The following is a 57,671-nucleotide window of genomic DNA, read 5'->3' as shown; positions in this document are numbered from 1 at the left end:
TTAATAGATCTGCACGGTTTGGTGTCAGTGATAATTCGATGGTGTCTTGATCTAGACCTAAATAAGGTCTTGGGTCAACCCCAAGTGGTACGTCTTGTTCAAAGTAATAAATCCCATCTTTAAACTTTTCACTGACGTATTTGTCTTCAATCCCTAGTTCTCTTAATGAACAGATCATCCCGTTGGATTCAACGCCTCTGATTTTAGAATGCTTGATCACAAAATCCCCTGGTAAAACTGCCCCTGGTCTTGCAACAACGACGTATTGACCTGCTGCGACGTTTTTAGCCCCACAGACGATTTGATCAACCTCACCATCACCAAAATCAACGGTTGTCACGTGAAGATGATCGCTATTTTCATGATCGACACACGTCAGGACCTTACCTGTAACAATGCCTTTAGCACTCACCCACGTTTGGTAAGACTCTACTTCAGTGATGTACTGATTGGTTAATTCATATAAGTTTTCAGGTACTGGATTAATGAAGTTTTTTAACAAATTTGTGGCTATTTTCATTTTTCCAAGCCTCCTTTAAATTGATTTAAGAAACGAACGTCGTTGGTGTAGAATTGTCTAATGTCATCAACGGCGTATTTTAAAATTGCCAAGCGTTCAATCCCAATGCCAAAGGCAAACCCTTGAACTTTTTGCGGGTCATATCCACCCATTTTAAGAACATTTGGATGAACCATACCAGCCCCTAAAACTTCAATGAAGCGACCATCTTCTGAGAAGACATCGACTTCAACTGAAGGTTCAGTAAATGGAAAATAAGACGGTCTCAAACGAATTGTACGTTCACTGCCAAAGAAATGTCTAATGACTGCTAAAAGCGTGCCTTTTAAATCCGCAAATGAAACTGACTCTCCAATCACTAAACCTTCAATTTGCATGAATTGATGGCTGTGTGTTTGGTCGTCATCGTCTCTTCTGTAGACCTTGCCTGGGCAAATGATTTTGATGTTTTTCCCCTCTGACTCAAGCATCGTTCTTGCTTGAACAGGTGAGGTGTGCGTTCTTAACAAACGGTTAACGTCAATGTAGAACGAGTCTTGCATCGCTCTAGCCGGATGGTCTTTTTCTAAGTTTAACATTTCAAAGTTATAGTGATCGGATTCCACTTCTGGTCCGTCTTTGATTTCATAACCTAACCCAATAAAGAATTGCTCAATGTCTTCTTGAACTTGGGTAAGTAAGTGTGTTGACCCAGTGACTAACTTTAAACCAGGCAGTGTCACATCGACTTGTTCTTTTTCAAGTTTTTCATTTAACGCTTTTTCTTCTAATACGCCTTTACGCTCATCAAAGATGAGTTCTAGTGCTTGTTTGGTTTCATTGATTAATTTTCCCACCATTGGTTTTTCGTCATTTGGTAAGTCTTTTAAATGAATCATCAAGCCTTGTAATTCGCTTTTTTTACCAAGCGCACTTGAACGAAGCAGTTGTAAGTCGTTTAAGTCTTGAATCTGATTGATTTGTTGTTCAATCTTTTGTTTGATTTCAACTAATTGTTCTTTCATTTTATCCTCCATTTTTCATAAAAAAAGTCCCTAGATTTAAAAATCTAAGGACGACTAATCGCGGTACCACCTTAGTTCTAAGTATGATTACTTAGCACTTGAATGCTTTAACGCAGCGTCTGCGGGTGTGATTAACACCTCTAAAAAGATGAATTCAATCCATTGAAGTCTCATACTCTCACCAACCGTATGTTCTCTTGGCACTTCAATTACATAGATTTACTACTTCTTTTATCTTTGATTTAATCTCTACTTCTGCTTGCTAAAATTGCTAATAATCTTAGGACTTGATAATAAATGTATACGATTGATACCATTAAACCAACCCCTACAGTCCATTCATAGCGCTTTGGCATGCCTTGATCAACTGCACGTTCAACGTGGTCAAATTGTAAAAGTAACATAAATGCCCCATACATAATTAAGACCAGTGATAAGAACAAGACTAAGCCACTGTTTGGGTTACCAAACAAAGTGTAGCTCATTTGTCCACCATCAAAGAATGAGACAATCCAAGTCAGTAAGAACGTTAATAAGATGCCCATACCTACCCCAATCACAAATCGTCTAAAACGATCAGTTACACGAATGATGCGTGAGGAATAGACAAACAACATCCCACCAAAAATACTCATCGTAATGATGACTGCAAGACCCACAATACCAGGGCCACCAAACGCATCACCAAATGCCGCACTATAGACGAGTGAAATGATGCCAAGTGAGAAGCCTTCTGAGATCGCGTAAACTGGTCCAAAAATATGAGCCACATTCGGTTTTAATGTTGAGACAAACACCCCAATAAGCCCTGTGATGATAGAAGCAACCAGTAAGCCCATGTATAACGATGGGTTTGATCCTGCAATCATTAAGGAACCAAAGGCAGAGCCAATCGCTAGAGCAAATAAAATTAATGTTTTTGCCATCACGCCGGTGTAGCTTGCGGCCTCACCTACATTGTCATAGACGCTTTGGCGTTCGATTTTTGAAAATACTGGATTATTATTTTTCATGTAAAATCACTCCTTACTAGAATATATTATAATCTTTTGTAATCTAAAGTGCAAACAATCCTTGTTCAATCACATCATTTTCCTCAATTAGGTCATCAAAAGACCCATAATCTTCCATCTTTTCAAAGACGGTTTTGTTGATTCTCGTGCGCTCTTTGACTTCTTTTTTCGAGGTAAATGGTTTTTCATTTCGTTTTTCAACGATGTCGTAAGCAACGTTCTCACCAAGGCCATCGACCGAGGTAAATGGCATTCTTAGGTTTCTGCCTTCAATCTTAAATTCGGTTGCCTCACTCAAGTTGATGTCAACTTTTAAGAACTTATGTCCACGTCTGGTCATTTCTAGTGAAATCAGTAACGTCGTTAAGATTGCTTCGTCTTTCACTGATAAATTAAACTGACCTTCTAAGTCTCTAATGCGATTTCTAATTGCATTTGATCCTGCGACCATCGTCTCATGTTCAAACTGAGTGGCACGTTTTGAGAAAAACGCACTATAGAATAACACTGGGTGATACACTTTAAACCAAGCAATACGCATGGCCATTAAAACATAAGCCGTCGCGTGCGCTTTTGGAAACATGTACTTGATTTGACTGCAGCTCCAAATATACCACTTAGGCACGTTATTACGATTCATTTCTGCTTCGTATTTCGCCCATTTTTCTTTATCTTTGGCTGGTTTACCTTTTCTAACGAACTCCATAATCTCAAACGATTTGAATGGGTCCATCCCAAACTGCATTAAGTTTACCATGATGTCATCACGACAGCCAATCACCTTATCGAATTCAATTTGGCCATACTCTTCTTTTTTGCCTAAGACCAAGTCTTGGGCATTTTTTAACCACACGTCAGTCCCGTGAGAAAGACCCGATATTTTAACTAATCCACCAAACGAACTTGGTTTAGTGTCTGATAACATTTGACGAACAAAGTTTGTCCCAAGCTCTGGAATCCCATAAGAGGCAACCTCACTGTTGATGTCTTCTTTTGAGACACCAATGACTTCGGTTGAACAAAACAGTTCGTAGACTTTTTTGTCATCCACTGGGATGTCTTGCGCACGTTTAAATGGAAATTCTTCTGGATATTTGTAGACATAGTCCATTAAGAACTTGATCATCGTTGGGTCATCGTGACCTAGGATGTCTAGTTTTAGTAAGTTATCTTCAAATGAGTGGTAGTCAAAGTGTGTGGTTTTCCACTCAGCGTTGACGTCATCGGCTGGAAACTGAATTGGTGTGACATCAAAGATTTCTTTTTCCTCAGGTACCACCACAATCCCACCCGGGTGTTGACCTGAGCTTCGTTTGACGCCTTCAATGTTTTTAGCCAAGCGTTCGACTTGAGCGTTTCTAACGTTTGCGATTTGTTTATCTTCTAGATAGCCTTTGACATAACCAAAGGCGTTTCGTTCGGCCACCGTTTGAATGGTCCCCGCACGAAAGGCGTGATCTGCGCCTAATAGTTCTTTAACGTAATTGTGTGCTTTTGCTTGGTATTCACCTGAGAAGTTAAGGTCAATGTCTGGCACTTTATCCCCATTAAAACCTAAGAAGGTTTCAAACGGGATGTCATGACCATCCTTTTGCATTTTAGCCCCACACTTCGGACACACACGGTCTTCTAAATCAAAGCCTGATTGGATTTGACTTAAATAGGGTTGAAATGCTTTTTCATCATCACTGATACCATATTGTTCTATTTCTTCTTTACTCATCTTAAAGACGCTAAAATCCCCATTTGGACAACGGTAATGTGGTTTTAGAGGATTAACTTCGGTAATCTCCATTAGAGTTGCTACTAAAGAAGAGCCCACCGAGCCTCTTGAACCAACTAAGTAGCCGTCATCAAGTGATTTTTTCGTCAGTAAGTATGAAATATAATAAATCGGTCCAAATTCATTTTCAATGATGTTTTTTAGTTCTCTAGTGATTCTAGCTGAAACGATTGGGTGTAGTGTTTTGCCGTATAGTTCATGGGCTTTACTATAGACCAATCGGTCAATTTCGGTTTTAATTGAGGTAACACCAAGCTTATCTCTAAACGCATCGTCTCTAAGTGAATAAAGTGATTTAGGGAAGGCTTGAATGAGATCAATCTTGTTATTTAATAGGTTCGTATTTTTAACCACGATTTCATGGGCGAGTTCACTGCCTAAGAATTCAAAGGCTTTAAGCATTTCATCGGTGGTTAAGAAATATTGAAGTGGGGCTTCGTCGTAGGAAGCCAAGTCGTGAATACCCCCACCAACGAGCTTAGTTCTAATGTAGATGTCACGGTAGATGGCATCCGATTCATTTAAGTAATGGACGTCACCTGTGGCAATAATAATTTTCTTTTGTCGTTTGGCTTCGTTAATGATCTTTTTAATTAAGCCTTGAATGATGCGATCTGCATCGACGCCTAAGTCTTGTCTTAAATGACGATACGCTTGAGGTGGTTGAACCTCGATGTAGTCATAATACGCAATCACCTCTGATAATTCCTCATCACTTCGGTTAAGTGCTGTTTCAAAGACTTCGCCTTTGTAACAACCACTACCGACTAAAATGCCTTCTCTAAAGGTATCAAGCACGCTCTTTAAAAGTCTTGGACCTTTAAAGAAATGTGTCGTTAGTGTGTCTGAGACCAGTTTAAATAGGTTTTTATAACCCACTTGGTTTTGAACCAACAAGTTGATGTGGTTTGGAAACCCGTGTTTCCAAGCTTCTTCTGTATTAATCACTTTATTGATATCCGAATGCAAGTAGATTTCTTTTTTAAAGAAGTCTTGAAGCATTTGAATGAACACATCTGCCGTTGCTTTCGCATCGGCAATGGCTCTGTGGTGTTGTTCTAATTTGACTTTAAAGAGTTTGGATACCGCTTTTAAGTTAAATCGTTTTAATTGGTCGCTGTAAAAATATCTAGCGACATTTAGTGTATCAATGACTGGAAATCTCTTTTCTTCTAAGCCTAATTTTTCCATATTGGCGTATAAATGGCCAATATCAAACGAGGCGTTATGTGCAACTAAAATCGCATCAGAGATAAATTCGATGAACTTAGGTAGTACCTCATTAATGGTTGGTGCGTCTTTCAAGTCATCATCGGTGATGCTTGTAAGTGAGGTGGTAAAATCCGATAATTTTTGTTCTGGGTTGATGAAATAGCTAAATGAATCAGTGATGGCTAAATTTTCAATTTTGACCGCAGAAATTTCAATGATTTTATCTCGTTGATTAGAAAGCCCTGTGGTTTCAATATCAAAGACCACATAGGTCGCGTTTTTTAGTAAGATGTCTTTGTCATCAAAGGCCATCTTAAATCCTTTTTCATCAATGAAATTGAGTTCCACCCCATAAATGGGTTTGATGTCTTTGCCTTTGGTGGCTTTGTAAATATCAGGGTAAGCATACAAACCGTCGTGATCGGTAAATGCGATGGCTTTATGTCCCCATTTAAGTGCTTGGTTGACGTAATCACTTGGTTCAGTCAGCCCGTCCATGTTCGACATCTTGGTATGTAAATGAAATTCAATGCGCTTTTCTTTTGCTGTATCTTTACGTTCTTTTTTTGATGTTTTTTCAATAAATGCAATCAAATTAGCAATGATGACCACGTCTTTGGCAAACGTGTCATAAGTCGCACGGCCATTACAATTGACGATATCGCCAATTTTATATTTTGAGGCTTCTTCAATGTCTTTTTCTTTATATAAAAACTGCTTAACAACAATCGCATCGTCCTCATCAGCAACCGTTAAGGTTAAGAGTGACGAGTTCTTAAGTGTACGAATTTCTTGTTTGATGATTTCACCTTCAATGGCGAAACTAGCATCCCCAACGGTGTTTTGATGCTTATCTAATTCGTAATTGTCTTTTGGTACTTGATTGATTGGTGAGACTTTGGTTGCTTTATACACCCGTTTGAAGTTCTTTAAATCTTGTTTTGGTTCTTCTTTATAACTTCTTTTTTGTGTGACCCTGGTTTCAATTTCTTTGATTGTATTGATTTCATCTGCTTCAATCAGTGTTTTTGTCTCAACCAATTCTTGTTTGACGACTAATTCAAAGGTCGCTTGTAGTCCGTATTTGTTAAAAAACTGATCAAAGGTCTTAATATGTCTATTTAAATGCGTCGAGCTTTGATCGATGTAGATTAAATACTTGTTTTCTTTAAACGTGACTTCGTAATTTTTAAATACTGAGATAGATCCTTTTTCTTCGACAATTTGATTAATCATCCACTGATAATAGAGCATCGCGTCTTTTTTCCAAGACTCTTTATCTTTAAACGAGATAAACCAATCCATATGCAAGACGTGGCTTGGGACTTTAAAGTAAAGCGATAACTGCTTTAAAAACAAGTCCAAACTATTTGGACTTGGTGCTTGATCAAATACGAGTTTAAAGGTCCATTTTTTGAGGTTTGGATTGACCTCAACCGTTGTAAGTGTTGCGGTATTTAACACGGCATCTTTAAAATTAGACTGTTTTATAAATAATTCAAACTTATCCACATGACCCCTCCTGATCGTATTATTTAGTCTTTTGATTCTTCTTTTTTAATCACTATTTTTGACATGTTTAGTAGCCCAGTGTAGGCTAGGCGCATATAAATATAAGGTAAGAATAACCCAATAAAGAATAACTCATCTACCCCATAAAGCTTTCCAATTAACAAAATCACCACGTAAGGACTTAAACTATAGACTGCCATCTTAAAGCGGTATGGGTATTTGAGTCGTTGTGGCATCATGCCATAAACAAACGCAATCAATAACGCTAGAATGATAAAAAGTGTGTAGTCTGCAAAAAAGCTTGAAATCACAAAAATCGTATTTCTTTGTGTTCTTGTGTTGTCAAATAACGTCACAATCGCTTGTTCAAACGTCTCTTTATCGGTTTCATTTGTTAGTGATAAGTCAATGTTTTCTAGGTTTAAATCTTGATAACTCAGTTCAATTAGCGTTTGGTTCATAAACGAAAATTGAACCCCGTTTTGAGCTAACACCAAATAGTATTCGCTGTCGTTTGACGCAGTAGTCGTAACGACAAACGGCCCAAGGTTAAACGGTGTAATCTCACACGCATTTGATAGAACGCCTGAGGTGATGTTACAGTCGATATTTTGTTTTTCTACTTGCGTACTTAATTGTGACAGCTCACTTGAACTTAACCCTGAATCAAATGAGAGTTCAATGGCCGTTGGTATCGTAAGCACCATAGTTAAAAGGAAAAGATAGCCTAATACGTATCTTTTCTTATCTTTTAAAAAGAATGCAATTTTACCTGGGGAAAACAAACTGATGTTTAATCGTTTAATCATATCAAAACCTCTTATCATTTATTATAACATATTTGTGTTGGTGTGTTAAAATACAATTGGTGATTTTATGAATCTGATGAATACTGAAAAACATTATAACACATTAAACAATTATTATCGAACCAAATATCAAAAAAAAGTCTTTAAAATCGCATTAAATGGCAACTTTACTTGCCCAAATATCGATGGTACCGTCGCCCGTGGCGGCTGTACGTTTTGTACGCCGCTTGGTAGTGGGGATTTTGCAGGTAATAAATATCAGCCACTAAAAGAACAATTTACAAACATCAAAGAAATGATGCACCTCAAATGGAAAGATGAGGCATTTTATGTCGTATACTTCCAAGCCAATACCAACACACACGGCCCAATCGAAAAGATAAAAGCACTCTTTGATGAGGCAATCACACTCGATCCAAACATCAAAATGATCTCGATAGCAACAAGACCAGATAGCCTAGGCAAAGACGTCCTAGACTACTTAGAAGAATTAAACCAAAAGATGCCAGTGCAAGTTGAGCTTGGGCTTCAAACGATACACCAAGAAACCTCAGATTTGATTAACAGGGCGCATGATCTTGCCTGTTTTGATGAGGCTGTTTTCGCCTTAAGAAACAGAGGCATTGAGGTCGTCGTTCACATCATTAATGGCCTACCTTATGAAACCAAAGAAATGATGCTTGACACCCTAAAACATCTAAACACGCTAGACATCCAAGGCATCAAGATTCACATGCTACATGTGATGGAAAAAACCAAAATGGGGTTTGATTATAAAAAGAACCCATTTCCGATTTTATCCTTAGAAGACTATGTCGATATCACGGTATTACAATTAAGACATCTAAGAAAAGACATCATCGTTCACCGTGTGACTGGTGATGCGCCTTTAAAACTCTTAATTGAACCCAAATGGACCATAAAGAAATTTGTGGTTCAAAACGAAATTGACAAACTCATGAGAAAAGAAAACTTCTTTCAAGGTGATCTTTATGAAGCATTATGAGATGCTATTTTTTGTTGATTATTATTTAAACACCCACGTCAAAAAAGATGACCATGTGCTTGATTTAACCTTAGGCAATGGTTATGATACACTAAAACTATCGACGCTTGCGTCTGTCGTCACGGCATTCGACATTCAAGAAAAAGCCATTTCAATCTCAAAAGAACGTTTGGATGAGCATAACATCAAAAATGTGAGACTCGTTTGTGACTCACATGAAAATTACCAAAACTATGTTAATCACGTCGATGGGGCCGTCTTTAATCTAGGCTACTTACCAAGTGGCGATAAAACCATCACAACCAAAGCGACGATAACCCTAGAAACAATCAAACGACTCTTAGAAGAACCTGATCTTCGTTTCATTCTAGTGACTTGTTACCAAGGGCATGAGGAAGGTAAGAAAGAATCTCTACTTCTGCTTTCTTATCTAAAAACCTTAGAAAAACCATTTCAAGTGAGTACCTACCAAATGCTCAATAAGACGGATGCGCCATTTGTGCTATTAATCGAAAAGTGAACCTCACTTTTCTTTTTTTATAAAAAATCATAAAACAATCTTTATTAATCCGTATTTTTATGCTAAACTATGCTTAGATAATGAATCAAAGGAGGTCACATATGTACGATTACAAAGTCGTTGCGATACGAATCAAAATGCTCAAAAATAAGGAAGAAAACGCAAAAGTGCTTGAAGAAGCCATCAATGAACAAGCCAGACTTGGCTACCGTTTAAATAAGATTACCACGGTAGATACATATCTATTTTATTTGACGTTTGAAAGAGAGTTATAAATTAACGCATTTTTTTACATTTCTCGTGTGAAAAATGCGTTTTTGTTTGATTCATCTATGCTTATTTCTGCCCTAATGCTATAATCTATTTTATTTTATAAATGTATTATATGAGGAGAACTGTTATGCAACAAATTTTAGAATTTTTAGATTACAAAATGAAAACCCCCATTGCTTATGAATCATTTTCTGAGAGTTGGTTTCATTACTTGTTTTTAGTATTGATGTTTCTGATGATGTTTTTGGGTGTCAAATACGCTAGGAAAACCACCACAAAAGAACTTAAGAAAACCTTACTGCTTTTAGGCTTATTCATGATAGTTTTTGAGATATACAAACAAGTTATTTTTACCTTTGAGGCAAACGACTATCAGTGGTATGCGTTTCCCTTCCAATTTTGTTCAACCCCAATGTATTTGTTTGTCCTTTATGGTATATCCAAAACGAACGACTTGAAGGGCACTTATTATCTTTTTTAGTCCACTTACGGCTTTTTTGCAGGCATCGCAGTCATGTTGTACCCATCGACTGTTTTTGTTGAAACCATTGGTATTAACATCCAAACCATGGTCCATCATGGATTTATGGCTATCGTTGGCGTGAGTTTATTGTTATCAAAGGTTCAATTTACCTTCAAAACCATGAAACAAGCCATGACGACCTTTGGTGTTTTAGTTCTTAGCGCCATTGTGTTAAACGGGCTATTTAATCTATTGATCAACGATGGTACATTCAATATGTTTTTTATCAACTCACGATTTGAAAATGGGTTACCAGTATTATCGTTAATTGAGCCTCACGTACCACATACCTTATTTGTCCTCATTTACTTCTTCGGATTTAGCTTAGTTGCTTATCTAATGCTCTTATTTGGTCAAGCGCTATCTAGACTCTTAAGTAAACATACAAAAATGAATAATCATTTAAAAAACGACTAAAAAATTAGTCGTTTTTATTCTCTTGTTGTAATAAAACTAACATCGTCTTTGATGTTTTTTAACGCTTCTGCAAAAAACTTGGGGTAAGCCTCAAAGGTATGATAGGTATTAATGGGTAGGAATACCATGTGTTCTTTTACGCCTTCAAAGCTATAAGAGTCACTTTGAATGGCACCTAGATTATCTTTCATTAAGTAATAAAAAGCAAGTTCATGAAATGGCTTATCACGAAACGTGAAAAAGTTTTGATGAACATATAATAGCCGATCGATTTCAAGTCTAAGTCCGGTTTCTTCAAACACTTCTCTTATGACGGCTTCTTCGGTGGTTTCGTTTTGTTTGACTGCACCACCGACCGCGTAATAATAACGATCCTGTTCGTTTTTTACCATGAGCACCTGTTGGTCTCTAATGATAATACCACACGCTCTTAGGCGAAATTGTTGCCCTTCATTTTCAAAAAATATGTCTTTATTCATGTGTTTCTAAAAACTGATGACTAATCAGTTTATCTTTCTCATAGTATAGGTTTAGTCTAAAAAATGGTCGTTTTTCTTCGATTGCCTTTAAGAAGATTGGATCGCCTTCCCATAAATTGAGCTCATAGACCTCTGATTGATTGACGTAATAAAAACTACCTTCAATGGTTTCTTTTAAGGTGCCTAGATACTCACTTGAGGTAAACAAGTGCATTTCTTCAGACTCAAACGTATCGGAATGAAAATAGACGATGCCGTGGTAATGATAACCAGTCAATTTAAATCCGGTTTCCTCATAAACTTCTCTTAATAGACATTCGGTAACTGACTCGCATGGCTCAACTTTTCCACCCACACCAATGTACTTACTGTGGTTGGGGTCATTTGTTTTTTTATCTCGTTTTAACATTAAGTACGAATCGTCCTTAATTAGATAACAAAGCGTTGTCTTTTTCATTCGTTTATAAAGATGACTTCTAAGTTAATCTGTGCGACTTGCTTGATGGTTTCATGAATCGAACAATAATCCGCGCCAAGTTTGGCCGCTTTTTTTAGTTTTTCATGGTCAGACCCGCCTTTAATCGTTAGTGTTAAATCGACCACTTCTAAGGTTTCAGGTATGGTGGTTCTCTTTTTACCATCAACCGTCACAATCGCTTCATCAAAAGATAGTCTCATCTTTTTTGACACACTTAAGAAAGTGGCGTAAAAACAAGACCCTAAGGCCCCAAAAAGCAGTTGATATGGTCTAAAGTCCCCTTGTTCCATACCGATTGATAGGCTCGCTTGGTTCGTTTCTAAGGTCCCTTTGAACTGGTCATTAAACGTCATTGATACAAAATAATCACTCATCGCTAATCCCTCTTTTCATTGATTCTATTTTATCACAGCTTTGTTTTTTAAATGAAAAGAAGTTAACCTTGCGGTCAACTTCTGTATGTGTTACTCGATGACGATGGTCTTTGCCCATTGGAAATAAAGTGATTTGTTCTTTTCCAAGTTTTTAGATAAACAACCAAAGTTCATGGTGTAGAAATGATCTTCGCCTTCAAATGTCAGTAACATATAACCAAAACTTTGGTCATTGACCACCGATTCATAATACGCGTAACGATACCCATCCTCACTTGTGTGAACCTCAGCTGTTTTTCCTGCTGATGCTAATACTTGTGTGGTGTACTGACTTAAGCTAGACACGCCAATATAAGAAAGTGATTCTTTACTTTCGCGATTTGACATAAAGATGTGGTCATTCGATTCCAAGTAAAAACCCACTTGCACCACTTCTTTTTCAATGAATCTATCAGTAAGTGTGATACTTACCCCATTTTTTTCAAACGTTTTCTTTTCTGTTTGACAACCAACCATCAAAGAAAGCAGTAAAAATATCGTTACCACTTGTATGGTCTTTTTCATTGGTCACTTTCCTTTTTACTTGCGTCTTTGGTTAGTTTAGCTGCACCAAACCCAGCCAGTAATGAAGCTAGATCAAGTCCTGTGGCTTCTTTAACCGATTCAAGTACTTGAGTCGATGAATTAATCACATCAGACATTAGTTTCGTGTTATTACCATCACCATACATAACGATCTTATCGACCTTCGTTAGTGGTTCAGCCGCTGCTTTAACGATGTTCGGAAGCACATTTGAGTTTAGAACTAATTCTAATACCGCAGCACTTTCCATTTTTTTCATGGCTTCGGCTTTCTTTAGAATCGCTTCGGCCTCAGCCAAACCAACCGCTTGAATACCGATGGCTTTTTGTTCTTGTTGGAAACGTTCAGCTTCGGCTTGTAGTTTTACCGCTTGAGCTCTACGTTCTTCTTCGGCTAGGGTTGCTTCTGCTTCTTTGGTTCTAACAAATAATTCAGCTTCAGCTTTTTGTTCTCTGGCGTAACGTTCGGCTTCTGCCGCTTTTTTAATGCGTGCTTCTAATGTTTTTTCTTCAACTTCAACTTCTTTGGTTCGAAGTTCAATTTCTTTTTCACGCTTCGCAATTTCAGCGTTTTGTTTGGAGATATTGATGGTTTTCGCTTCGTTGGCAAACTGAATTTCATATGAAGCGTCCGCAGTTGCTTTGGCAACGTCGGCCTTTTGTTTTAACTCAGCTTGTCTTAAGGCAAGTGAGTTATTTTGTTGTTCAATTTCTAACTCAGCTTTGATTCTTGCGTCGTTGGCTAACTCTTTGGCTTTTGAGGTTGCAATTTCAACTTCTTTTTCAGAGTTTGCTCTTGCGATGCTCGCGTCTTTACGAATTTGTGCGATGTTGTCAACCCCAAGGTCATCAATGACGCCATTTTTATCTGCGAAGTTTTGAATGGTGATGTTAACGATATCTAACCCCATTTTCTTCATATCGGCAAGCGCTGAGAGTTTCACTTGTTCAGCAAACTTATCACGGTTTTGAACCAACTCGCGTAGTTTCATTTGCCCAATGATTTCACGCATGTTACCTTCTAAGACTTCTTTTGCAATTTGTTTAACATCTTCTAAGGATCTTGTCAAAAAGATTTCGCCCGCAAGTCTAATCGATGCTTCATCGGATTGAATCTTGATGTTTGCCACCCCATCCACGAAGATGTTAATGAATTCATTGGTTGGTACCGCTGAACTCGTACGAATGTCGACTTGAATCAAATCAAGTGGTAACATATCGATTCGTTGAATAAATGGAATACGTATGGTTGCCTTACCTGTTACGATTCTTGAGCCTCTTGGTCCTGTAATAATCACGGCCTTATCCGGTCTTACTTTTACGTAGGATGCCGCAAATAAGATGATTAGTAGAACAGCTACTAAACCTAAAATAATCAATACATCGGTCATTGTTAAAATCCTCCTGTCTAAATTATATATTAATCATTATTTTTTATCAATCGTTTTTTTAACCATCTAGGACTTTTTAATCACTCTTTTTTATCTTTTTGTTGGTTAAGTGCAACGCTTAACGAGCGGTAAAAAAAATAGAACCTCATGGGCTCTACTTGTATTAAGCTATTGATTTTTGATTTACAATGCTAATTGAATCGTTAGCCCAAATGGATCGGTAACCTGATAAACAGAAGTTGATTGGTCGACGTTATAGCCTGAGGCAACCAACCGTTTGACCACATTACTTCTTGTTTCTTCGTCATTGAAGATTAGACGGTAACTCTTGATGCCTGATTGATTGTTTTGTCTATTTTTAATGTTTGTCCCAAGCCACGTATTTAAGCCAATGTGGTGGTGATACCCACCAAAACTTAAAAATAACGCTTGATTGCCGTAAGCTTGAATCAAATCAAGTCCAAGAAGTCCCACATAAAAAGCTTTCGCTTCTTCTAAATTAGACACATGCAAATGAATGTGACCTAAGACGGTTTCTTCTGGTAATTTCGTAAATGGTCGTGGGTTTAACTTCATGAGTTTTTCCACATCAACTTGTTCTGTCACCATTTCAATTTGACCGTTTTTTCTTGGCCATAACTGTGGTTCATTATCCGCATAGACCTCAATCCCATTACCTTCAATGTCGGTAAAATACACGGCATTAGATACCCCGTGATCTGATAAGCCCTCAATTAACTTTAAGTCATTAAGGTATAATAAGTAAGACGCAAAGTCTTTCATGGTTGGTAGTAAGATGGCTAAGTGGTATAACCCACTTTGTCTTTCGTAAGCTTTTATCGTGTTTTTATTATTATAGAGCTTAATGAGTGGTTTATTGGATACACCTAATAAAACCTCATCACTTGATTCTTCTAAGGTGGTTAGCCCTAAAACCGTTTCGTAATATTTTGTCATTTTTTCTAAATTCACAACCTCAAGTGTAATGACACCTAAGTGCGTGGTTGGTTTTTGATGAAATTGATTCATAAGATCCCCTACTTTCAATTTCATTTTAACAGTTGGATATCCTTGATTCAATCAAATTGCTTCGAATTTGAATTAATTAGTGTAGCACTCCCTTAGCGCAAGCGCGACTTCAACGATTAAATCATAAGGTATTGTGTTTTTCTTTAGAAACAATAAGTTGCCTTTATCGTTTTTATAAGGTGCGATTTTATCACTCAGTGGATGCTCTTGAGGTAATGGCGGGAAAATACTAATGTGTTTTTTAAATGCTGCGTAATAAAAAAATGGTTTTTCATCAAAGAGACTTGGTACCCCGTAGTGAAGGCGTTCTACCGCGTTAGGAAAGACTTGTTTTAGTCTTTCTCTTAGGTGGTTCATAATTACTTGATTTTCTTCATCTAGATTTTCAATATAAGCTAGAACTTCACCTGTTTGACTACTCATCACCTTTTTCCTTTTAGGCTTAGCTACATCAATAAGGCATGCTAGCTGTCTAGAAACCTCTAAAGTTAATGCCTTGTTCTCAATGTCTAGTATGTAGTGTTCTTTGGCACCAACGTAGGGGAACCCTACCTCATTTGGCTGAAAAAACGACTTAATTTCATCTAGTTTCTTCACATAGACGGTGTTATCACAAACCAAAAACATTGGTTTATCATCCACATAAACCATGTACTCACCAAACATATTTTTGTACCTAACGTTAGTATACCCACTGAGTTGCTCTACTACAAATTCGATATAATCTTTGTTCGTTGACAATCGAATCACCCCTTTACTCTTTTTCAACTTAAATCATGTTTAGATTACTTCGATTGATTCTTTAACTCTAAATTGATAATTGCCTCAATCGAATCAATCACTTTTAAGCCTTTGGTTTGTAGTCTCTTATCGTGATTACTCATCAGATAGCCATCAAAAGCTTCTAACATCTCTAGGTCATTTTCACTGTCACCAGCGGTAATGACACGATAATCTTCCTCGAGATAATCTAATAAAACTTTAATGGCAACGGCTTTATTCGTATCGCTTGAAATGATTTCTATGTAGTCTTGTGTTTCTCCACTGACCACGTAGGTTTTAAGCTTCTCTTTTGTGTAGTCATTAATTAACGCTCTTACCTCAAAACTACCTTCTTCTTTAAAGAGCGTATAGCTCATCTTGATGACTTGATCTAACTCACTAAGGACTGAACTATTCTTAAATTCATCAATAAAAAGGTGTGAATGACATCGTTTCTTTAATGGTTCTAACAACTGATCCACACCAATCACTAAATCCATTGCCATTGGATAAGAACGAATCACTTTTTCTTGATCTAAAACCAGTGCTCCGCTTGCTAGTATCAAGTAGTCATAATTTAATGAAAATCGGTTTGCTTCTTTCATAAAACTCTCATAACTTCTGCCTGTAGCAATCACAAGTAAATGACCTTGTGAACGAACGGAATTCATTAAATTCATATTTTCTTTTAACTCCAAAAAATTCCGATAATACGTCCCATCGTAATCAAACACAAACATCTTCTTCATATGACTCCCTCAATTGTTATCCCATTTCTAAATGACTTTTTATTTAGATTCCCATTACTCAATAATCAATCTATGTCGTTTAAAATAGAGACATCAAATCACTTATTTTGATTTCTATCATGACACTTTCTTACAACCTAACCGATTGATCATTAATCAATCTAATTCTTCTTTGGTTCGATTGGGCTCATATTTCTTTCCAACAATTTTGTTAGATAACCAGCGTATTGATTTAGTAAGCCAAAAAATGAAAATAAGCCACCAAGTTAGCAGGATAAAGATCGCCATAAAAAGTGTCTCAATTAGTTTATCTTTTTTCGATAACTCTATTTTCTTATTGTTATAGTCCATAAGGATTAATTCTCCAAGTATATGAAGTCCATCTTCTTTTTCAATTATGTTTGATTTGAACCAGTATCCACTAGAATGACCTGCTCTTTGAACACCAAATAAAATCTCATCATCACAAACAAAACGGATTCGATAATCCGTTTGAGGATCTTTATCTACTATTTTGCAATTTTCAATAAACTGTTTTCTTGAATCAGGATATGTATACATAAAATTCTTCATTTGCTAGAACCTCAGTCTTAAGTTTTATGTAACGCTTTAAGGCTTTTTTAGTGCAATCTAGATGCCATTTCTTTTAATAACCCATTGAAATCAAACGCCTTATACTCATGTCTAATGATTGAGTTCTCGACTTCATCAGGTGTGCACCCAGCCAGGTAATAACAATATTCATAATGATCATGAAAAAAATCTAACCCTATATTCTTATTACCAAAGCGCAAATTAATTTGTAAATCTAGCGTACCATTTTTAAGCTTATCGACAAACACTTCGATTAAGTCAAAATCGTGTCCTTGAAGTATTATTTCTAATTCGCCATTCACGTACATACTTAATAAATCTATTTGAGGACTTTCGTCTTTATTAACGGTCTTCAAATATTTCTTTGCTTTACTTTTACCTAAAAAAGTGTTTTTTGGTGCTTTTTTAACAAATAATCCCATAACTAGACCTTCTTTCTTGATGCAACTTGTTCTATTCTTCAAATCTCTTAACGAACGATGAAATGACATAAAAACCGCTGATACGACCGAACTGCTTGTGAATTGAACCTTTTGTGTATCACAGTAACATCAAAATCGACCGATATATATTTGCCTTTACAGGCTTGAAAACCATCAAAAAACCAAAGCAACCTAATTCAGTATCAATTAGTGATACTTCTCATGTTTTTCGTCAATTGATCGTTTATCATGTAAATCATTTCTAAACATATGTTCCTAAGCCCTACCTAATACACCATAACCAATTCACCTTTTGCTCATTGATGATTTTATTCCTTAACAAGATTTAGCAATTGGACATTTTTATAGATTACTTCTTTGCCTAATTGCTCAGAAACAATGAAGCCTTCTTTTTCAAGCAGCTTTAAGTACTTAGTTGCAGTTGCTCTAGATATATTCAAGTTTTCTCTAAAAAACTCATTTTTTGTATACATGTAAGAAAACAAATGCTCGACTATCTCATAACGATAAATATCTGGCAATCGTTTTTTCAGCATTTCATTTGTTAACTCTATCGATTGATTGATTCTTAATATGAGATTGATTGTATGTTTAGAAGTTTCAGAAATACCTTTTAAAATGTATACAACAAAATCTTTTATATTTAATATGTCATCATTGCATTTTTTCAAAAGATCGTAATATTGTGACTTGTTTTCAATAATGTACTTGCTTAAATAGAGTATCGGTTCAGACAACTTTTCTTTTAACACTAAATACAGTATATTTAATATTCTGCCTGTTCTACCATTTCCATCATAAAATGGATGAATACTCTCAAATTGGAAGTGGATTAAAGCCATTTGAATCAATGGGTCGTAATCATTATTTTGATTGATGAATAACTCAAGATTATGCATGAGTTCACGAATCTCTGTTTCATTTTGTGGCGGTGTGTGTACAACTTCATTGGTTTTATCGTTAATGATTACTGTTCCAGGAAGTTTTCTAATGCCACCTTTATTCGGCTCGATGACATTTTGAATGTCTACAAGTATATTTGTACTGATATATCCTTTTTGTCTCATGATCAATAATCCATGATCGATTGCATGCTTGTAATTTATGACTTCTTTAGGTTTTCCTCCAATAGGTGTCTTTGATACAATCTCTTTGAATATTTCATCATAGGTCGTAATGATATTTTCGATAGCTGATGAGTCTTTTGACTCACTAAGATTAATTAAACTCAAAACAATTCCAGAGTTTGGAAGTATTCTAAGTACACCTTTTAACTCGCCTATATGATGATTCGCAGTGTTGAGTTCTTTTAATATTTCTATTTCATTTAAATCTATATTAAAGGGCAGTTTATTCACATTATCACCTCGTGACTAATAATTTGTTTTTTTTATCCTCATCATCATATTATCACACAAAAATAGTCACGTCAAGTCTTCGAGGATAGTTTTCGACATTATTTAGTCACGTTATAACTATACGAGTTATTCGTTTTTAGATTTTTTTTACATTCTATAAACGATTGAACATCTAAAAAAAGGAGCATTTAATTACTATTTAGGGGGTTAGATGCTTCTTGTTCTATTGTACGAATGGCTTTGTTAATCCGTTTTTAATGTAAGCAATGTCACACTCTCTACGTGCGTTGATACGACTAGATTGCTTGCAAAATCAACCTTGTATGTATTGAAGAAACATCAAAATGAGCCAAAATATGTTTAACTTTATTAGGTTGAAACTTGATCATAATACCAAAGCAACATAAATTATATCGTATACTTGGTCAACACAACAAACATTTACTTATGTTATAAAATATAGTAGATATCAATCACTATTCAAATATTTTTTCTACTACTGAAATTGACTTGTTATAAAAATCAACTTTCCCTTTAATCCCGTAAGGAATAATGGTTCTTGGAAGTGCATGTCCAAAGTTTAAGTTATATACTATGGGTAAACCCATATCATTTGATATCTTCAATAATACTTCTTTATATTCGTGATAATAGACCTCATCGTATGGTTTACCAACTAATAAACACTTGGCACGACTTATGACACCTTCTTCGATTAAAAAGTATAGCATTCTATGAAACTTTTCTGGCGTTGGTTTTTCTTCACTTGTTTCAAGGAATATGATTTTGTCGGAAAAATAATCATTGTTAGGAATTAACCCATAACGATTATAAATATGCCTTTGATCTAGATACCTCTCACTTGTATACAAATCATAGATACTTTCTAGACAACCACCCCAAAAAACACCATCAATGACACCCGATCCATTTAAAAACTCATGCCCTTTGTCTTCATCTATTTCGTTAAGTGGCACAAACATTTGATCAACATCATAGTTTGATCTATTCAAGTACCATTTCGGACTAGATTCTATTTCAAATGATTCATCGTTTATAAACAGTCTCTCGTAGCTTTTTCGTGTATATGGAATCATTTCCTTTTGTAGTTCACAAAGATCTGATAAAAAATTTAACCCGTAATAAGTAACTAATCCCAATTTATTTAGCATTAAATGATTATTGGTTGAATCTGAAAACCCCACAAAAACTTTCGGATTTGAATGTACTGTTTTTTTAAACTCCTCATTCATGAGATATGGTATCGTTTTATAAGTATCATCACCACCTATTGCACAAATAATACCATTTATAGTTGGATCTTTAAATGCAAGCATTAAATCGTCTGCTCTATAATTGGGATTGTTTTTTATAAAGTTTAAACCTTTTAGCGTATTGGGCATAAAAACAGGTTCAAGACCAAGTTCTTTTAATCTTCTTATACCTAGTTCTAATTGATGTTTTACTTCAGGTTCACCTAAAATGCCTGAAGACAGGCTAACAATAGCTACTTTATCACCTTTTTTCAGTTTCTTAGGTTTAATCATTAGTTTCCTCCAAATCGACTTTAATTTGTTCCGTAATGGATTTAAAAAAATTATTGCTCCAAAGGTCTAAGGTAGCCTGATCCTTAATAAATGGTCTAACGTCTGATTTCGCAATATCATAATCAATCTCATCGAATCGTTTTTCCAATATATTAATTAAAAAATCCTTTGACAATTTGATGTTTTCGTCAATTGTTTTAGTTTGTTTCAATCTAGCTTCTAAATGTTTTAAATTCACTTTTGTATCTAAACTTAAATAATAGACATAATCATACAAATCTCTGCCCTTTATGTGGTTCTTCCAACTTCTAGCAATCACAGCATGAATTTTGCCAGCAAATAACGATGAGGCATCATAAACTCGAACTTGGTATGGGAATGGTAATAATCGAAACTTAATTTCTGTCTGTGCGTATAGTGGGGGATTTACATCAACTTCAAACTTGATGATAATCTTTTCGTTATGAATAATAAGTCTAGAATCTGATGAACTTGAATAAATCGTAATCAAGGTTTCTTTTGTATTACCTTTGATGAAAGCTGAATCAATATTTGAGTTTAGCGTCTTATCCTTTTTGGAAACTTCAAAATTGAGTCCAAGTGAGTTTACAGCGTCACTTATTGGTTTAAAATATTTATCTATATCGAAAGTATCATCTGATACAAGTAAGCTAAAGTCCAAATCCTCACTAAATCTATCCATTCCGTAAAAAATCCTTAAAGCTGTTCCACCATAAAAAGCAGCGTGATTAAAAAAGTCAGTTTTAGAAAGACCAGCCAACACCACTTCTTGTAAAACTTCTTTTATTGCATGCTTCTTATCTTCTAATGTTATGGGATTATACTTATTAATCATTTGCTCTATAATTGTCATTTCATATACTCACTTTCAATGTATTTTCTTAAGTACTTCATATTGTTCGATATGTATTTATCAGATAAAAATAGTATTTCATCAAAGTTAAGTTGTTCAAACATATCTTTATTTACCCGTAAATCCTCAAAAAGCAGTCTCTTTAATTCTTTGATACTTGTTACTGGTTTTCTGTTATATAGTAAATCACATAGTGCTTTTTCTGGGCTAGCTATAAAGCAAGCATACCCGTCTTCTTCATAAGCTTTTACTGAATAAGGAAATGCAGCATTTGGAACATCTCTATAGGTATAAAGTCCGAAATGATTTTGATAAACCTTACTTTTTCGTTTGTTGAATGTAGCACTCGTATAAACAACAACTCTTTCAGGAATGAGATTATGATATGAAAGTGCATATTCGAAAGATAAATAGGATGGTCCATAAATATATGAAGCAAGTAAAAAACCATCAACAGAGCTTTCTGTTTCATAAATGCCTCGTACAAGAGGAAATAAGAAACCATTATCAATATCTCTTTTGATTTTGCCATTAATATCCGTATAACTCTTATACTTTTCTTTTAAGTTTAATGTTGTAACAATCATATTATTTCCTCCACTTAATTTTATTATATGCTATTATCTGGAGAAAATCAATATATTATTGGCGGATGAGTGTTTCCTTGCTAAAGCAAAATATATGTTTAATGCATCTTTTGATGTTTCCACATTACGCATAAAACAAAAAAAGAAGCATTTAATCCTATTTAAAGAATTTGATGCTTCTTGTTCTATTATATGAATGGCTTTGTTAAGCCGTTTTTAATGTAAGTAATGTCACACTCTCAACGTGTTTCGAGTTGCCTTGATAGCTATCAAAACTGAGTTCTCAACCCCTATGGTTAAGGTGGACATATCCACACTCGTAGTTGGAAACATATCCAACATTGGCTCTCGTTTGTGGGAAGATATCAACTCAAATCATTTTATGGTTAATCCCTTATCAATGGCTTCCTGAATAATCTTATGACAACATACCCCCAAAGGATTGTTTTCCTTACAAAGCGAATTTTTCATTGTTCCAGTTATGGCATTTACTTCTTTAACGGTTTTCGCACCATGCTTTACAACTGCTTCAATTACCTGATCTTCTGTGACTTTGCTGCAATAACAAGCATACTTAGGATCTGCATCTTTCTTAAACCAGATAGGAACCCTAACTTGGTCTTTTAAGAATTTTATTTCTTTATCTAAGTTATAGTAAATAACGTCGCAGTCCTCATTCATGCATATCTTATATTGATCTCCATCAACGGCATTACGATAATCATCTGTCACCAAGTGTTCAACGGTTATCCTACTAACTGTTACTCCTTCATTATTACAGACAGGGCAACGCTCCTTTGTTCTATTTAAATTTTGTGTGATACATTCACAGCAACATTCATCAATAACTTTCAATTACATAACCTCCATATCTTTAAAACCATTTAATTCAAGGTAAATCCCAACCAATTTTCATTTATAGTTTTTAAATTAAAAAATACCCCTTGATTGTATCGTCAATTATCGGTATCATTCAAGGGGTGAATAGGAAAAATAGTTTATAGATTCTTTACATTCAAAGCTCTAAAAGCATTTAATACTGCAATGATAGTTACACCTACATCTGCAAATATTGCTGCCCACATAGTAGTTATTCCAAAAGCACTCAAAATAAGAACAATTATTTTTATTCCAATTGCAAATACTATGTTTTGATGTGCAATTTTTAGTGTCTTTTTAGAAATCTTCATTGCAGTAGCTATTTTCGATGGCTCATCAGTCATAATTACAATATCAGCAGCTTCAATGGCCGCATCAGAACCTAAACCACCCATTGCTATTCCAATGTCTGCACGAGCTAATACAGGTGCATCATTGATTCCGTCACCAACAAAAGCAAGTTTACCTTTTTTAGATTTTTGCGAAAATAATTCTTCTAGTTTATCAACTTTGTCTGCTGGCAACAGTTCTGCATAAACCTTATCAAGACCAAGCTCTTTAGCAACTTTTGAACCAACACTTTTATTATCACCTGTCAACATAACTGTTTGTTTAATACTAGCTGCCTTAAGTTCCTTGATTGCTTGTGCTGAATCTTCCTTTACCTCATCGGCAATTACAATGTAACCTATATATTTGTTATTAACAGCAACATGTACAACAGTACCGATCAGCTCTCCCTTGAAATAAGGGATATCCATCATTTTCATAAGTTTGATATTTCCTGCCATAACCTTTTTGCCATCTACTGTTGCAATAACACCATGACCTGATATCTCTTCTACATCTGAAATACGTCCATTGTCTATTTCTTTACCATATGCACGTTTCAGTGAAAGTGAAATCGGATGATTGGAATAGCTTTCAACATATGCAGTTAATTCTAGTAGCTCTTCTTTGGAAACTCCTTCTGGATGAATTTCCTGTACATTAAATACACCTTTCGTTAGTGTTCCAGTTTTATCAAAAACAACAATTTCAGTTTCTGCTAATGCCTCTAAATAGTTACTCCCCTTGACTAAAATACCTTTTTTTGAGGCTCCACCTATTCCACCGAAGAAACTCAAAGGAATTGAAATAACTAAAGCACACGGACAGGATACCACAAGGAATGCTAGTGCTCTATATATCCAATCACTAAAAGTCGCCCCGTCTATAACAAGAGGCGGTATAATAGCTAGAAAAACTGCAATTATAACCACAACCGGTGTATAATATCTCGCAAACTTCGTAATAAATTGTTCTGAATTGGATTTTTTACTACTTGCATTTTCAACTAAATCAAGAATTTTACTTACAGTAGATTCTCCAAATTCCTTGGTAACCTCTGCTGTAATAACCCCATTAATGTTGATGCACCCACTTAGGATATCACTTCCAACTTCTACTTCACGAGGAACAGATTCGCCTGTTAGTGCCGATGTATCAATCATTGAACTTCCCTCAATTACCTTGCCATCAAGAGGAATTTTTTCTCCTGCTTTAATTACAATAATATCTCCAATTTGTACTTCATCTGGGTCAACTTTGACAAGTTCATCACCTTTTTTAACATTTGCATAATCTGGTCGAATATCCATAAGGCTTGCAATTGACTTTCTCGACTTGCCAACTGCATAGCTTTGAAACAGTTCTCCAACTTGATAAAACAGCATAACTGCAACACCTTCAGGATACTCACCAATAAAAAATGCACCAATTGTTGCAATACTCATTAAAAAGTTTTCATCGAAAACTTGACCTTTAAAAATATTTTTTACAGCTCTTTTTACAACATCTCCACCTACAATAATGTAACTTATTATAAAGAGAGCAATCTGTAACCATTCGTTATTTAAATTAAGCAATACTGCTGTAGCTAACACGGCTGCACCAATAATTATTCGCCATAGTCGTTTTGTCATACTAAATAGCCTCCTTTAAGCCTTTTTCATAGTTGTATCGGGTTCGATTTTTTTAACTATTTTTTCGGCCTCTGCTATTATTGTTGGCATTTTTTCATCCTCACCATCAATAACGAGTTTTGTGGTCATAAAGTTAACAGTAGCTTCTTTTACTCCATCAAGCTCATTAATAGCCTTTTCCATTTTTGCCGCGCAATTTGCACAATCTAAACCTTCAAGTATAAATTTCTTTTTCATTATTAAATCCTCCTAAATATTATTTGTAATTTTATTTTGAATACTACAAGTCTTTTTCAAATTTTCTTGAAGCATTGCTCATTTGAAATGAAGACTTAAATATATGCCCAAATATCTTCAAAAAATATTCTATTCTACCGCATTACTACTTCTCGTTGATATGAATTAGACCTTGGCCAAATATTTCTCTTACATGATCATCAACTAATGAATAATATACTACTTTGCCTTCTTTTCTGTTTTTCACTAAATTAGCTTGTTTTAAGACTCTCAGCTGATGGGAAATTGCTGATTGTGTCATGTTAAGTAATACAGCGATATCACAAACACACATTTCAGCTTCATGTAAAGCCCATAATATCCTGATTCGTGTTGAATCTCCAAATACTTTAAATAATTCTGCTAGATCATAAAGGCTTTCTTCTTGAGGCATTTTATCTCTAACTTGATTTACAATATCCTCATGAATTACATTGCAGTCACATCTTTCAATTGAATTAAATTTTTTAGTCATATTATCACCTCTTTTTAAATCATTTCATCTGAATACTTGAACAAGCATTCATACGTTGTATATTTATTATATTATTGTTTTTCTCTTGTGTCAATAGTTATATGAGCATTTATTCAAGTGTTTTTTATATTATTTAAAATATCTCAAAAACATCTTCTAAGACATTAGTACCATCCTTTCTCGGTATCCTGTTCCATACATATCCTTTAAACAAATCCTTAAAAATAAAGACTTCACCTTCGTACAAGTTTTCGGTTTCTTTAATAGCTTCATCTAGCAGCTTATTACATCACTCATGTGGTCAACTCCTTATCAATAACCTTATAAACAACATTTTTGATAATATCACATGTATAAATCATGTAAAAGTCAATGCAAAAACCGACAATCAAGAGAACCTAACTCTTAATTGACGGTTTATATTAGTATTAAATCATACTTCCATTTCAATTCCAGATTTAAAGCATATTACAAAGTGGTCATCATAAACACTAACATTCTGGATAATCTTCCTTACTAGGGTATCATCATATCTCAGAGTACGGTATTTGTTCCTGCGGATAAATCCTATAAGTTCGTCGATCCGATCATTCTCACCACTTAAGGATGCATCTTCCACAAGTAAACTCTGACGCTTTTCACGAAGACTATCTATCTCATCTGCGAGAAAATCGTAATCTTTACCCTTGTTGGCAAGGCTGATCACTTCTTTCTGCTTTTCTTCAAGCAAAGCATTAATCTCTGAAATCTTATATTCTACGGTGTCGCCAATTACCGCATGGATGTTTTCTTCTAGTGTTCTTATCATGTTATCTCCACCGGCAAGGAGTCTATTAATGGCAGTCATAACCGCATCATATAAATCTCCTTCTTTTACCGTCCGGTTCTTGCACGTTTCAGGGCCTTGCTCGATTCTTGTGACACATCGCCATACAAACTCTTTTCTACCGCGTATATTCCAATACACCCGTCTGTAAATGTCCCCGCAATCCCCGCAGAAGGTTATGGTGCTCAAAGCATATTTACTGCTATAGATTCTTTTGTTTTTATCTGTTCCTGTGTAAATATTATTCCTGCGATGAAGTTCTTCCTGAGCCTGTAAAAATAGTTCCTTTGGTATGGTCGCTTCATGGCTATTTTCAACATAATACTGTGGGACATGGCCTTCATTCTTAACTCTTTTCTTTGTTAGAAAATCCACGGTGAAGGTCTTGTGTAATAGGGCATCCCCGATGTACTTTTCATTCAAGAGAATCTTCTTGATGGTCTCCATTCGCCATCTTGGTTTTCCTGCAGCTGTCGAAATACCGTCCTTCTAAAGATCCCTACCAATGCCTGCTAGGCTTTTACCCTCAAGGTACTCTCTGTAAATGCGCTTAATAATTTCAGCCTCTTCAGGTACAATGATTAGGTTTCCTTCTTCATCTTTTGTGTACCCCATAAATCGATTGTGGTTGTACCTGAGGAAGCACAGATTGTTAAACTCATATTCAATTTGTACATTAGTGATTTTGGTCCAGCTAAAATTGCAGAGCAACTCATTGAGATGGGTGCAAAGACAGGTGCTGGTAAAAGAAAGTGGCGACTTTCAACGATTACAACCATTCTAAAAAATGAAAAATACATGGGTGATATGCTGCAGCAAAAAACAATCAGTATAGACTACCTGAACCACACAAGAGTTAAGAATAAAAATCATGCACCTACTTATTATACAGAGAATAGTCATGAGGCAATCATTGATAAAGAAACATTTGAACTAGCTCAACGCATTAGAAAAGATAGAGCTAAGGTACGAATCGGTGAAGATAAGAACCTCTCAAAATATGGTAGAACGTATCCTTTAACAGCAATGATTATTTGTAGTGAATGCGGCAGAACATTAAAAAGACGTTACTGGAACTACGGTAAGCCATCACAAAGGGTGATGCAACAGTGCGGTAGCTACATTGATGGTAAGGCAAACTGTAGCGCCAAGGCGAGTCGTCAAGATCTTATTGAAGCAACAACAATCCATATGCTAAACAAAGTCTTCTTAAAAGATCTAGATATCATGTCAACCATTCAAAGGGTAATTAAATCAACCATCAAAGTCGATGATGTCCAAGGTATCATTGAAAGGTTAACATTAGAAAGAGATGAAAACGAAATAGCATTATCAAACTTAATTGATACAAAAGTAAAAACACCAGATATTCCAGAATCAATATTTAATGCAAAGTATAGAGAATATTCTGATCGACTTAAATTTCTAACCGCAGAGATTAACAAGCTTGAACTTGAACACGTAAAAAATTACGACACCAAAAAACGTATGGATAAAATAGGTGAGATTTTAGGTAAAAGAATTTAGTCATCGATGTGCTAGATTTTGATATATTGAGTACATTTATAACATTCATCTATAAAATGATACCAGTCAGTCCAAATGAGATCGTATACTGTATTGCTGGAACCAAGAATTATTCAGACAATGAGTTCAAAGAACGACGTTTTGAGTTCTTAAAAACTGAACCAATCATTGTGGAAACATATCACACAAAGGGTGGCTTAACTAAGATGTTTACCCTAGGTGTAGTGATATAATTTTTTAGCAAAAAGATGTGCTCACACTCAAGAAAATATATGCTTTGAGCATAGTTTGATGACCCACAATGATTTCGATATGTTTCCACATTGGGCAAAAAGTAAAAAAGAAGCATTTATCCCAGTTTTTAAGGGATAAATGCTTCTTTTTCTATTTTATGAATGGCTTTGTTAAGCTGTTTTTAAAGAAAGCAGTGTCACACTTTCAACGTGCGTGGAGTATATCTGATTGCTCGAAAATTTGTCGGTTCGTGTATGTCGGAAACATATTTTTAGCCATTTTATGTTCCCCAATTCCAGACTTTTTCTGGTGTGGGAACATATTATATAATATATCTAACATTAATGATGAGAAACATATTCATTTGCTACACTCATTTGATTTATACTTCGATGAATTTCTACTTTTTATTGAGGAAATTGAATTGTTATCTTGCTTCCATATCCAATAACACTATCTATTTGCATGTTTGCACCTAATTTTTGAACTATATCTTTTACGAACTGTAAACCCAAACCACTACCTTTATCGTTCAATTTCATTGCTTCTACTGAACGATAAGGTCCTTTTAAGATATTTTGTATTGTTTCGATGGTCATGCCAATCCCTTCATCTTCAACAACCAATTTTCTGTTTTTATTATGAACAGAGATTGAGATATTTGATTGAGGATTCGAATAATAAAAAGCATTGAATAATAGATGTTCAATTAAACGCTCTAGATCTTTATCAGAAATATTAATTGATAATCTGTCTAGTTCCAGCGATATAGTAATGTGTTTACTTTCAAATATTTCCTTGTACTTATTTGCATATCTGTTAATAAATAGAGAAACATCCTGTATATATGGTAGTTCAACATAGTCAAGTTCGATAAACTTAGGGATTAGGTTCATTATTTTAACTGTTTCTGCTTGAATGTCCAAAAATACATCTTTAGTTGGATTCAGTTTTTCATTAACTAATGAATCCGCATAAATTCGGATAACTGAAAGGGGTGTTTTGATATCATGCGCAATACTTTTGATATGAGACTCATAAACGGATCTTTGTTTTTCTCTTTGGATTTGACCATTCATTAGTTGAAGGTGCAATTGCTTTATTTCTTTATACGAGAAAACCGAACTTTCTGACTCAATATTGTTTAAATCCAACTTTAACTTGGTATTTTCATTCCTCAGAAACTTATATAAAATATACATACCAAAGGCAAACAAAATAATGGAGGTTAAATTTAATCCAATGAATCCATAAAGTATATCTATACCTAATTTGGAGGACTCAAAGTTGACTGCGATATATCCAAGAAGAATGTCATCATAATATACAGGTTCATACTTTTGCAATCTCGCATCAAAATCATTAGAGAAAATGGTTTGCTCTGTAATGTTTTTGAAATGAATTGTTACATCATTATTATGTGTATAGTGCTCCAAATATATGATTAAAGTGTCGAAGTTCTCTTCAGTTGATAGATGAGCAGTCATATTATATAGTGCATCGTATTGTCTTGCAATTTCTTTTTGAAATTGGTTATTTGAAAATAAATAAAAGGCAATATTCAGGATAAAAATGGTTGATAGAAATATGAAGAGTACTTTTTTAAAGATTTGAGAAATAAGGAGGCTCTTTATACTATTCATCCTTTACCCCCACAAACTGATATCCAATCCCATAATGCGTTTTTATATATGATAGTTCGGAAGCAGGATCTATTTTTTTTCTAATGTTTTTTATGAAAACGTCTATTACACGGTCATAAGCATCACTATTTGAAAAACACTGCTCAATAATCATGTCTCTAGAAAAGACAACGTTAGGATTTGAAAGCAAATGCAATAAGACATCATACTCATACTGTGTTAAATTGATTAATTGATTGTTCACAAAAACCTCTCTACTTAAGGGTAGAACTTTTAGATGTGAATGATTAAATGTGTAGATTGTTGGATGATTAACAACAAGTCTTTTTTCAACATTTTTGAGTTTAGCCATGACCTCATCAATTGAAAAAGGCTTAATCATATAATCATCTGCCCCAAGTGTGATGACATCGACACGGTCTTTGATATCAATTTTAGCTGATAATACGATAATATAGACATCGGATACTTTGCGTATTTGTTTGATTAGTTCTTCTCCTTGTATTCCAGGAAGCATTAAATCTAAGAGAATAATATCAAACTTTTCATGATGAACTGCTGCAAGTGCATCTTCTCCATTATAAACTTGCTTGACTACATGACCATCTTTGAGTGCGTACATCGCTAATAATTGATTGATTTTTGGATAATCTTCAACAACCAATACTTTCATTAAAATCACTTCCTATGTGAATATTATACAACAACAACAAAATATGGGTGAGTATGTTTACCCACCGAAAACCTATTTATTCATTCGGTTGAACCAAAATTAGTAGTTGTTTAACTAAATTTGACTTAATTTCTTTTATGTTCTCTACAAGTTCTTGAACGGTTAGATTTGATAAATCTAAATTCATAATAGCTTCTGCAAATTGTAAATCCAATCTACTTCTTTGAGTATCATTCGAATGAACATACAACCATTCATAAGTACTAGAATCATTCTGGTATCCACAATTTACATATGGATCATTTCCGCTATATCCCATCATGTTACCACCCATCATGCCATATCGATAAGTTGAGTAATCGAATTGAACATCATCTAAAAATTCAGATTTAATCTGATTAATCAATTCAACAATTTGTTCAATATTTTTTTGTTGAACATCTGCGGTTTTTATCTCATTAGCAAAACCAAAATCTATCCTTTCTCGTTCTTCAATGGGTAGATGAAGATAAATTTCTTCCATACTATTATGAATATAGTCAGATCCCATCATGCCATGTTGGCTGTAGTTGAAATTGATAGTATCACTGTTAATATCACGTGAATACGCATTCACTGCACCCATTGTTAACGCGCCTAAGAACCCAACAGCAATAGTTAGTCCGAAAGCAATCAATCCTTTTCTCATATTATTTATCCCTCAATTTCTCTATTAATTTTTCATATTCATCAATAGTTATCTCACCTTTTGCAAGGCGAGACTTTAACAACTCAATTGCTCGATCATTTCTGCATTCACTGCGATAACTAAAACCATTTATAGCAAAGTAAATCACACCAATCCAAAATATACCCATTGCTAACATTCCGAACGGCATACCCCAACCTCCCACCATATGACCATAGTACGGATAATCACTATTATTTGCCCTTTGTGGTGAAAAATACCAAAAAACGATAGCAACGATAACCAATAATCCTATAAAAACCCCTAAAAAGATACCTTGTTTTTTATTCATCTTACTCACCTCGATTATATTATACAAAACAATTATGAATATAAAATGAATGTAAAAATATTATTGCATTTTTATATTACCATGATATAATGTACTTGTATACCCCTCCCGTGGTGGGGTTCAAGGAGGAAAACTATGAGTCAATCGCATCAACATAACACAAAACACATGAATGAGAAAAAAATCAAGCAGTTACTAAAAACTGGACGAGGTCAAATGGAAGGCATACTCAAAATGTATGAGGAAGGAAGATACTGTATAGATATCTCAAAGCAGATACTATCAGTTATTGCTGTGCTTCAAAATGCTAACGCATTAATATTAAACGATCATATTAGTACATGCGTTACAGAAGCTATTTTCGAACAAAAGGGCAAAGAAAAAATTGATGAAATCACTGAAATTTTAGTGAAATACTTAAGATGAGGTCTATGATGAAAAAGAAAGTACTAATCGGTTTATCTATATTGATAGCATTTATTGGAGTTATTGCTTTTGTAGCAGCAAATTCACCAAATCGAAATGATTTCTTGGCAAAATATGATTTAGAGGGTATGACGGTAAAAGAAATAGTAGCCTATTTAGAGAATGATTTGAATGAACCCACAAATTTTAGTGCTGCAATAACAGGATCCAAATTGCTTCTAGGTGATTCTCAACAGCAAGTGGAACTAGAACTACCTAAAGGTCAGTTTTATCTCTCATTTGCGCCTTATGTCAATCAAACACATCCTTGTGGTAATCATAATTTAGTCACCTGTCGTGGAGAGTTAAAAAACAAATCTTTTGAAGTTAAGATTGTTGATTCTCAAACAAATACTGTCATCATTGAAAGAACGATTATAAGCAGTTCAAATGGATTTGCTGGTATTTGGTTACCTGAAAATAAACGTTTTCAAGTCACCGTATCATATGGGAATTTAACTGCAACTGAGGAAGTTTCAACTTTTACTAGTTCAAATACGTGTCTTACAACACTTAAACTGGCCTAAAGGAGGCAAATTATGGACAAGCATGAACACAATCATCATCATCACAAAGATAATAAAAACGAGCATATCGATCACAACAAAGTAGGCATGAATCATGAAACACAAGATGCACATCATCACCACCATGAAGAAATTCATCATCACCATCACAAAGATAGTCAAAAGCATACTGAACATCAAAATCATGATAATCACCACGACCATCATGCTATGATGGTTAAAGATTTTAAAAGAAGATTTTTGATATCACTAATATTATTAGTTCCAATTTTAACGCTATCACCTATGATTCAAGAATTCCTTGAATTAAATCTAAGATTTACTGGAGACTTATACATTCTTTTGATACTCAGTACGGTGTTATTTATTTATGGAGGATCCCCATTTTTCAAGGGTACATTTGAAGAAATGAAACAGAAAGCACCAGCCATGATGTCTCTCATTGGCCTTGCTATTGTCGTCTCATATATCTATAGTGCATATACCGTCATATTCCAAACCGGTCAAGACTTTTTCTGGGAGTTATCGACACTCATCTCAATCATGCTACTCGGTCACTGGATTGAAATGAAGTCTGTATTAGGTGCATCAAGAGCTTTAGAAGAACTCTTAAAACTGATGCCTGAAGAAGCTCACGTCATCGATCAAGATGGTCACATCAATGATATATCAATCACTCAAGTTAAAGTAGGTATGATTTTATTAGTCAGACCTGGAGAAAAGGTTCCTATTGACGGAAAAATCATAGAAGGAAAGTCATCTGTAAACGAATCCATGTTAACCGGTGAATCCGTTCCTGTCGATAAATCACCTGGTGACGAATTAATAGGTGGCTCAATCAATGCTGAAGGTTCACTGAAGTATAAAGTGACACGTATTGGTGATGAGACATTTCTCTCTCAAGTCATTAAACTCGTCAGGGATGCTCAAAAAACACGTTCAAAAACACAAAGAATAGCAGATATTGCAGCAAAATACTTATTCTATGTTGCTTTATTGGGCGGAGTATCAACATTTGTAATTTGGACGTTACTAGGTAAAGATATTGGATTCGCTATGGAAAGAGCAGTTACTGTTGTCATCATTTCATGCCCGCATGCACTTGGGTTGGCTACGCCACTCGTTACTGCCGTTTCATCAAGCATTGGTGCAAAGCATGGTTTACTCATTCGAAATAGGGCTAACTTCGAAAATGCACGTAAAATCAATACGATTGTATTTGATAAAACAGGCACACTCACCAAAGGAGAATTTGGAATTTCAAAAATCGAAGGTCTTAGTCTAAGTGAAAACGAACTTCTATCATTAGCTTATGCCATCGAGAATGAATCTGAGCATCCTATTGCAAAAGCGATAGTTAGAGCAGCAAAAGATAGAAAAGTACAACTTCAAAAAGGTAGAGACATCAAAGCAATTCCTGGTAAAGGCCTTGTTGGTATAGTACAACAATCAACTGTCGAAATTGTGAGTCCGGGTTATATTAAAGAGTTAAATATACCATTTGATAACAGCACATATGAAACATTAGCGAATCAAGGTAACACTGTTATTTTTGTCCTTAAGGATAAAAACTTGATCGGCTATATCGCTTTAAATGATATGATTCGAGAAACCTCGCAGGAAGCGATTGAATCACTTAAAGAAATGGGCATCGATTCATACATGCTTACAGGGGATAATCAAAAAGTTGCAAATGAAGTTGCCAAAAAAATAGGTATAAAAAATGTATTTGCAGAGGTTTTACCTGATCAAAAATCGGATAAGATTGAATCACTCACAAAAGAGGGACGTCTAGTAGCTATGACTGGTGATGGCATCAATGATGCACCAGCATTAGCAAAAGCACATCTTGGTATTGCTATTGGAGCAGGTACAGATGTCGCGATTGAAACTGCAGATGTCATCCTTGTTAAGAGTAATCCAATGGATGTCGTAAATATCATAAAACTTTCTAAATCAACCTATAAGAAAATGATTCAAAACCTCGTATGGGCAACAGGATATAATATTATTGCTATTCCTTTAGCTGCTGGTGTTTTAAGTTCTATCGGTATTCTATTAAGTCCTGCAGTTGGAGCAGTATTAATGTCACTTAGTACAGTCATTGTAGCAATCAACGCCCGTTTGCTAAAAATATAGAATTATCATAAGAGAGTGAGTCTAATAAACTCACTTTTTCTATATAAAAATGCCAGAGAACAATTTTGATCTCTGGCATTTCGTTATTGATTGTTATGATGTTACATTGACTAAATCTACTTGATAGGGAAGATTTTTCATCTTTAGTCGGCTAAAAAACAAATACACTACACCTAGAGCAACAAAAACGAGTGACATTATTATATTTACCGGAATATCCATAATCATCAGTGCATCTCCATATGCACCATTGACTCTCATCGGCTCAATGATTATTCCTCTACCTAAACCGTACCATATCAAATAAAGTCCAAGATTTTCACCTACTTTGAGCAAACGTTTCTTCTTTAAAATGATCAGTGTGACAAGCATAGATAGGTTCCACAAACCTTCATATAAAAAGGTAGGATGATGAACAACATTACCTAGAGTCATTTGTTCAACAATGAATTTAGGCAATATGTCAATAACCCAGGCTGATTGAATTGCTGGTCCGTAGGCTTCATGGTTCATGAAATTTCCAAATCTACCAACGATTTGTCCAATGAGAAATCCTATCATCAACGTATCTATAAGTGGCAATAATTTAATTTTTTTGATCTTACAAAAAATAGGTACAAAAACTAGAGTGGTAATGATTGCTCCATGAATCGCTAAGCCACCTTTTGAAATATTGATTATGTCTAGAAACGTCTTATAATGTGGAATTGGATCAAATAACACATAGTAAAGTCTAGCTCCTAAAATTGCTAAAGGTAACCCAATTAAGAGACCGTCATAGATAATATCCTTAGGATAATTTAAACGATTGAGTTCATTTTGACTATAATATGCCGCTATAAATACTCCTGTCAAAATGAAAATTGCATACCAATAGATTTGAATGCTACCAAAATCAATTGCTACTCTTGAATAGGGGGCGCTACTCTGGCTTCCTATCGCAAGAAACAAGACCATCAAAAAGATGTGAATCATGATCATATATTGATGATGTTGATGCTTTGTATTATGATGAGTGTGCATGTACTAACTCCTTATCAACTTTTAAGAATGAATGCTTTTTGAGTCTAAGTGAATTATAGATAACATTAAGTGAGCTGATTGACATTGCAGCAGCACCAATCATTGGATGTAATAAGCCTAACATCGCAAATGGGATTGCAATCGCATTATAAAACCATGCCCAAAAATAGTTTTGTTTAATCTTTGTAAAGATCGCTTTCGATAACTGAATGGACGTAAGCAGTGTATGTAACTCACCAGAGACCAATGTAACATCTGCTGCTTCTTTTGCAATATCAGTACCTGTTCCAATTGCAATACCCACATTAGCTTGTTTTAGCGCTGGTGCGTCATTAATACCATCACCGACCATTGCAACTAATCCAAACTCGCTTTGTAGTTTTGAAATTTCGCTTACTTTTCCTTCGGGTAAAACATCAGATATAATTCGCGTTATACCAGCTTTTTTCGCAATTGCAAGAGCAGTTCTTGAATTGTCTCCCGTAATCATAGCAGTCGTTATACCAAGATTTTCAATTGCCCGAATAACATATGTAGCCTCAGGTTTTAATGCATCTGCAACAGCAATGATTCCAAGTATCTCTAGATCATCTGCTAGAATCATCACCGTTTTAGCTTCATTTTCTAGTTGTTGCATCGTTGATTCTAATCCATCATAAGAATGACCAATCGATTTGATTAGTTTTCTGTTACCAAAATAATATGTCTTATTATCTAGAATACCTTTTATACCCATGCCAGATATGGCTTCAAAATCTATAGGATTTGAAAGTTTTTGATTGGCTTTTTTGGCATCTTCGATAATTGCCATTGCTAATGGATGCTCTGATCCTGTTTCAAGTGATCCAGCGACATGCATCATTTGATGTTCACTTATACCTATAGCATGCTTGTCAGTCACTACGGGTTTCCCATATGTTAACGTGCCAGTTTTATCAAAAGCAATGGCTTTGATATCCTTAAGTGTTTGAACTGCTTCACCGTTGCGAATCAGAATACCTTTTTCTGCGCCAACACCACTACCAACCATTAACGCTGTAGGCGTTCCAAGTCCAAGTGCACATGGACATGCGATAACTAACACAGCAGTCGCAGTAATAAATGCTAACGTTAATGGAGTTTGATCTGTGTTAATCCAAGGTAAGATAGTTCCCATATACTCTAAGATACTCAGATGGAAATTTTGAAAAATTAAAAAAGAACTGAACGTGAGTACTGTTAAAACCATAATTGCTGGCACAAAGTAGGATGTGATTCTATCGGCAAATTCTTGTATAGGCACTTTGGACCCCTGACAAGCTTCAACCATTTCAATAACTTGAGATAAGAATGTTTCTTTACCAACTTTAGTAACTTCTACTTTGAGCAAGCCATCTTTATTAATGGTTGCTCCGATGACATTGTCACCCACATGCTTTTTGACCGGCATCGATTCACCTGTTGCAATCGATTCATCAATTAAACTTTTACCTTCAATAATCATTCCGTCTGTTGGTATTTTTTCGCCTGGTCTAATAATCATGATATCTTTAACACTGAGTTCATTCGTTAAAACTTCGATCTCATTGCCATCGACTAAAATGCGTGCAGTTTTCGCACCTAGTTCCATTAATTTTTTGATGGCTTGGGATGCTTTTCCTTTAGCCTTACTTTCCAGGAATTTTCCAATCAAGTGAAATGTCATAATTGTTGTTGCCATTTCGATAAATGTTGTGATTGGGAAAAACAATCCTGTGAGACCGATGAGATAGGGTGGAATAGATCCGAGTGACACAAGGACATCCATATTCGGTTTCAATGATTTAAGAGAGTAATAACTTCCTCTGTGCACGTGACGGCCAATGATAAATATGACTGGGAAACCCAGTATGGCAATGATCCAAGTGTATAATGGAATTTTAACAACAAACATGTGAATCAGCATGAGTGACATCATCAAAATAGTTATTGTTGAACTCAATTGAACTCTTTTTTTAGCGGAATTCATCTTGAGTGTATCAGGATCAACCGTTTCATCCTTTGTTACTTCGAGACTAATCTTATATCCAATGTTTTGGATACGGTGTTTGATGTCACTAAAACGAATGACGCGATCATCATATTGAATGGTAACTTTCTCCGTAGCGAGATTAACATGAGCATCAATAATCCCATCCATCTTCAACAGTGTATTATCAATACTGTTTGCGCATGTTGCACAACTCATTCCATCAACTCTGGCAGTCACAGTCTTATGATTGTTTTCGATAGTAATGAGTTCATATCCTATCCCCTTAACAGCATTCATTGCAAGATTTGAACTAAAACTGTTATCATCAAATTGAATTGTTGCAGTTTCAGTTGCTAAATTCACAGAAACATCAATTATCCCTTCAACTTTTCTTAATGCTTTTTCAACATGGTTGACACACGAAGCACAAGTCATACCATTCACTCGATATTTAATATTACTCGACATTTTATTATTCCTCTTCGATGGTCGTTAAGTATTCGACTTGATATCCTGTTTGAACAATTGCTTCAAGATACATACTTGAATTGGGTTTTTCCTCTTCAGTCAATACTTTTGCAATATGTGTTGAAAAATTAATATCAACATTGATTGCTCCCGCTGATTTTAAAGCTAAAGTAATGCGATTGATGCATCCGATGCAATGGATATCTCCGATTCTATAAATTAGCGTTGCCATAAGTAATTCCTCCTTTTTTACCCCTCCCGTGGTGGGGTGTAATCTATACTATATCAAACTATTCATTAGATGTCAATCCTTCATCTTCTAAATAGTAGATGTGTCTAATTCCATCTGTGTTTTCTACATAAGCAGTAATATATGTATCCTTTGATAAGATAAGATCATTAACAGTTGTTACAAAACCATTATCATTTAGGGTTTTTGGATAGTTTTTATCTGAACTATTCTTACTTAACCCATATCTGTATGAACGACTTATAAAATCAGTAAAGTAGAATTTGTTTTTTGTGTCCATAATGAAAAGGAAATTATATAATGAACGATTTTCTAAATGTTCATTGGCATATGACATAGTTTGATCCAGTTTTTCTTCATCTATATTATTTACTCTTAATACTACGAATTTTTCTCTGTAATAAGAACCATAATAAGGATATGACAAGTCGTTCTCTCCTCTAAAATATGGCAACATCCAATAATTAGTAGAAGATTGTCTTACACCAACTGAATAATCATGTGTACCATCTGAAGGGTCTTTGATTATATCAAAGATACTTTCATCATCTTTTGGGAAGCCTACAGCTTCAATGAATTGATTGTTACCATTATTCAGTGCAGCGTGTCCTCCAACAAAAAAACTCATCAATTGATGAAAACCGAATATGTTTGGAAAAGGTGATTCCTGAGTCACAAATATATCCCCTTTTTTACCAATAAATGGTTCATCTTTGGTTGTATAAAAAAGGCTACGTGTATCCGCTTTCTCATATTCATTGATTCTTTCGACTGGGTGATACATTCTTATTTCTTCCATCCCATTATCAAAATAGATGGTTACTGTCTCTCCCTCTATACCTCGTTCTTTAAAATCTCTTATTAACTGATTGACTTTTATATTTTGATTAAGTCCTTGCAAGAATATTGAAACGGATAAAATAAGTACAATTAGAAAAAACCTTTTACGTATTTTTTTTACTTTCATGTTGAATACCTCATAATCAATATACAATAATAATGTGAACGAATTATGAATAAATAATAGTACTTCGAATGTGAACTGATACCAAAAACCTGTACTTAGTGTAAACATAAATATATGCTTAAAGCATATATTTATGTTTACACATTACACAAAAATTATAAAAAGAAGCATTTAACCCAGTTTTTAAGGGGTAAATGCTTCTTGTTCTATTTTATTTATGTCTTTGTTATGCCGTTTTTAATGTAAGTAATGTCACACTCTCAACGTGACTTGTATAAGGAAACATATCGAGTGGTGTGATTGATTTAACTTCATAAGCTTTTAATAACTCATCTAGGTCTTTAGCTAATGTCGATGGGTTACATGAAGCATAAACAATCTTCTTCGGTTTATGTTTTAATAAGAAGTCCGTCACTGCACGGCCTAAGCCAGTTCTTGGTGGATCAAAAACAATCACATCAGGTTTGATGTTTCTGTTCTTATTAAGTACTTCTTTAACATCACCTAGCATTGGTATAATGTTTTCTTGATTATTTTCTTTAATGGTCTCAATCGCACTTTCGTGTGATGCTTTTAATGCTTCAATGGCGTACACTTTTTTCACATGCGGTGCAACGTACAAGGCAATCGGTGCGATCCCACTATAAGCATCCACAACGATGTCGTTTTTAGTAAATTCGCCTTTTTCAACAATCAGTTGATAAAGTTTGTCTGCTTGTGTGGTGTTTAATTGGAAGAATGCGTCTGGTTTTAGCTTAAATGTAATACCGTTCATTTCTTCAGTGACAGTTTCATTACCAGCAATTAATGTTTTATCATTAGTGAAGAATTCTCTAGATTTAACATCTTTGTTAATGACTTCATAAACCGAGCTAACTTCAACAAATTTTTCTTTCATGTATTTACCAAGTTCAATGACGTCTTCTGAGGATTCATTAACGATGAATGAGATTTGGATTTCATTGGTTAGTTTGGTTTTACGAATGACGATAAAACGGATGTTGCCTCCACGATTAAAGGCATTCATTTTTCGTTTTTCCATTTGATTTAAAATCAAGTTGAAAAACTTGTTGATGTCATTGTCTTGTACTGGGCAGTCCTTAAAATCAACTAAGTGATTTGTGCCTGCTTGATACATACCGATGACGTTCTTACCATCTTTATATTGAACTGGTAAGCTTGCTTTATTACGGTAGTGACTTGGGTTATCCATCCCAATCGCTTTATCTACTTTTTTGGTATTAAACGGTACTTTGACGTAGCGTTTAATCGCTTGTAGAATTAAGTCTCTTTTATGTAGTAACGTATCTTCATACGCCATGTGTTGGGTTTGACATCCCCCACATTCAAAGTAGATTGGACAAAATGGCGTGATACGACTTTTGCTTTCTTTGATGGTTTTAATCAGTTTGGCTTTATAATATGTTTTAAAATCATCCGTGATTTCAACGTAGGCTAATTCGCCTGGTAGGGCGTAATCAACAAAAACGGCTTTTTTTTCATAATAGCCGATGCCTTCCCCATTAATTCCTAATTTTTTGATTTCTAATTCAATTTGTGAACCTGTGTTTAATCTATTTTCCATATTGTGTACCTCTATTTCTATTATATCAAATAAGTATTGATTTCAAACGTGAAAAAGGACACAAATGCACTTTGTGTCCTAAAACAGGTTTAAAAATAGTACGTGATGTTAATTGTTTCTTGTTGATTGATGAACGCATCATCAATCAAGAACCCGGCGTTTCTATATTGGTTTTGTTGCTTTGTCATTGGAATCTTTTTGCCATTGATTTCTAGGCTTACAGATTCACTCTTGAGATAGCGAATGTGTAGTTTCTTACCCTGATAATGATAAGTAACTTCGGTTTGATCAAACGCTTCTTTTAGCATTGGGTCAAGGTAGAGTTTATTATCTAAGACTTTAATCCCTAAGATGTTACGGATCACTTGATTGATGTAGATACCTGGACCAGAGGAATACAAGCGCCAGCCTTGTTTGACTTCAATCTTACCTTCTTTAACCAAATGGAAGTTCTTCTTCGCTTCGTAGCGGTCGTTAAACTTCGCATCACTGGATGAAAAATACACGTTTGATTGACGATAAGAGGCATTTTTAACGGAGTCTTTGATGTTGATTGGATTAACTTCAAAAAGTGCGTCAAATGCGTCTTTTTCTTTGCCTAAGATGGTCATTGCTTCAATGTATCTTAGGTGAGCATGTACGTATTGAATACCAATTTCTCTACCGAAGTTAGCGGCAGTTTCTGCTCTTTGGAAATACGTTTTTTTACCACCTTGATACGTGACAGCGGTATTCATTAAACGAACCCCATCCGGGTGTTTTAAATGTGTTTTGATTAAGTCATGATACTTGTTGGCTTGTTCTTTTGTGATCATTTGTGAAATGATTGGACGTTTTAACGCAAGCAAACGGTAATTCAGACCGGTGTTTAAATCACTTGGGTGAAGTAAGTACTCAAGGTGATCGTCTTCAATGACCACAAACCCTGCAGGTACGTTTTCTTTGACTAAGTATTTATTATAATCCGTTGATACCGCTTCTTTTAATTGCTTCAGCTCATAACTAAAACGGTCATCTACTGATTTAACCTCTTCTTCTAAGATCGCAAGTGCGTCATAGAAAAGGGCAACAGTCCAACCAGAGACCATTTTATCGGTTAGTTTTTGATTGGCCGGTTGAAGGGTATCGTCCCAGTCACCCCCACCATAGCGTGGGAGGTTTGTGTTTGGAATGAAACTCTTTTTAATGGATTCAAGTGTGAACTTCACGTGATCTAGCAAGCTTACTGTTTCTTTCGTAAATTCATTTTTAGACTTTGACATATAAGCGACTTGTTCCATCAATATCGAGGTATCTTTTGTCATCTTCAAATAGTGAGCAAGCGTTCTGATTGGCCACATGATAATATCCCCATGCGATTCATGTGCTTGAATTCTAAAGTACTTGTCAAACATGAACCATTGCGGGAAGTCCCCATCTTCAATGAATTGACGTGAAAAGACTTTAAGCAGAATTTCTCTGACAAGATCGAATCGTTGAGCACTCATAAAGAGTTCCACTGGCCCTTGACACACGTCTCTAGTTCCCCAAGCGGCCCCGTTATATTGTTCAAGTCCATGTGGGCTTGCGTAATGGGTTAATGCGTTGTTGGTATACCAAAAGACCGTATCTGATAATTTATCAATGAATTGATGCATTGCTTTGTTTTTTACTTGGATACCCGTTAACAAATCAATGAATGAAACGGCTTCTTTAAAGGATCTATCAAAGTCGATGTCTTGGTTTGTAAATGTGTCATTGAAGGTTGCTTCTAGATTGATTTGTAGGTTACTAACACCTTCATAGGTAAAACAAATCAAACTTTGATCTTCATCAAATCCAAACACATCTCGTCCCATTTTTATGGTTGAACCAAACGTATTGAACTGGTATTTTAAACTTGGGTAGTGCGCCATGATCATTTGATTTTCTTTGGCATCGACAATCAAAGTGTCTTTGTTAAGGGTATATGAAATGTTCGTTTCGTATTCGTTGGTATTCATCGTCAGTTGATTTGAAACGATGACGTCGTAGGTTTTGTGATTCTTTGATTCAAGGGTTGTTTTTTCCACTAGGGTGTCTTCGTTTGAATACACACAAACCGTCAATTCGTCGTCTTCGATGACATAGACCCATTTTGCGTAGTTGATACCTATCTCATAAAAAGAAGGCATCGCAAGTAGCACATAGCGACCATCGATTTTAACGTAGATACGCATCCCACTAATTTTAGTCACGTTTAAAAAGCTTCTCACGTCACCGGTTAGTTTATGAAAATTAGTGTTACCTAAAACCACATGTGAGTTAAATACACCATAAATGAAGTTGGTCGTTGCCATCACGTTTTCGCTCGCGTGTAAAAGATCCCCATGTAGTATCAAGTGCCCATGTGGACGTTCAACCAAACGTTCTTTTTCTTTTAAGACCACGTGGACATGATCATCCTTGAAAAATGATAATAACTTGCCATCTTTTTCTTCAACATGTCTTAGGTTAATACCTTCAAAATACGCTTGATTGACTTCTTTTGTTTGTAATACGTTTGTCGAATCAATTCGGTTTTTCTCATCATATAACCCATTAAATGAAACAAAGGCTTTAATTACCTCATATGGTTTTACTTTCTCTATTTTTGTCGTCACATCTTCATGTGAAGACAAATAAAGGCCATAAAACGAGAAGGTTTCTTCTTTTTTAAGCTCAAAGCTCTCTGTTTGTAAGGCGATGTATGGAAACTCGTATTGGTAATTGACGTTTTTAAGTGTTTCTTCTAATAATACCTCAGGAATGCCGGTTTCTTTATAGCTTAACCCAAAGAATTGGAACCCATCGGTTTGATAAGCAACGGTTTTGTTAAGTGACCCAATCTGTAAAAATTGTGGGTCGCCTTGGTTTTGTCTTGAACAAATGGTATACCCTAACTCATCTTTAAATGCTTTATGGTCGATGTACTGCGCGGTATACGCCTCACTGCTTTGAATTGAACCCTTACTCGCAATACCTAAATCTTGTGCGTAGATTAAGTCGTAAGTCCCTTCATGTTTACTTAATGTCACATCGTAGTGCCAAAGGTTATCCTCTAAGCTTAAAACCACTTGATAAGAAACACCTAGAGCGATGCCTTGATAGTAGGCTTTGTTGTCTTTTAGGCAAAAACCACCTTTAGAAAAGACACCAATCAGTTTTTCGTATTGATACCCATCTAAGTCTTTTCTTCTTAGGTAAATATTTGAAAATTGCCCATCGATTAAATTCCCAGATAGTAGATTAATTTGGTTATGACCTGAGGTAATTTTAAAAATATCCCCGGTCTTTAATAATTCAATTTGAAGTTTATCTGAGTTTAAACTTGTCGTTTGAAACGCTGTTTTTAATATACTCATCAAAGCTTACCTTCTTTCATTGTTATTTTTGTTTCTAGGGTACTTGTTGAACTATTACCCACGTATAGGATGAAATCCCCAGCGTCACTCTCGAAGCTTAAATCTCTGTGCACGTATGAAAATGCTTCATCGTCTAGCAGAAACTCTAGTGTGACGGTTTCGTTTTTCTTAACGAATACCTTGTTAAAGGCTTTTAACTCTTTGACAGGTCTTGAGACTTCTGCGACCAAATCCCTTAAGTACACTTGAACGACTTCATAGCCATCAAACGCTGAGGTGTTTGTCACATCAATTGAAAATTGAAACGTTTCGCCTTTATAAAAAACAGCATTTTTGACGATTAAGTTCGAAAATTCAAATTGACTATACGATAAACCATAGCCAAAACTAAACAGTGGGTCATTCTTTTCATCTAGGTAGAATGAGGTGTATTCGTTGCCATCGTTTTTATACGGACGGCCCGTATTTAAATAGTTATAGTAGATTGGTACTTGACCAACGTTTCGTGGAAAACTCATCGGCAGTTTGCCTGAAGGGTTTTTTTCATTATATAAAAGCATCGCAATCGCCTCACTTGAACAGGTGCCTAAAAAGAACGTCTCTAGGATGGCATTTGATTGGTCAATTACCCCACTTAAATCAAGGGGTCTACCATTAAACAAGACTAAAACAATCTTCTTATTGAACTGTTTTAAGTCATTGATAAAGCGTTCTTGTTGGTTCGAAAGCTTTATGTTTGTTTTGCTGTGGGCTTCGCCACTTTCTCTTCTTGATTCACCAATCGCAACCACAAGTATGTCTGAATCATTGATGCTTGTTTCATCTAACAAATGAGCTTCTAAGGTGTCATTCACATAAAGTGAGGCAGCATAACCATTTAAGACGTCATCTAGGCTGTTGTTATCGCTAGGGTTACCATGCCAACTCCACGGACCGATCGTGTCTTTTGAGGTCGCGTAGTTTCCAAGCAGGGCTACCCTCATCTCTTTTTTAAGTGGCAGTGTGCCACCGTCATTTTTTAACAAGACTGCCGATTCTAAGGCAACTTCTAAGCTTGCCTTTTTATGCGCCTCTGATAAGACCAATTGTTTAGCCTTTGTAACGGATGCCCCTTTATAAGGGTTATCAAATAAGCCTAAGTCTCTTTTGAGTTCTAAAACTCTCAAAACGGCTTCATCGATGAGAGCGATATCGACTTTGTTTTCTTGAATTAAGGCTGGTAGGTTTCTAAAATATGCTGCCGTTGCCATTTCAATATCAAGACCGGCAATGATGCCTTGTCTTGCCGCGTCTTTTTCATCTTTTGAGGTGCCATGTTCAATGGTCTCTTTTAATGAATCATAATCCGAAATGACCACCCCATCAAACTGGTATTGGTCTCTTAAGACCTCACGCAGTAAGTAGGCGTTTGTGGTGGCAGGTACACCCTCAATTAAATTAAAGGCAGTCATCACAAGTCTTGCACCTGCATCTAGTGCTTTTTTATACCCGGTGAGGTAGTACTGGTGTAGGTTTAGTCTTGAGACGTCTGTGGTATTGTAGTCTCTACCTGCTTCACTCAAACCATAGCCAGCAAAGTGTTTCACACAGCTAGCCAAATTACCTTCTTTATCGATGCCATCGTGTTGATAACCTTGAACCATACTTGCTGCTAATACACCATTTAAGTATGGATCTTCCCCAAAGCCTTCAACGACTCTGCCCCACCTTGGGTCTCTGGTTAAGTCTGCCATCGGTGAGAAGGTGACGTGGATGCCAGCCGTCTGTGCTTCGATACTTGAAATACGTGCTGCCTTTTTAACCAAATTTGGGTTAAAAGCGGCCGCCATTGCCAATGGCACAGGAAAAATGGTTTTATACCCATGGATGATGTCAGCCATAAACATGAGTGGGATTTTGTGTCTGGATTTTTCTAAATAGGTTTTTTGAACCTCAATCATTTCTTCTGCGTCTTTGATGCCTAAAACAGAACCGGTTAAGAAGATTTCTTCTTCACTAATCCCAAGATCTAAGAGTGGTCCAAAGACGTTTTTATCGATTTTTTCAATGTAGAAGAACGGGGCAATTTGGATTAATTGCCCAATTTTTTCTTCAAGTGTTAATGTGCTAACTAAGTCTTTCATTAAATCCCCCTAACAACTTTCCCTTAAGATAATTTTTGCCTCAGGGTGTTCTAAATTATCCGCTGATGTCTTTTGAAGTTTTGCGATAATGAATTTCGCAATTAATTTTCCCCAGCCGTAGTGATCAATTTCAATGGTTGAAAGCTTTGGCTGAATGTATTCTGATAAGTAAATGCCGTCAAACCCACTAACTGCGAGTTGTTCTGGGACTTTGATGCCTCGTTGATTCAACCCTTGAATCAATCCAATGGCCGATTCATCGTTTGCACAAAAGATAAACTCATGGCCTGTTTCAATGTTTAAGTTAAGACCTATCTCATGACCCCCATGAATGGTAAAGTCACCTTCAAGAAAACGATTCATTTTAAGCTTGTGATCCTCTAGTGCTCGTTTAAATCCCACCAGACGTTCTTGGTTATTGTAGGCATCTTTTGGTCCGCTTAGATAAGAGAATTTTTTATAGCCTTTTTCAATCATCTTTTCAATAAACTGGTAAGTAAGACCTTCGTTATCAATCATCGAGTGATAAATGTTATCACTCTCAAGTGTCCGGTCTAAGACAATGAGCGGTGAGGTTTTTGCGTATTGAATCAAGACTTCATCTAAAATGTTATTATCAAACACAATGGCCGCATCGACTTGTCTTTCTTTTAGTAGTACCGAAGAGGATTTACCTGAGGTAACGATGATGTTAAACCCGTGCTTTTGAAGTTGATTACGAATCCCTTCCAAGATATCTGAGAAAATCGGTCCACCAAACCCGTAGATAAAAACACCGACGTTGCCTGTCTTTTTTGTTTTTAAGTTTCTCGCGTTAGCGTTTGGGTAATAATCAAGTTCTTCTGCCGCTTTTAAAATACGTGCTCTGGTATCTTCGTGGACATTGGGTTGATTATTCAGTGCATATGAGGCAGTCGATATCGATACCCCTGCGCGTTTTGCGACGTCTTTAATGGTTGCCATGGTTATTCTCCTTATAATAAACGATTGCTTGATAAGGACTTAAGCAGTGATCGTTTGTGATTGGTTGATTCGTTAAGAGTAATTCGTAAGACTGATAGGTACTCAAATCGTAGGTGAGCGCTTCGTTTGTAAAGTTACAAATCACCACAAGTGTTTCGTTACTGGTTTTTCTTTGATAACTAAAGATTTGACTTGATGTTTCATCTAAGAGCGTAAAGTGGCCTTCTTTAACAACATTTTTCTCTTTTCTAAGTTGCAGTAGTTTTTTGATGTAGTGATAAACCCCATTTTTATCTTGTTGTTCATTTGCCGCATTGATCTCTTTATAGTTTGGATTGACTTTAATCCATGGTGTACCATTTGAAAATCCAGCATTTTTGGTGTCATCCCACTGCATAGGTGTACGCGAATTATCCCTTGATTTTTGATGTAGTGACTTAAGAATATCTGCTTCTTTAATCCCTAAGGCAAGGGCTTCTTTGTAGTAATTAATTGATTCAATGTCTTTAAACTCCTCAAGGTTAAACCGGTACCCGGTCATGCCTAGTTCTTCGCCTTGATAGATGTATGGTGTGCCTCTTTGGAAAAACAATAGGGTATGTAGCATGGTTGAGGATAACACACGATGATTAACCGATCCATATCGACTAACGGCACGTGGTTGGTCGTGATTAGACCAAAACAAACTGCCCCATCCTTGTTTTTCATACACTTCTTGTTGTCGTTTAAAGACTCGCTTTAAATCAAGTAGGTCTAAGGGTTTTAATGCCCATTTGCCTTTGCCTGGTTGTTCATCTAAACTGATGTGATCAAATTGAAATACCATGGATAAGAGATGATCTTCTTCTTTGGTTAAGTAAGCAGCCCGCTCTAAGGATAAGCCTGGCATTTCACCTACGGTTAGGATGTCTCTCCCCTTAAAACATGCCTCATACATTTCTTTTAAGAAGGTCTCTAAATATGGGCCATCAGATAACTTTTTATTAAACACATCTTTTCCAATGAGGTCAATGACATCGAGTCTAAAACCGTCAATCCCTAAGTCTAACCAGTCATTAATCATTTGATAAATTTCATGTCTTAAGGCACTGTTTTGCCAATTTAAATCCGGTTGTTTTTTTGAAAATAAATGAAAATAATATTGTCCTGTCTGTGCTTCTTTGGTCCACGCACTGCCACTAAATACACTAGTGATGTCGTTTGGTGTGTCGCTCCAAATATAGTAATCTCGGTATGGATTGTCTTTTGATTTTCTTGCTTCTTTAAACCACACGTGTTCATCTGAGGTATGATTAAGCACCAAATCCATGATGAGCTTCATCCCTTGATTGTGTGTTTCTTTGATTAAATCAATCAAGTCTTCTTTGGTCCCAAACATCGGATTAATCTCATAATAGTTACTGATGTCATAACCATTATCATCCATAGGCGACTGATAGACCGGACTTAACCAAATCACATCAATGCCCAAGTTTTTTAAATAGGGCAGTTTTTCTTTAATGCCATTGATGTCACCAATACCATCGTCGTTTGAATCGTTAAAAGACAATGGATAAATTTGATAAACTACACTTTCTTTGATCCAATCATTTGCCATCCTAAGACCTCCATTCCCTTTATAATCAGTTCATGACTCATATAAGCGTTTCTCACACTGTTTGTGAGATACGCATTAGCCGCTAGCATCTCTAAGCCTTTATCAATTGCGATGTAGCGATTTGAAATCCACGTGCCTGCTTCTAGATTGTACGCATCCATAAAGCCATATTTTTGATAAAGCCCTTTGATTTGATGCATCGCTTTGATCCCTAAAAGCGATTCTTTTGGGGTCAAAAATAGCGATCCAATCATTGCGTGAGGACTGATCGTACCATCGGTTTCTGCCCTTTTGTTTTTTGCAGGCAGTGCGTGAAACACACGGTAGCCCTTAGGACTGTCTGAGGCACTTAGGCCAAAAGAAACGCTTGAGAATGTTTGGTATTTGTGTTTGTTTCTCATACAAAATGCACGATGACCAAGCGTTGCACTTCTTGCGTTTTCATGCCAAGAAATGCCATGCTTATCATGGATATTCTCTAAATCAAGCCAGCAAAGAGGAAATTGATAGATAAACAGCGTGTTACCTGGTGAGTAAATATAGTGGTGCCCTTGATATGATCCTTTGACCCTACTAAACCCTTCATAAAGAGCATTTGAGACAGCATCGTTCTTGATTTTTGATGCAATCATTAAATACATCATTAATTGCTCAGCGTACATGTCCCAGTGGTGAATAAAACCAGAACGTCCATTGGCGTAATCCCCATCGGTATCTGGGTTATAAGCCATATGAAGCATTTTTGTCCTGTCCTTCTCATAAATCAGAAAGTCCCAATCCACTCGATCAATGATTTGGTTAGATAGCTTTGTGATTTCTTCGTCTTTAAAATAACGTTCTACCGTTAAAATCCCATTCATACATAGTGCTGTATCAATGGTTGAATACTCACACTTTCTGTGTCTTTTACCTGTCTTAATATCGACAAAATGGGCAAAAAAACCACGATAATGATCGACTTCATAAAGTAGTGTTTCTAGGGTTCTTTTAATTTTATCAATGGCGTCTTTTTTGGTGATTAAAAGACTTTCTACACCAATCACGTAACTTGATAAGGCAAACCCAGTTGCGGCAATTGAGGCAACCTCCAGCTTGTTGGTGTGATCTGGCGTTAACCCGTAACCCTTACTATTTAAATCAAAATTCGAGTAATTCATAAAAAACAAAAACCCTCGATCTTGAATTTCTTTAATCATTTTTAAGTCCTTTTGATTCATTGTCAATATCCCCCTATTGAAACGTTTCGATTACAATTCCATTCTACCTTATCTAAAGATAAAAATCAACCGAAAGGGGTGTATTTTTCCTCTTTATTTCAATCTTTTACATAAAAATGGTTTGACCGAAGTCAAACCATTCTAATTTATTAATTTAAGCGACTTGTTTTGTCACCATTAAATCTGAAATTTGGATAATTGAAGCAACGTAAACGCCATCTTCAAATCCGACTTCACCTACTGAATTTCCCATAAAGAATTGGAACGCACCAGATGTTTTAGCGTCTTGTGAAAGTTCAATCGTAAATGTGAATGTTTGCATTTCAGTCGTTAAATCCACACGGTGCCATGCTCTTTCTACACCCACACCATAGTTTTGTTCTAAAGCAAACACGATGGTTCTAGCAACCGATGATGAAGCTTTAAAGCTAATTTCATAAGTGCCTTTTGTAGCCATTAATCCACTAATCTTAAATTGATTTTCCCAAGGCATTGCGCCAACAGTTTCAATATCGATAGAAACCACACCGTCGGTCGTTGTTACCGTTTGTTTAGCATTATCTGCTGCCCATTGTTCATAACCCACAGGTAGTCCATTTTCATCAACTTCTAAGAATGAACCCACATTAAATGAACCTACGTGAATGGTTCTTGTTGCGGTCGCTTCAAGACCTTCTGAGTCTGTCACTGTATATTTGTAAACATATTTACCAGCAACGGCAGGGAATGTTAATTCTGCACCAACTGCCTCAGCAACCACATCAGCAATTGTTAAAGTATCAAAGTCATCTGAAACACTAATACCAGCTTTAATCACAAATGATTCAGCCCCAACTTCAATAACTCTGTCAGTCACGCCTTCAAGTACTGGTGCTTGGTTTTCTAACTCTGGTCCAACCACGATTTGGACATTAGAAATATAAATCTTACCTAGTACAGTTGCTTTTTCCATATCGACGCCAGCCACTTTGTGGAACGTACCAAATGAGAATTGAAGTTCAGCGTTTGTAACGTCTTCCTTAGAGAAGAAATCAAAACTAAATTCTTGTGCGGTTGTACCAAGCGCGACGACTTCTTCGTTAATTGCTTTACTAGACATACCGCCACCTTGTAAGTTTAACATTAAGTAGCGATCATTTTCTGCATACGCAGTAAACTTAAGTGTGTAGGATTCAAATTTAGGGAATGAAATTGTTTTATAAGACAATTGAACATCCCACCAGTTGTTATCCATTACAACAGATTGTGCTTTAATATCGATAACTGCTTTGCCATCAACCACGCTGTATTCAACGTCCACGTCTTGTGAATCGTTAAACCAAGTTGCCCAGCCCTCAAGTTGATTAGAAAAATCACCATTAGCTAAACCAGCAAGGCCAAGAACGATAATCGTGCGTTTAACAACTTGTTCGTTACCTGCTTTATCTTTAACGGTATATGTCAGTTCGTATGTCCCTGCTTTGTTGGTATCAACTGTGCCAGTAACAACGATATCACTTGTAATAATACCATCGACTTCATCTTCGGCTTTGACACCAGCCATTGGATCAAATGTATCCCCTACGTTAATTGTAACGGCGCCAACACCAGTAATTTCTGGTTTAGCGTCATCCACGGTTGTTTCTTCACAAGCGGCCATAAATAATCCCGCCGCAAGAAGTAAAACTAGCGTTAAAACTTTCTTCATAAATTCCTCTCCTCTTTCTAATCCATTATCGGATTAATTGTTTTATAGAAACGTTTCGATAATATAAGCATAAGTCAAGTTTGATTTCAAAACTTGACGAATAGAAACGTTTCTATTCCTACATATACTATTATACTTGAAAACGTTTTCTTTTTCAAGTTTTATCGAAACGAATTCTGCTTTAATCAAATGATTAGAGCCTTCCTACCTAGGGGTTAACTAGGTAGGAATGCCATTTAGTTGCTTGTAAACCCTAAAACATCTAAACCGTTTTGAACTTGCTTATTGCTCATGAAGTTTGTCCAAATCAGTTCGGAATTATAATTCTCAATCATTAGAAGTGTAATTCCTTTATCAATGCCTATGTAATCAGAAGCGTACCATGGTGTTCTATTTGCCATGGTTGGGTTATAAGCTTCGTCTACTGGACCCAAATTATAAGAATCTTTTAGACCATATGTCCCATTCAATTGTTCAATTTGACTAAAGTGATAAGCCGCCCTTAAAGCTTCTTCTTCTAAGTAATTGATACTTGAAAGCGCTGCATATGGCATGATGGTGCCGTTGTGTGCGTTACTCTTAGCAGGCATTGCACCATAGGCACGGTACTCACCAGGTCCATCACCAGCGGATATTCCCCATGAATTTGAGCTGTAGGTCTTATATCGATCCGAATAATCAAGCGTATATAAGTAATTGGCTTTGGTCGCTTCGATGGCGTTATCAAACCAATTGGTCCCCTCATAATCTTCTAAATTTCTAAAATCAACAAACGCATGCGAAAATTGATGTTGAAATAGCGACCCATCATAGCTATAAATAAATTCATTTGTCTTAATGCTTGGGTCTAAGGTTGAGGTATAACTGCCTTTATAACTACGGTTAACCACTTGTTTGACTGTCTTATAAAGCGAGTCATCTGTCGGATAGGTTCTAGACCCTGCCGCTAAGACGTAGAGCAGGAGTTGTTCAGAGACGTGATCCCATGCGCCACCAAAGCCCGTTTCTGGCTTATAACCCATATAAAACATATTGGTTTGCTTGTTGATATACCATGGCCAGTTGACTTCATCATAAATTGCCATGGCTTTATCGTAAACCTCACCTTTAAAATACTGTGCTACCGTTAGTGCCCCTGCAAGTAAAAGGCCTGTATCGATGATTGATACTTCGCTATTCCATTCCCTTTTGCCTGTATGGATATTGACAAAGTGGTAAAAGAATCCATTCACACGATCAAGGTTACTAAGCGAATCTAGTGTTTTTGATGCGCGCTTTTGTGCGTCTTCTTTACTAATCCAACCATTTTCAACACCAACCGGAATACTCGCAAGCGAGAATCCCGTTGCCGCAATACTTGAAATAACAGTATTTCCACTGTAGCGATCCCTTGCAAGACCGTAATAATCCGAATCTTCTAGATTATTGGATGTTTCAAGAAAATAGAGAAATGATAGTCTTGCTTCTTCCTGAAGCGCCTCTTTTTCTTTTTTAAATTCATCTTTACTTGTTTGACACCCAGAAAGTCCTAGAATCCCAAACATTAAAATAATCAAAAATAGTATTTTTTTCAAGTCATCACTCTCCTGTTATACCCGCTTTATCGACACCCTCAATGAACCAGCGCTGTAGAATAAAATAAACCAGTAGCATTGGTAGTATGATTAAGAGTGTGGCCGACATACGGATGGCTTCATTTGCAAAATCCACATCCCCTGAGCCACCCATAATGGCGTTATATGCACTAACGAAGTTTTGAAGACGAATTTGTAGGGTTTCAACATCCCTACCTAAGAATAAACCAGAAATGTAGGTTTCATTCCAGTACCAAACAAAACTAAATAAGAAAGTGGTAATAAACGACGGCACTGATAGTGGGATTGCAATTTTAAAATACGTATAAAACTTTCCTGCCCCATCAATTTGAGCTGCTTCATCAAGCGCTTTTGGAATCATCTTATAAAATTGATAAAAAATCAAGATGAAAATGGCCGAGTTTAAGCCTTGACCAAGACTAGCTGGTAATAATATGGCATAAACCGTATGTAGAATACCTAAGTCGTTAAACAAAACATACCTTGGAATCATCGTCACTTGTGGTGGGATGATGTAGGTCGCAAGCACAAAAGCCATGAGTGTCTTTTTTAAAGGAAACTCAAACCTGGCAAACCCATAACCAACCAGTGAGGCAACAATGGTTTGAAGGATGGCTGGAATCAAGGTAACCACGAGTGAGGTACTCATCGTCTCAAAATACTTCAAGGTCTTAAACGCATCAAGGTAATTCTTAAAATAAAACCCCGTTGGAACCTGATCAACCATCGGATTTAGTAAATCTTGTAAGCTTTTAATGCTATAGCTAAACATATAGAGTAAGGGGTATAAATAGACAAAAGACACAATGACTAAAAGCGAATAAATTAGAAACTTAAACACTAACCCATCGGTTAACTTCATCCCAAAGAGCGTTTTTAGTATCTTTTGTTTCGAAATCGATTCTAATCGTTTACTTTGTTGCATATCGTTTTACCCCCTTCTTGATTTTCTTTTCCTTTGGATTTTTTAACAAGAACGCCACCACACCTAAGAGTAAGGCAATCACGACGAAATACACCCACGCAAGCGCACTTGAATAACCATAGCCTTTGGTCGTATCAAACATCACCTTTTGAATGTGACCAATGATTGAATTATTCGAGAATGTCGCAAGCATGACAATCGTATAAACCGCACTGACTAAGATGATGCTTTTTAAAGAAGGTAACGTAATCTTCCAAAACGATTCCCAAGGCGATGCCCCATCAATTTGGGCCGCTTCATAGATTTCAGTTGAGATTTTTTGTAATCCTGCTAAAAATAAAACAATTTGAACCCCTGAAAACCATAAGACAATGATCATCTCATCAAAGAGTAAGGCAATCGGATTTGCCATAAAAGCAGGCAGTGTTTTTGAGAGCGTTTCGACTATCCCTGTTTCTTCTAAGAGTGGGATTGTCCCTGCGCCTTGTTTTAAAAGTTCGTTGATGACTGGTCCAGAGGCAATAATAACGGGTAAGAAAAATACCGATCTAAAGAAGCCCCTTAGTTTAATCTTTTGATTCAGTAAAATCGAAATCACCATCGAGATAATTAAGATGATTGGCACGTATAAGACAATTTGTCCTAAAAACGCCCACAAATAGTCGACAAAATCCAAATCACTTGTGAAGATGTCAATGTAGTTTTGAAACCCACTAAACGTCATTTGAATGCCTTTGGCACCTGTAATGGTGACCTTATTTAAACTAAAGATAAAGGACATCACCAGTGGGTAAACCGTTAGGAATAAAAACCCAACGAGCCAAATCGAGATGAAGACGTAACCATAAAACATTTCTCTTTTTTTATTGGTCACTCTTACGTTAATCTTCTTAAAGAACACTAACTGATTGTTTTGATAAGAAATCAAACGGTTATTGGTTAACTTCTTGATGCCTTTACTTAACAAAGACATCACCTGATTAAGAAGTTTTTTTACTTTAATCATAAAATCACCTCATAATCTGTAGCACTAACAACCTGTGTTTGATAGGTGTAGTCTTTTCCTGTATAGTTAATTAATATCTTAATACCATTTGAATAGCTGACTAAAACGACGCCATCATCAAGTACTTCACGACTAAGGATACTTGCTTGTCTAACAGGACTTAAAGCCTCGTTGACGTAATGATACTGTCTAACAATTTCTTCTTTCCAATCACTAAAACGTGAGGTAAAGAGATTCGAAGAATTCGTATCGAGTAATAAATATGATGATTCATTTGTCACAAAGAAACTTGGAAATAAATGGTAGTCAACCATTCTTAACAATTCATTTTGTGTATTTGAAAAGAAATTCGCTGATCTCGCATAGGTTTGTTGATGACCTTGCAAGACGTAGGCATAAAATGGCACCGTATCACTAAACCGTAGTTGTTGAGACGAATACATTGGCGCGTCTTTGATGACGTCAGCCGAAAACAAATAACTAAATGCGTTAGAAATTGCTGATTGCGCTGCGACATCTAAAAAGGATTTTGCCACGTCAATTAAATCTTCTCTTGTGCCTTTATTTGCGTAATCTCTATACAAAACGTTACCTAAATAATCAAACGACACGTTATTGATGCCTTGTTTACTAAGCGTTTGATAGTCGCTTTCATACATTCCGATGGTGTCTTTAAGTGAAAGCACGTAATCGTCATTAATCGAAATCAACTGTTGACCAATGCTTTGAGAAACGTGCTTCATGCTGTAGCCTTTAGCTTCTTTGTATGCAGTCACGTAATTGGTTTGAAAGTAGACGTTTGCCCCAAAATCAGACAGTGTCTTTAGTGCTTTTGTTCCACCTAACTTCTTTTCAATTTGATCATAGTCAGGTCCTTGATAGGATAGCCCACCTTTTTGAAACCCATGCAGGGTTAAATCAAGTGTATTAATCCCTTCATCATTTAAGGCTTCAACCATTTGTTTGGTTTGATTAAACGTCGTCATTAAGACTAATTTTCTACCAAACAACGCCTTTTTATTTTCTGCCATTAGGACGTCTAAGTGTAGACTTACCTCTGGTTTGTCATAAGGTGTTAGCGCACCTTCTAGAATTAGTTCTTCTTGATAGCTTTTAGCCATACCGACGTAATTGGCGTATTCATTACTTAAGAATCTGTAACTGATTTTGATGTCGTATTCGTTTCTTCTCTCTTGAACCAGTCGAACCGAGGAAGTCCCCGATTGGTTTAGATACTGCGTATAAGCGATGCGGTATTCAAATGAGACGTTCGCGTAATTTAGATCAATGGGTTCCCCACTTGGTGTGTAGACAAAACTTGCTTGAGCGCTTCCTTTTTCAACAATCGCTAAAAAGCCGTTTTGATTGACTCCATGAACCATGCCATAAACATTCATGAATAAGCTTTCTTCACTTAGACTAGAAAACGATTCATTACCAAAGAAACGCTTGCTGTAAGTGCCCGTCATTGGACGGTCTTCAAATCGCATTAATGCACCGACACCATCAGGCACAAGCACATAGCCTGTGGTGGTGTCTCTTTTGGTTGAACCAAAAAATGGGTAAGGTGTCACACCCGCAAGTTGTCTTCTCGTATCCAGTGTTGAAGGATCTTCTTTGATACCATCGTTTGGTATTTCAACACTTAAACCTTGATCATCAATGTAGACCCTTAAGGTTAGGTTCACTTTAGATAACGCAAAACTTAAATTCGCTTCAAACCCTTTTTTATCACCTTCATTTAGTGGTAAGTAAGTAAACGAAGACCCTGGGTTTTGAAACAAATACTCTTCTTGTAGGTTTGCCCCTGTATAATAAAGCACCGATACCGGTGATTTCACACGGTTACGCCACGTTTGATTGAGTGGTTGATCGCTTGGGTCATAATTTGGGTTTGTCTCATCTAGGTAATCCAGTTCAACGTTTGAACCAAACACATACCCTGTTTCCTCATTTAACACTCGAAACGATAAGTCGTTGATGTTGACGTATAGACTTAACTTAGAGACGTTATTTGAAGCGATTTTTTCATAACCATTTAATGTGACTAACGGATTTGAGGTTGGTGTTAAATCTTCTTTTTGTGTGTAACGATTACTTTGAAGCGCAGCTTTTGATGGCGCAACATTAGAGGTGCTAACCACGTCTTTAATCACGTGTGTTTTTCCACTGAGTTGTACTAATGTTAAACCAATACCTAAAAGTAATAAACTAGTCAGTAATAGACGTTTAACTCGATGCACGAACAATCACCTCCCTAATGATACCTACGACGTACTCGTAGAGTTGATTGGCTAGTAAATAAACTAAGAACACAATCACCACAATCATCACCATCACAAAGAGTGTTAAGAAAATGTTTTTTAACAACGCTTTAAGGTTGTAATTATGGATTTCTTTCATCATTAGAATGATTAACCCTAATGA

General features: G+C 35.9%; 53 protein-coding genes, 2 pseudogenes and 1 other annotated feature (2 of these 56 running past the window's edge). Of the genes and pseudogenes, 10 read left to right on the top strand and 45 right to left on the bottom strand.

Annotated elements, in window-relative coordinates; translation table 11 throughout:
• The 5 genes from pheT to BN853_RS02595 form a co-directional block, all read right to left on the bottom strand.
• A protein-coding gene (gene pheT, locus BN853_RS02615) for a phenylalanine--tRNA ligase subunit beta (protein WP_030004392.1) crosses the window boundary here: on the bottom strand, positions 1 to 520 show its beginning. 1,826 nt of this gene lie to the left of the window's left edge; the window shows 520 of its 2,346 coding nt (coding positions 1-520); the start codon lies at positions 518 to 520; its stop codon lies beyond the left edge, outside the window.
• Positions 517 to 1,524, bottom strand: a complete 1,008-nt coding sequence (gene pheS, locus BN853_RS02610; protein ID WP_030004391.1) for a phenylalanine--tRNA ligase subunit alpha — start codon at positions 1,522 to 1,524, stop codon at positions 517 to 519. Before pheS ends, pheT begins: the two co-directional genes overlap by 4 nt.
• 43 nt (positions 1,525 to 1,567) lie before the next feature.
• Positions 1,568 to 1,771, bottom strand: a binding site (T-box leader).
• Positions 1,767 to 2,537 (bottom strand): Bax inhibitor-1/YccA family protein, encoded by a 771-nt coding sequence (locus BN853_RS02605; RefSeq protein WP_030004389.1) that lies wholly within the window; start codon positions 2,535 to 2,537, stop codon positions 1,767 to 1,769. It overlaps the preceding feature by 5 nt.
• Positions 2,538 to 2,580: 43 nt before the next feature.
• The gene (locus BN853_RS02600; protein WP_030004388.1) at positions 2,581 to 7,044 is read right to left on the bottom strand and encodes a PolC-type DNA polymerase III; all 4,464 of its coding nucleotides are present in this window, start codon (positions 7,042 to 7,044) and stop codon (positions 2,581 to 2,583) included.
• A 23-nt stretch (positions 7,045 to 7,067) separates the two neighbouring features.
• Positions 7,068 to 7,853, bottom strand: coding sequence for a DUF1189 family protein (locus BN853_RS02595; RefSeq protein ID WP_030004387.1), 786 nt, complete (start codon positions 7,851 to 7,853; stop codon positions 7,068 to 7,070).
• 67 nt (positions 7,854 to 7,920) lie between these two features.
• On the opposite strand from BN853_RS02595, the gene mnmL reads away from it, so the two are divergent.
• The 5 genes from mnmL (at position 7,921) to BN853_RS02575 (ending at position 10,592) form a co-directional block, all read left to right on the top strand.
• Positions 7,921 to 8,859 (top strand): tRNA modification radical SAM protein MnmL/YtqA, encoded by a 939-nt coding sequence (mnmL, locus tag BN853_RS02590; RefSeq protein ID WP_030004386.1) that lies wholly within the window; start codon positions 7,921 to 7,923, stop codon positions 8,857 to 8,859.
• Positions 8,846 to 9,379, top strand: coding sequence for a tRNA 5-(aminomethyl)-2-thiouridylate-methyltransferase MnmM (mnmM, locus tag BN853_RS02585; RefSeq protein WP_052591170.1), 534 nt, complete (start codon positions 8,846 to 8,848; stop codon positions 9,377 to 9,379). The genes mnmL and mnmM overlap by 14 nt, the downstream gene beginning before the upstream one ends.
• A 101-nt stretch (positions 9,380 to 9,480) precedes the next feature.
• Positions 9,481 to 9,654 (top strand): DUF4177 domain-containing protein, encoded by a 174-nt coding sequence (locus tag BN853_RS08805; protein WP_030004384.1) that lies wholly within the window; start codon positions 9,481 to 9,483, stop codon positions 9,652 to 9,654.
• A 125-nt stretch (positions 9,655 to 9,779) separates the two neighbouring features.
• Complete coding sequence (locus BN853_RS02580) at positions 9,780 to 10,133, top strand: TMEM164 family acyltransferase (protein WP_030004383.1); 354 nt, start codon at positions 9,780 to 9,782, stop codon at positions 10,131 to 10,133.
• A gap of 33 nt (positions 10,134 to 10,166) precedes the next feature.
• Positions 10,167 to 10,592 carry a TMEM164 family acyltransferase gene (locus tag BN853_RS02575; RefSeq protein ID WP_030004382.1) on the top strand — a complete coding sequence of 142 codons (426 nt, stop codon included), beginning with the start codon at positions 10,167 to 10,169 and terminating at the stop codon, positions 10,590 to 10,592.
• 14 nt (positions 10,593 to 10,606) lie between these two features.
• On the opposite strand, the gene BN853_RS02570 is transcribed toward BN853_RS02575, so the two are convergent.
• The 20 genes and pseudogenes from BN853_RS02570 to BN853_RS09150 all read right to left on the bottom strand — a co-directional run.
• On the bottom strand, positions 10,607 to 11,071 hold the full coding sequence (locus BN853_RS02570; RefSeq protein WP_030004381.1) for an NUDIX hydrolase: 465 nt from the start codon (positions 11,069 to 11,071) through the stop codon (positions 10,607 to 10,609).
• Positions 11,064 to 11,528, bottom strand: coding sequence for an NUDIX hydrolase (locus BN853_RS02565; protein WP_030004380.1), 465 nt, complete (start codon positions 11,526 to 11,528; stop codon positions 11,064 to 11,066). The genes BN853_RS02570 and BN853_RS02565 overlap by 8 nt, the downstream gene beginning before the upstream one ends.
• Complete coding sequence (locus tag BN853_RS02560; RefSeq protein ID WP_030004379.1) at positions 11,525 to 11,923, bottom strand: OsmC family protein; 399 nt, start codon at positions 11,921 to 11,923, stop codon at positions 11,525 to 11,527. Before BN853_RS02560 ends, BN853_RS02565 begins: the two co-directional genes overlap by 4 nt.
• A 90-nt stretch (positions 11,924 to 12,013) precedes the next feature.
• On the bottom strand, positions 12,014 to 12,487 hold the full coding sequence (locus BN853_RS02555; protein ID WP_030004378.1) for a hypothetical protein: 474 nt from the start codon (positions 12,485 to 12,487) through the stop codon (positions 12,014 to 12,016).
• Positions 12,484 to 13,896: a flotillin family protein gene (locus BN853_RS02550; protein ID WP_030004377.1), complete on the bottom strand. Its 1,413-nt coding sequence runs from the start codon at positions 13,894 to 13,896 to the stop codon at positions 12,484 to 12,486. The genes BN853_RS02555 and BN853_RS02550 overlap by 4 nt, the downstream gene beginning before the upstream one ends.
• A 183-nt stretch (positions 13,897 to 14,079) precedes the next feature.
• Complete coding sequence (locus BN853_RS02545) at positions 14,080 to 14,925, bottom strand: VOC family protein (RefSeq protein ID WP_030004376.1); 846 nt, start codon at positions 14,923 to 14,925, stop codon at positions 14,080 to 14,082.
• A 72-nt stretch (positions 14,926 to 14,997) separates the two neighbouring features.
• Positions 14,998 to 15,666 carry a DUF1801 domain-containing protein gene (locus BN853_RS08735; protein WP_071386943.1) on the bottom strand — a complete coding sequence of 223 codons (669 nt, stop codon included), beginning with the start codon at positions 15,664 to 15,666 and terminating at the stop codon, positions 14,998 to 15,000.
• 44 nt (positions 15,667 to 15,710) lie between these two features.
• Positions 15,711 to 16,436, bottom strand: a complete 726-nt coding sequence (locus BN853_RS02535; protein ID WP_030004374.1) for an HAD family hydrolase — start codon at positions 16,434 to 16,436, stop codon at positions 15,711 to 15,713.
• A gap of 156 nt (positions 16,437 to 16,592) precedes the next feature.
• The gene (locus BN853_RS02530; RefSeq protein ID WP_030004373.1) at positions 16,593 to 17,009 is read right to left on the bottom strand and encodes a hypothetical protein; all 417 of its coding nucleotides are present in this window, start codon (positions 17,007 to 17,009) and stop codon (positions 16,593 to 16,595) included.
• Between the two features lie 47 nt (positions 17,010 to 17,056).
• Positions 17,057 to 17,452 carry a hypothetical protein gene (locus BN853_RS02525; RefSeq protein WP_030004372.1) on the bottom strand — a complete coding sequence of 132 codons (396 nt, stop codon included), beginning with the start codon at positions 17,450 to 17,452 and terminating at the stop codon, positions 17,057 to 17,059.
• A 329-nt stretch (positions 17,453 to 17,781) separates the two neighbouring features.
• Positions 17,782 to 18,831, bottom strand: a complete 1,050-nt coding sequence (locus BN853_RS02520) for a Fic family protein (RefSeq protein WP_030004371.1) — start codon at positions 18,829 to 18,831, stop codon at positions 17,782 to 17,784.
• A gap of 476 nt (positions 18,832 to 19,307) precedes the next feature.
• Complete coding sequence (locus BN853_RS02515; protein WP_030004370.1) at positions 19,308 to 20,378, bottom strand: S66 family peptidase; 1,071 nt, start codon at positions 20,376 to 20,378, stop codon at positions 19,308 to 19,310.
• Complete coding sequence (locus tag BN853_RS02510; RefSeq protein ID WP_030004369.1) at positions 20,371 to 21,252, bottom strand: nucleotidyl transferase AbiEii/AbiGii toxin family protein; 882 nt, start codon at positions 21,250 to 21,252, stop codon at positions 20,371 to 20,373. Before BN853_RS02510 ends, BN853_RS02515 begins: the two co-directional genes overlap by 8 nt.
• Positions 21,249 to 21,839, bottom strand: a complete 591-nt coding sequence (locus tag BN853_RS02505) for a type IV toxin-antitoxin system AbiEi family antitoxin domain-containing protein (RefSeq protein WP_030004368.1) — start codon at positions 21,837 to 21,839, stop codon at positions 21,249 to 21,251. The genes BN853_RS02510 and BN853_RS02505 overlap by 4 nt, the downstream gene beginning before the upstream one ends.
• Before the next feature lie 375 nt (positions 21,840 to 22,214).
• Positions 22,215 to 22,694: a Csac_0668 family 2Fe-2S cluster-binding (seleno)protein gene (locus BN853_RS02500; RefSeq protein ID WP_052591165.1), complete on the bottom strand. Its 480-nt coding sequence runs from the start codon at positions 22,692 to 22,694 to the stop codon at positions 22,215 to 22,217.
• Positions 22,695 to 22,837: 143 nt separating this feature from the next.
• The gene (locus BN853_RS02495) at positions 22,838 to 24,682 is read right to left on the bottom strand and encodes a heavy metal translocating P-type ATPase (RefSeq protein WP_030004366.1); all 1,845 of its coding nucleotides are present in this window, start codon (positions 24,680 to 24,682) and stop codon (positions 22,838 to 22,840) included.
• Between the two features lie 15 nt (positions 24,683 to 24,697).
• Positions 24,698 to 24,919, bottom strand: coding sequence for a cation transporter (locus BN853_RS09110; protein ID WP_003145146.1), 222 nt, complete (start codon positions 24,917 to 24,919; stop codon positions 24,698 to 24,700).
• A 145-nt stretch (positions 24,920 to 25,064) separates the two neighbouring features.
• Positions 25,065 to 25,433 carry an ArsR/SmtB family transcription factor gene (locus BN853_RS02485; protein WP_030004365.1) on the bottom strand — a complete coding sequence of 123 codons (369 nt, stop codon included), beginning with the start codon at positions 25,431 to 25,433 and terminating at the stop codon, positions 25,065 to 25,067.
• 172 nt (positions 25,434 to 25,605) lie between these two features.
• Positions 25,606 to 25,713, bottom strand: a pseudogene (locus BN853_RS08800) (DUF1413 domain-containing protein); the annotation flags it as partial.
• Positions 25,714 to 25,866: 153 nt separating this feature from the next.
• Positions 25,867 to 26,898, bottom strand: a pseudogene (locus tag BN853_RS09150) (recombinase family protein); the annotation flags it as partial.
• Here BN853_RS09150 and BN853_RS02475 point away from each other — a divergent pair.
• Together BN853_RS02475 and BN853_RS02470 are read left to right on the top strand one after the other, a co-directional pair.
• A complete protein-coding gene (locus BN853_RS02475) occupies positions 26,884 to 27,786 on the top strand; it encodes a recombinase family protein (protein WP_084232899.1) in 903 nt (300 codons plus the stop codon). The pseudogene BN853_RS09150 and the gene BN853_RS02475 sit on opposite strands and share 15 nt — an antisense overlap.
• Positions 27,787 to 27,812: 26 nt before the next feature.
• Positions 27,813 to 28,019, top strand: coding sequence for a hypothetical protein (locus BN853_RS02470; protein WP_157869926.1), 207 nt, complete (start codon positions 27,813 to 27,815; stop codon positions 28,017 to 28,019).
• A gap of 408 nt (positions 28,020 to 28,427) precedes the next feature.
• Here BN853_RS02470 and BN853_RS02465 read toward each other — a convergent pair whose 3' ends face one another.
• From BN853_RS02465 to BN853_RS09025, 4 genes are all read right to left on the bottom strand, one after another.
• Entirely contained in the window at positions 28,428 to 29,663 is a 1,236-nt protein-coding gene (locus BN853_RS02465) for a sensor histidine kinase (protein ID WP_030004363.1), read from the bottom strand.
• Positions 29,656 to 30,336, bottom strand: coding sequence for a response regulator transcription factor (locus tag BN853_RS02460; RefSeq protein WP_030004362.1), 681 nt, complete (start codon positions 30,334 to 30,336; stop codon positions 29,656 to 29,658). The genes BN853_RS02465 and BN853_RS02460 overlap by 8 nt, the downstream gene beginning before the upstream one ends.
• A gap of 76 nt (positions 30,337 to 30,412) precedes the next feature.
• The gene (locus BN853_RS02455; RefSeq protein WP_030004361.1) at positions 30,413 to 31,024 is read right to left on the bottom strand and encodes a hypothetical protein; all 612 of its coding nucleotides are present in this window, start codon (positions 31,022 to 31,024) and stop codon (positions 30,413 to 30,415) included.
• Between the two features lies 1 nt (position 31,025).
• A complete protein-coding gene (locus BN853_RS09025; RefSeq protein ID WP_030004360.1) occupies positions 31,026 to 31,355 on the bottom strand; it encodes an SHOCT domain-containing protein in 330 nt (109 codons plus the stop codon).
• Positions 31,356 to 31,490: 135 nt separating this feature from the next.
• Here BN853_RS09025 and BN853_RS02445 point away from each other — a divergent pair, with 135 nt between their 5' ends.
• Genes BN853_RS02445 through BN853_RS02435 form a run of 3 tightly spaced genes read left to right on the top strand, consistent with a single transcriptional unit; the run spans position 31,491 to position 34,486 of the window.
• Positions 31,491 to 31,781, top strand: coding sequence for a metal-sensing transcriptional repressor (locus tag BN853_RS02445; protein WP_030004359.1), 291 nt, complete (start codon positions 31,491 to 31,493; stop codon positions 31,779 to 31,781).
• Positions 31,782 to 31,789: 8 nt separating this feature from the next.
• On the top strand, positions 31,790 to 32,347 hold the full coding sequence (locus tag BN853_RS02440; protein ID WP_030004358.1) for a CueP family metal-binding protein: 558 nt from the start codon (positions 31,790 to 31,792) through the stop codon (positions 32,345 to 32,347).
• Positions 32,348 to 32,359: 12 nt separating this feature from the next.
• The gene (locus tag BN853_RS02435; RefSeq protein ID WP_030004357.1) at positions 32,360 to 34,486 is read left to right on the top strand and encodes a copper-translocating P-type ATPase; all 2,127 of its coding nucleotides are present in this window, start codon (positions 32,360 to 32,362) and stop codon (positions 34,484 to 34,486) included.
• Positions 34,487 to 34,579: 93 nt separating this feature from the next.
• Here BN853_RS02435 and lgt read toward each other — a convergent pair whose 3' ends face one another.
• The 16 genes from lgt to BN853_RS02355 all read right to left on the bottom strand — a co-directional run.
• Positions 34,580 to 35,509 carry a prolipoprotein diacylglyceryl transferase gene (lgt, locus tag BN853_RS02430; RefSeq protein ID WP_052591157.1) on the bottom strand — a complete coding sequence of 310 codons (930 nt, stop codon included), beginning with the start codon at positions 35,507 to 35,509 and terminating at the stop codon, positions 34,580 to 34,582.
• The gene (locus BN853_RS02425) at positions 35,493 to 37,967 is read right to left on the bottom strand and encodes a heavy metal translocating P-type ATPase (RefSeq protein WP_030004355.1); all 2,475 of its coding nucleotides are present in this window, start codon (positions 37,965 to 37,967) and stop codon (positions 35,493 to 35,495) included. The genes lgt and BN853_RS02425 overlap by 17 nt, the downstream gene beginning before the upstream one ends.
• 4 nt (positions 37,968 to 37,971) lie before the next feature.
• Complete coding sequence (locus tag BN853_RS02420) at positions 37,972 to 38,199, bottom strand: heavy-metal-associated domain-containing protein (protein WP_030004354.1); 228 nt, start codon at positions 38,197 to 38,199, stop codon at positions 37,972 to 37,974.
• 58 nt (positions 38,200 to 38,257) lie between these two features.
• The gene (locus BN853_RS02415; RefSeq protein WP_030004353.1) at positions 38,258 to 39,184 is read right to left on the bottom strand and encodes a hypothetical protein; all 927 of its coding nucleotides are present in this window, start codon (positions 39,182 to 39,184) and stop codon (positions 38,258 to 38,260) included.
• A 226-nt stretch (positions 39,185 to 39,410) separates the two neighbouring features.
• Positions 39,411 to 40,769, bottom strand: a complete 1,359-nt coding sequence (gene rlmD / locus BN853_RS02410; protein WP_030004352.1) for a 23S rRNA (uracil(1939)-C(5))-methyltransferase RlmD — start codon at positions 40,767 to 40,769, stop codon at positions 39,411 to 39,413.
• 89 nt (positions 40,770 to 40,858) lie between these two features.
• Positions 40,859 to 44,131 (bottom strand): GH36-type glycosyl hydrolase domain-containing protein, encoded by a 3,273-nt coding sequence (locus BN853_RS02405; RefSeq protein WP_030004351.1) that lies wholly within the window; start codon positions 44,129 to 44,131, stop codon positions 40,859 to 40,861.
• Positions 44,131 to 46,254 carry a glycoside hydrolase family 3 N-terminal domain-containing protein gene (locus BN853_RS02400; protein ID WP_030004350.1) on the bottom strand — a complete coding sequence of 708 codons (2,124 nt, stop codon included), beginning with the start codon at positions 46,252 to 46,254 and terminating at the stop codon, positions 44,131 to 44,133. Before BN853_RS02400 ends, BN853_RS02405 begins: the two co-directional genes overlap by 1 nt.
• Before the next feature lie 9 nt (positions 46,255 to 46,263).
• Positions 46,264 to 47,217, bottom strand: coding sequence for a LacI family DNA-binding transcriptional regulator (locus tag BN853_RS02395; protein ID WP_030004349.1), 954 nt, complete (start codon positions 47,215 to 47,217; stop codon positions 46,264 to 46,266).
• A complete protein-coding gene (locus tag BN853_RS02390; RefSeq protein WP_030004348.1) occupies positions 47,204 to 48,814 on the bottom strand; it encodes a glycoside hydrolase family 13 protein in 1,611 nt (536 codons plus the stop codon). The genes BN853_RS02395 and BN853_RS02390 overlap by 14 nt, the downstream gene beginning before the upstream one ends.
• The gene (locus BN853_RS02385) at positions 48,784 to 50,031 is read right to left on the bottom strand and encodes a glucoamylase family protein (RefSeq protein WP_030004347.1); all 1,248 of its coding nucleotides are present in this window, start codon (positions 50,029 to 50,031) and stop codon (positions 48,784 to 48,786) included. The genes BN853_RS02390 and BN853_RS02385 overlap by 31 nt, the downstream gene beginning before the upstream one ends.
• A 154-nt stretch (positions 50,032 to 50,185) precedes the next feature.
• A complete protein-coding gene (locus BN853_RS02380; protein ID WP_030004346.1) occupies positions 50,186 to 51,718 on the bottom strand; it encodes an immunoglobulin-like domain-containing protein in 1,533 nt (510 codons plus the stop codon).
• A gap of 236 nt (positions 51,719 to 51,954) precedes the next feature.
• Positions 51,955 to 53,292: a glucoamylase family protein gene (locus tag BN853_RS02375; protein ID WP_052591155.1), complete on the bottom strand. Its 1,338-nt coding sequence runs from the start codon at positions 53,290 to 53,292 to the stop codon at positions 51,955 to 51,957.
• A 4-nt stretch (positions 53,293 to 53,296) separates the two neighbouring features.
• Entirely contained in the window at positions 53,297 to 54,238 is a 942-nt protein-coding gene (locus BN853_RS02370) for a carbohydrate ABC transporter permease (RefSeq protein WP_052591153.1), read from the bottom strand.
• Positions 54,225 to 55,244, bottom strand: coding sequence for a carbohydrate ABC transporter permease (locus BN853_RS02365; protein ID WP_030004343.1), 1,020 nt, complete (start codon positions 55,242 to 55,244; stop codon positions 54,225 to 54,227). The genes BN853_RS02370 and BN853_RS02365 overlap by 14 nt, the downstream gene beginning before the upstream one ends.
• Positions 55,241 to 57,487 carry a DUF5696 domain-containing protein gene (locus tag BN853_RS02360; RefSeq protein ID WP_052591151.1) on the bottom strand — a complete coding sequence of 749 codons (2,247 nt, stop codon included), beginning with the start codon at positions 57,485 to 57,487 and terminating at the stop codon, positions 55,241 to 55,243. The genes BN853_RS02365 and BN853_RS02360 overlap by 4 nt, the downstream gene beginning before the upstream one ends.
• A protein-coding gene (locus BN853_RS02355; protein WP_030004341.1) for a YIP1 family protein crosses the window boundary here: on the bottom strand, positions 57,474 to 57,671 show its final stretch. 1,803 nt of this gene lie beyond the right edge of the window; 198 of the gene's 2,001 nt are visible here — the last part of the coding sequence; its start codon lies beyond the right edge, outside the window; it ends in the stop codon at positions 57,474 to 57,476. Before BN853_RS02355 ends, BN853_RS02360 begins: the two co-directional genes overlap by 14 nt.

It is taken from the genome of Paracholeplasma brassicae (assembly GCF_000967915.1).
Taxonomy (GTDB): Bacteria; Bacillota_I; Bacilli_A; order Acholeplasmatales; family UBA5453; genus Paracholeplasma; species Paracholeplasma brassicae.
This window is presented reverse-complemented; position numbering and strand designations above follow the sequence as displayed.

Bases quoted from the DNA above. Each gene is read 5' to 3' on its own strand.
- lgt (WP_052591157.1), bottom strand. From the start codon at position 35,509: ATGCACACTCATCATAATACAAAGCATCAACATCATCAATATATGATC.
- BN853_RS02370 (WP_052591153.1), bottom strand. From the start codon at position 54,238: ATGCAACAAAGTAAACGATTAGAATCGATTTCGAAACAAAAGATACTA.
- BN853_RS02420 (WP_030004354.1), bottom strand. From the start codon at position 38,199: ATGGCAACGCTAATTTATAGAATCGGAGATATCCATTGCATCGGATGC.
- BN853_RS02365 (WP_030004343.1), bottom strand. From the start codon at position 55,244: ATGATTAAAGTAAAAAAACTTCTTAATCAGGTGATGTCTTTGTTAAGT.
- BN853_RS02460 (WP_030004362.1), bottom strand. From the start codon at position 30,336: ATGAAAGTATTGGTTGTTGAAGATTATCCAAAAATCAATCAATTATTA.
- BN853_RS02445 (WP_030004359.1), top strand. From the start codon at position 31,491: ATGAGTCAATCGCATCAACATAACACAAAACACATGAATGAGAAAAAA.
- BN853_RS02595 (WP_030004387.1), bottom strand. From the start codon at position 7,853: ATGATTAAACGATTAAACATCAGTTTGTTTTCCCCAGGTAAAATTGCA.
- BN853_RS02510 (WP_030004369.1), bottom strand. From the start codon at position 21,252: ATGACAATTATAGAGCAAATGATTAATAAGTATAATCCCATAACATTA.
- BN853_RS02390 (WP_030004348.1), bottom strand. From the start codon at position 48,814: ATGGCAAATGATTGGATCAAAGAAAGTGTAGTTTATCAAATTTATCCA.
- BN853_RS02465 (WP_030004363.1), bottom strand. From the start codon at position 29,663: ATGAATAGTATAAAGAGCCTCCTTATTTCTCAAATCTTTAAAAAAGTA.
- BN853_RS02550 (WP_030004377.1), bottom strand. From the start codon at position 13,896: ATGACCGATGTATTGATTATTTTAGGTTTAGTAGCTGTTCTACTAATC.
- BN853_RS02545 (WP_030004376.1), bottom strand. From the start codon at position 14,925: ATGAATCAATTTCATCAAAAACCAACCACGCACTTAGGTGTCATTACA.
- BN853_RS02405 (WP_030004351.1), bottom strand. From the start codon at position 44,131: ATGAGTATATTAAAAACAGCGTTTCAAACGACAAGTTTAAACTCAGAT.
- BN853_RS02560 (WP_030004379.1), bottom strand. From the start codon at position 11,923: ATGAGTGATTATTTTGTATCAATGACGTTTAATGACCAGTTCAAAGGG.
- BN853_RS02570 (WP_030004381.1), bottom strand. From the start codon at position 11,071: ATGAATAAAGACATATTTTTTGAAAATGAAGGGCAACAATTTCGCCTA.
- BN853_RS02555 (WP_030004378.1), bottom strand. From the start codon at position 12,487: ATGAAAAAGACCATACAAGTGGTAACGATATTTTTACTGCTTTCTTTG.
- BN853_RS02535 (WP_030004374.1), bottom strand. From the start codon at position 16,436: ATGAAGAAGATGTTTGTGTTTGATTACGATGGGACGTATTATCGGAAT.
- BN853_RS02505 (WP_030004368.1), bottom strand. From the start codon at position 21,839: ATGATTGTTACAACATTAAACTTAAAAGAAAAGTATAAGAGTTATACG.
- BN853_RS02580 (WP_030004383.1), top strand. From the start codon at position 9,780: ATGCAACAAATTTTAGAATTTTTAGATTACAAAATGAAAACCCCCATT.
- BN853_RS02605 (WP_030004389.1), bottom strand. From the start codon at position 2,537: ATGAAAAATAATAATCCAGTATTTTCAAAAATCGAACGCCAAAGCGTC.
- BN853_RS02485 (WP_030004365.1), bottom strand. From the start codon at position 25,433: ATGACTAAAAAATTTAATTCAATTGAAAGATGTGACTGCAATGTAATT.
- BN853_RS02575 (WP_030004382.1), top strand. From the start codon at position 10,167: ATGTTGTACCCATCGACTGTTTTTGTTGAAACCATTGGTATTAACATC.
- BN853_RS02400 (WP_030004350.1), bottom strand. From the start codon at position 46,254: ATGAAAGACTTAGTTAGCACATTAACACTTGAAGAAAAAATTGGGCAA.
- mnmM (WP_052591170.1), top strand. From the start codon at position 8,846: ATGAAGCATTATGAGATGCTATTTTTTGTTGATTATTATTTAAACACC.
- pheS (WP_030004391.1), bottom strand. From the start codon at position 1,524: ATGAAAGAACAATTAGTTGAAATCAAACAAAAGATTGAACAACAAATC.
- BN853_RS02525 (WP_030004372.1), bottom strand. From the start codon at position 17,452: ATGGGATTATTTGTTAAAAAAGCACCAAAAAACACTTTTTTAGGTAAA.
- BN853_RS09110 (WP_003145146.1), bottom strand. From the start codon at position 24,919: ATGAAAAAGAAATTTATACTTGAAGGTTTAGATTGTGCAAATTGCGCG.
- BN853_RS02435 (WP_030004357.1), top strand. From the start codon at position 32,360: ATGGACAAGCATGAACACAATCATCATCATCACAAAGATAATAAAAAC.
- BN853_RS02530 (WP_030004373.1), bottom strand. From the start codon at position 17,009: ATGAAGAATTTTATGTATACATATCCTGATTCAAGAAAACAGTTTATT.
- BN853_RS08805 (WP_030004384.1), top strand. From the start codon at position 9,481: ATGTACGATTACAAAGTCGTTGCGATACGAATCAAAATGCTCAAAAAT.
- BN853_RS02495 (WP_030004366.1), bottom strand. From the start codon at position 24,682: ATGACAAAACGACTATGGCGAATAATTATTGGTGCAGCCGTGTTAGCT.
- BN853_RS02440 (WP_030004358.1), top strand. From the start codon at position 31,790: ATGAAAAAGAAAGTACTAATCGGTTTATCTATATTGATAGCATTTATT.
- BN853_RS02380 (WP_030004346.1), bottom strand. From the start codon at position 51,718: ATGAAGAAAGTTTTAACGCTAGTTTTACTTCTTGCGGCGGGATTATTT.
- BN853_RS02395 (WP_030004349.1), bottom strand. From the start codon at position 47,217: ATGGCAACCATTAAAGACGTCGCAAAACGCGCAGGGGTATCGATATCG.
- mnmL (WP_030004386.1), top strand. From the start codon at position 7,921: ATGAATCTGATGAATACTGAAAAACATTATAACACATTAAACAATTAT.
- BN853_RS02425 (WP_030004355.1), bottom strand. From the start codon at position 37,967: ATGTCGAGTAATATTAAATATCGAGTGAATGGTATGACTTGTGCTTCG.
- BN853_RS02565 (WP_030004380.1), bottom strand. From the start codon at position 11,528: ATGAAAAAGACAACGCTTTGTTATCTAATTAAGGACGATTCGTACTTA.
- BN853_RS02385 (WP_030004347.1), bottom strand. From the start codon at position 50,031: ATGAATCAAAAGGACTTAAAAATGATTAAAGAAATTCAAGATCGAGGG.
- BN853_RS02515 (WP_030004370.1), bottom strand. From the start codon at position 20,378: ATGATTAAACCTAAGAAACTGAAAAAAGGTGATAAAGTAGCTATTGTT.
- BN853_RS02415 (WP_030004353.1), bottom strand. From the start codon at position 39,184: ATGAAAGTAAAAAAAATACGTAAAAGGTTTTTTCTAATTGTACTTATT.
- BN853_RS02455 (WP_030004361.1), bottom strand. From the start codon at position 31,024: ATGAGAAAAGGATTGATTGCTTTCGGACTAACTATTGCTGTTGGGTTC.
- rlmD (WP_030004352.1), bottom strand. From the start codon at position 40,769: ATGGAAAATAGATTAAACACAGGTTCACAAATTGAATTAGAAATCAAA.
- BN853_RS09025 (WP_030004360.1), bottom strand. From the start codon at position 31,355: ATGAATAAAAAACAAGGTATCTTTTTAGGGGTTTTTATAGGATTATTG.